The organism is Micromonospora sp. NPDC003944, from assembly GCF_053605225.1.
Genome location: NZ_JBSGIV010000044.1, coordinates 1 through 55721, shown reverse-complemented (window position 1 = coordinate 55721; position 55721 = coordinate 1). Strand labels below are relative to the sequence as shown.

At 72.8% G+C, this 55721-nt stretch carries 54 protein-coding genes; 32 read left to right on the top strand and 22 right to left on the bottom strand.

Annotated elements, in window-relative coordinates; genetic code table 11:
- Positions 1 to 73 precede the first annotated feature (73 nt).
- Positions 74 to 1027 (top strand): helix-turn-helix domain-containing protein, encoded by a 954-nt coding sequence (locus ACWER9_RS21550; RefSeq protein ID WP_452303529.1) that lies wholly within the window; start codon positions 74 to 76, stop codon positions 1025 to 1027.
- An 87-nt stretch (positions 1028 to 1114) separates the two neighbouring features.
- Positions 1115 to 1651: a hypothetical protein gene (locus ACWER9_RS21545; protein WP_452303528.1), complete on the top strand. Its 537-nt coding sequence runs from the start codon at positions 1115 to 1117 to the stop codon at positions 1649 to 1651.
- Here ACWER9_RS21545 and ACWER9_RS21540 read toward each other — a convergent pair.
- The 3 genes from ACWER9_RS21540 to ACWER9_RS21530 form a co-directional block, all read right to left on the bottom strand.
- Positions 1644 to 3710 carry an amylo-alpha-1,6-glucosidase gene (locus tag ACWER9_RS21540; protein WP_452303527.1) on the bottom strand — a complete coding sequence of 689 codons (2067 nt, stop codon included), beginning with the start codon at positions 3708 to 3710 and terminating at the stop codon, positions 1644 to 1646. The genes ACWER9_RS21545 and ACWER9_RS21540 overlap by 8 nt on opposite strands.
- A gap of 3 nt (positions 3711 to 3713) precedes the next feature.
- Positions 3714 to 4076, bottom strand: coding sequence for an SCP2 sterol-binding domain-containing protein (locus ACWER9_RS21535; protein WP_452303526.1), 363 nt, complete (start codon positions 4074 to 4076; stop codon positions 3714 to 3716).
- Positions 4077 to 4298: 222 nt separating this feature from the next.
- A complete protein-coding gene (locus ACWER9_RS21530) occupies positions 4299 to 5309 on the bottom strand; it encodes a carboxypeptidase regulatory-like domain-containing protein (protein WP_452303525.1) in 1011 nt (336 codons plus the stop codon).
- 237 nt (positions 5310 to 5546) lie between these two features.
- Here ACWER9_RS21530 and ACWER9_RS21525 point away from each other — a divergent pair, with 237 nt between their 5' ends.
- From ACWER9_RS21525 to ACWER9_RS21510, 4 genes are all read left to right on the top strand, one after another.
- Complete coding sequence (locus ACWER9_RS21525; protein ID WP_452303524.1) at positions 5547 to 6497, top strand: SRPBCC family protein; 951 nt, start codon at positions 5547 to 5549, stop codon at positions 6495 to 6497.
- Positions 6498 to 6526: 29 nt separating this feature from the next.
- A complete protein-coding gene (locus tag ACWER9_RS21520) occupies positions 6527 to 7699 on the top strand; it encodes a zinc-dependent alcohol dehydrogenase (RefSeq protein ID WP_452303523.1) in 1173 nt (390 codons plus the stop codon).
- Positions 7700 to 7829: 130 nt separating this feature from the next.
- Positions 7830 to 8414, top strand: a complete 585-nt coding sequence (locus ACWER9_RS21515; RefSeq protein ID WP_452303522.1) for a GNAT family N-acetyltransferase — start codon at positions 7830 to 7832, stop codon at positions 8412 to 8414.
- A gap of 115 nt (positions 8415 to 8529) precedes the next feature.
- On the top strand, positions 8530 to 8916 hold the full coding sequence (locus ACWER9_RS21510; RefSeq protein ID WP_452303521.1) for a DUF2267 domain-containing protein: 387 nt from the start codon (positions 8530 to 8532) through the stop codon (positions 8914 to 8916).
- Positions 8917 to 8983: 67 nt separating this feature from the next.
- Here ACWER9_RS21510 and ACWER9_RS21505 read toward each other — a convergent pair whose 3' ends face one another.
- Both ACWER9_RS21505 and ACWER9_RS21500 read right to left on the bottom strand, forming a co-directional pair.
- Positions 8984 to 9916 carry a S66 peptidase family protein gene (locus tag ACWER9_RS21505; RefSeq protein ID WP_452303535.1) on the bottom strand — a complete coding sequence of 311 codons (933 nt, stop codon included), beginning with the start codon at positions 9914 to 9916 and terminating at the stop codon, positions 8984 to 8986.
- A 249-nt stretch (positions 9917 to 10165) separates the two neighbouring features.
- On the bottom strand, positions 10166 to 11644 hold the full coding sequence (locus tag ACWER9_RS21500; protein WP_452303520.1) for a glutamate--cysteine ligase: 1479 nt from the start codon (positions 11642 to 11644) through the stop codon (positions 10166 to 10168).
- A gap of 153 nt (positions 11645 to 11797) precedes the next feature.
- Between ACWER9_RS21500 and ACWER9_RS21495 the strand changes: the two genes are divergently transcribed.
- Positions 11798 to 12136, top strand: a complete 339-nt coding sequence (locus ACWER9_RS21495; protein ID WP_452303519.1) for a DUF3817 domain-containing protein — start codon at positions 11798 to 11800, stop codon at positions 12134 to 12136.
- Between the two features lie 42 nt (positions 12137 to 12178).
- On the opposite strand, the gene ACWER9_RS21490 is transcribed toward ACWER9_RS21495, so the two are convergent.
- Positions 12179 to 12727: a hypothetical protein gene (locus ACWER9_RS21490; protein ID WP_452303534.1), complete on the bottom strand. Its 549-nt coding sequence runs from the start codon at positions 12725 to 12727 to the stop codon at positions 12179 to 12181.
- A 142-nt stretch (positions 12728 to 12869) separates the two neighbouring features.
- Between ACWER9_RS21490 and ACWER9_RS21485 the strand changes: the two genes are divergently transcribed.
- Genes ACWER9_RS21485 through ACWER9_RS21475 form a run of 3 tightly spaced genes read left to right on the top strand, consistent with a single transcriptional unit; the run spans position 12870 to position 16891 of the window.
- Complete coding sequence (locus ACWER9_RS21485) at positions 12870 to 13994, top strand: baeRF2 domain-containing protein (protein ID WP_452303518.1); 1125 nt, start codon at positions 12870 to 12872, stop codon at positions 13992 to 13994.
- Complete coding sequence (locus ACWER9_RS21480; protein ID WP_452303517.1) at positions 13987 to 15741, top strand: thiamine pyrophosphate-binding protein; 1755 nt, start codon at positions 13987 to 13989, stop codon at positions 15739 to 15741. The genes ACWER9_RS21485 and ACWER9_RS21480 overlap by 8 nt, the downstream gene beginning before the upstream one ends.
- 49 nt (positions 15742 to 15790) lie before the next feature.
- Positions 15791 to 16891, top strand: a complete 1101-nt coding sequence (locus tag ACWER9_RS21475; RefSeq protein ID WP_452303516.1) for an iron-containing redox enzyme family protein — start codon at positions 15791 to 15793, stop codon at positions 16889 to 16891.
- A gap of 211 nt (positions 16892 to 17102) precedes the next feature.
- Here ACWER9_RS21475 and ACWER9_RS21470 read toward each other — a convergent pair whose 3' ends face one another.
- The gene (locus tag ACWER9_RS21470) at positions 17103 to 17333 is read right to left on the bottom strand and encodes a CDGSH iron-sulfur domain-containing protein (RefSeq protein ID WP_452303515.1); all 231 of its coding nucleotides are present in this window, start codon (positions 17331 to 17333) and stop codon (positions 17103 to 17105) included.
- Positions 17334 to 17478: 145 nt separating this feature from the next.
- On the opposite strand from ACWER9_RS21470, the gene ACWER9_RS21465 reads away from it, so the two are divergent.
- Together ACWER9_RS21465 and ACWER9_RS21460 are read left to right on the top strand one after the other, a co-directional pair.
- On the top strand, positions 17479 to 18921 hold the full coding sequence (locus tag ACWER9_RS21465) for a hypothetical protein (RefSeq protein WP_452303514.1): 1443 nt from the start codon (positions 17479 to 17481) through the stop codon (positions 18919 to 18921).
- 222 nt (positions 18922 to 19143) lie between these two features.
- The gene (locus ACWER9_RS21460) at positions 19144 to 20286 is read left to right on the top strand and encodes a SigB/SigF/SigG family RNA polymerase sigma factor (protein ID WP_452303513.1); all 1143 of its coding nucleotides are present in this window, start codon (positions 19144 to 19146) and stop codon (positions 20284 to 20286) included.
- A 65-nt stretch (positions 20287 to 20351) separates the two neighbouring features.
- Here ACWER9_RS21460 and ctaD read toward each other — a convergent pair whose 3' ends face one another.
- The 5 genes from ctaD to ACWER9_RS21435 form a co-directional block, all read right to left on the bottom strand.
- Positions 20352 to 22343, bottom strand: a complete 1992-nt coding sequence (gene ctaD, locus ACWER9_RS21455) for an aa3-type cytochrome oxidase subunit I (protein ID WP_452303512.1) — start codon at positions 22341 to 22343, stop codon at positions 20352 to 20354.
- Positions 22344 to 22469: 126 nt separating this feature from the next.
- Entirely contained in the window at positions 22470 to 23198 is a 729-nt protein-coding gene (locus tag ACWER9_RS21450) for an ATP-binding protein (RefSeq protein ID WP_452303511.1), read from the bottom strand.
- Positions 23199 to 23310: 112 nt separating this feature from the next.
- Positions 23311 to 23769: a DUF4383 domain-containing protein gene (locus tag ACWER9_RS21445; RefSeq protein WP_452303510.1), complete on the bottom strand. Its 459-nt coding sequence runs from the start codon at positions 23767 to 23769 to the stop codon at positions 23311 to 23313.
- A gap of 79 nt (positions 23770 to 23848) precedes the next feature.
- Positions 23849 to 25006, bottom strand: a complete 1158-nt coding sequence (locus ACWER9_RS21440) for a glycosyltransferase (RefSeq protein WP_452303509.1) — start codon at positions 25004 to 25006, stop codon at positions 23849 to 23851.
- 133 nt (positions 25007 to 25139) lie between these two features.
- Positions 25140 to 26066, bottom strand: coding sequence for a glucosyl-3-phosphoglycerate synthase (locus ACWER9_RS21435; RefSeq protein ID WP_452303533.1), 927 nt, complete (start codon positions 26064 to 26066; stop codon positions 25140 to 25142).
- A gap of 284 nt (positions 26067 to 26350) precedes the next feature.
- Between ACWER9_RS21435 and ACWER9_RS21430 the strand changes: the two genes are divergently transcribed.
- The 8 genes from ACWER9_RS21430 to ACWER9_RS21395 all read left to right on the top strand — a co-directional run bounded on the left by ACWER9_RS21430 (position 26351) and on the right by ACWER9_RS21395 (position 35535).
- On the top strand, positions 26351 to 27361 hold the full coding sequence (locus ACWER9_RS21430) for a Gfo/Idh/MocA family protein (RefSeq protein ID WP_452303508.1): 1011 nt from the start codon (positions 26351 to 26353) through the stop codon (positions 27359 to 27361).
- Entirely contained in the window at positions 27354 to 28442 is a 1089-nt protein-coding gene (locus ACWER9_RS21425; RefSeq protein ID WP_452303507.1) for a zinc-dependent alcohol dehydrogenase, read from the top strand. Before ACWER9_RS21430 ends, ACWER9_RS21425 begins: the two co-directional genes overlap by 8 nt.
- Before the next feature lie 41 nt (positions 28443 to 28483).
- A complete protein-coding gene (locus ACWER9_RS21420; RefSeq protein WP_452303506.1) occupies positions 28484 to 30292 on the top strand; it encodes an ABC transporter ATP-binding protein in 1809 nt (602 codons plus the stop codon).
- A gap of 76 nt (positions 30293 to 30368) precedes the next feature.
- Positions 30369 to 32660: an accessory Sec system translocase SecA2 gene (gene secA2 / locus ACWER9_RS21415; protein ID WP_452303505.1), complete on the top strand. Its 2292-nt coding sequence runs from the start codon at positions 30369 to 30371 to the stop codon at positions 32658 to 32660.
- Positions 32661 to 32841: 181 nt separating this feature from the next.
- Entirely contained in the window at positions 32842 to 33582 is a 741-nt protein-coding gene (locus tag ACWER9_RS21410) for a GAF and ANTAR domain-containing protein (RefSeq protein WP_452303504.1), read from the top strand.
- 409 nt (positions 33583 to 33991) lie between these two features.
- Complete coding sequence (locus tag ACWER9_RS21405; protein WP_452303503.1) at positions 33992 to 34477, top strand: DUF2231 domain-containing protein; 486 nt, start codon at positions 33992 to 33994, stop codon at positions 34475 to 34477.
- Positions 34478 to 34505: 28 nt separating this feature from the next.
- Positions 34506 to 34700, top strand: coding sequence for a DNA-binding protein (locus ACWER9_RS21400; protein WP_452303502.1), 195 nt, complete (start codon positions 34506 to 34508; stop codon positions 34698 to 34700).
- Between the two features lie 76 nt (positions 34701 to 34776).
- Positions 34777 to 35535, top strand: a complete 759-nt coding sequence (locus ACWER9_RS21395) for a class I SAM-dependent methyltransferase (protein WP_452303501.1) — start codon at positions 34777 to 34779, stop codon at positions 35533 to 35535.
- 152 nt (positions 35536 to 35687) lie between these two features.
- On the opposite strand, the gene ACWER9_RS21390 is transcribed toward ACWER9_RS21395, so the two are convergent.
- Positions 35688 to 36638, bottom strand: coding sequence for a DUF3500 domain-containing protein (locus ACWER9_RS21390; RefSeq protein ID WP_452303500.1), 951 nt, complete (start codon positions 36636 to 36638; stop codon positions 35688 to 35690).
- Positions 36639 to 36670: 32 nt separating this feature from the next.
- Positions 36671 to 37018, bottom strand: coding sequence for an ankyrin repeat domain-containing protein (locus ACWER9_RS21385; protein ID WP_452303532.1), 348 nt, complete (start codon positions 37016 to 37018; stop codon positions 36671 to 36673).
- A 199-nt stretch (positions 37019 to 37217) separates the two neighbouring features.
- Here ACWER9_RS21385 and ACWER9_RS21380 point away from each other — a divergent pair, with 199 nt between their 5' ends.
- The 9 genes from ACWER9_RS21380 to ACWER9_RS21340 all read left to right on the top strand — a co-directional run bounded on the left by ACWER9_RS21380 (position 37218) and on the right by ACWER9_RS21340 (position 42567).
- Positions 37218 to 37673 carry a cysteine dioxygenase gene (locus ACWER9_RS21380; protein WP_452303499.1) on the top strand — a complete coding sequence of 152 codons (456 nt, stop codon included), beginning with the start codon at positions 37218 to 37220 and terminating at the stop codon, positions 37671 to 37673.
- A gap of 41 nt (positions 37674 to 37714) precedes the next feature.
- A complete protein-coding gene (locus ACWER9_RS21375) occupies positions 37715 to 38203 on the top strand; it encodes a rhodanese-like domain-containing protein (protein ID WP_452303498.1) in 489 nt (162 codons plus the stop codon).
- A gap of 50 nt (positions 38204 to 38253) precedes the next feature.
- Entirely contained in the window at positions 38254 to 38802 is a 549-nt protein-coding gene (locus ACWER9_RS21370; protein ID WP_452303497.1) for a winged helix-turn-helix domain-containing protein, read from the top strand.
- A 247-nt stretch (positions 38803 to 39049) separates the two neighbouring features.
- Positions 39050 to 39655, top strand: coding sequence for a winged helix-turn-helix domain-containing protein (locus tag ACWER9_RS21365; RefSeq protein WP_452303496.1), 606 nt, complete (start codon positions 39050 to 39052; stop codon positions 39653 to 39655).
- Between the two features lie 42 nt (positions 39656 to 39697).
- Complete coding sequence (locus tag ACWER9_RS21360; RefSeq protein ID WP_452303495.1) at positions 39698 to 40360, top strand: uridine kinase; 663 nt, start codon at positions 39698 to 39700, stop codon at positions 40358 to 40360.
- A 164-nt stretch (positions 40361 to 40524) separates the two neighbouring features.
- Positions 40525 to 40923: a TraR/DksA family transcriptional regulator gene (locus ACWER9_RS21355; RefSeq protein WP_452303494.1), complete on the top strand. Its 399-nt coding sequence runs from the start codon at positions 40525 to 40527 to the stop codon at positions 40921 to 40923.
- A 48-nt stretch (positions 40924 to 40971) separates the two neighbouring features.
- On the top strand, positions 40972 to 41844 hold the full coding sequence (locus ACWER9_RS21350) for a DUF72 domain-containing protein (protein ID WP_452303493.1): 873 nt from the start codon (positions 40972 to 40974) through the stop codon (positions 41842 to 41844).
- 116 nt (positions 41845 to 41960) lie between these two features.
- Positions 41961 to 42146 carry a hypothetical protein gene (locus ACWER9_RS21345; RefSeq protein ID WP_452303492.1) on the top strand — a complete coding sequence of 62 codons (186 nt, stop codon included), beginning with the start codon at positions 41961 to 41963 and terminating at the stop codon, positions 42144 to 42146.
- The gene (locus tag ACWER9_RS21340; protein WP_452303491.1) at positions 42139 to 42567 is read left to right on the top strand and encodes a DUF2267 domain-containing protein; all 429 of its coding nucleotides are present in this window, start codon (positions 42139 to 42141) and stop codon (positions 42565 to 42567) included. The genes ACWER9_RS21345 and ACWER9_RS21340 overlap by 8 nt, the downstream gene beginning before the upstream one ends.
- Positions 42568 to 42610: 43 nt before the next feature.
- Here ACWER9_RS21340 and ACWER9_RS21335 read toward each other — a convergent pair whose 3' ends face one another.
- The gene (locus ACWER9_RS21335) at positions 42611 to 43375 is read right to left on the bottom strand and encodes a DUF72 domain-containing protein (protein WP_452303490.1); all 765 of its coding nucleotides are present in this window, start codon (positions 43373 to 43375) and stop codon (positions 42611 to 42613) included.
- A gap of 167 nt (positions 43376 to 43542) precedes the next feature.
- Between ACWER9_RS21335 and ACWER9_RS21330 the strand changes: the two genes are divergently transcribed.
- Positions 43543 to 43848: a hypothetical protein gene (locus tag ACWER9_RS21330; protein WP_452303489.1), complete on the top strand. Its 306-nt coding sequence runs from the start codon at positions 43543 to 43545 to the stop codon at positions 43846 to 43848.
- A 9-nt stretch (positions 43849 to 43857) separates the two neighbouring features.
- The gene (locus ACWER9_RS21325; protein ID WP_452303488.1) at positions 43858 to 45135 is read left to right on the top strand and encodes a cupin domain-containing protein; all 1278 of its coding nucleotides are present in this window, start codon (positions 43858 to 43860) and stop codon (positions 45133 to 45135) included.
- Between the two features lies 1 nt (position 45136).
- On the opposite strand, the gene ACWER9_RS21320 is transcribed toward ACWER9_RS21325, so the two are convergent.
- The 7 genes from ACWER9_RS21320 to ACWER9_RS21290 form a co-directional block, all read right to left on the bottom strand.
- On the bottom strand, positions 45137 to 45652 hold the full coding sequence (locus ACWER9_RS21320) for a trypco2 family protein (protein WP_452303487.1): 516 nt from the start codon (positions 45650 to 45652) through the stop codon (positions 45137 to 45139).
- A 40-nt stretch (positions 45653 to 45692) separates the two neighbouring features.
- A complete protein-coding gene (locus ACWER9_RS21315; RefSeq protein ID WP_452303486.1) occupies positions 45693 to 48251 on the bottom strand; it encodes a CHAT domain-containing protein in 2559 nt (852 codons plus the stop codon).
- A gap of 81 nt (positions 48252 to 48332) precedes the next feature.
- Positions 48333 to 48995, bottom strand: coding sequence for a hypothetical protein (locus ACWER9_RS21310; protein WP_452303485.1), 663 nt, complete (start codon positions 48993 to 48995; stop codon positions 48333 to 48335).
- The gene (locus ACWER9_RS21305) at positions 48992 to 51667 is read right to left on the bottom strand and encodes an FtsK/SpoIIIE domain-containing protein (RefSeq protein ID WP_452303484.1); all 2676 of its coding nucleotides are present in this window, start codon (positions 51665 to 51667) and stop codon (positions 48992 to 48994) included. The genes ACWER9_RS21310 and ACWER9_RS21305 overlap by 4 nt, the downstream gene beginning before the upstream one ends.
- Positions 51660 to 52778 (bottom strand): hypothetical protein, encoded by a 1119-nt coding sequence (locus ACWER9_RS21300; protein ID WP_452303483.1) that lies wholly within the window; start codon positions 52776 to 52778, stop codon positions 51660 to 51662. Before ACWER9_RS21300 ends, ACWER9_RS21305 begins: the two co-directional genes overlap by 8 nt.
- Before the next feature lie 6 nt (positions 52779 to 52784).
- Positions 52785 to 53045, bottom strand: a complete 261-nt coding sequence (locus tag ACWER9_RS21295; protein WP_130400840.1) for a hypothetical protein — start codon at positions 53043 to 53045, stop codon at positions 52785 to 52787.
- Between the two features lie 152 nt (positions 53046 to 53197).
- Positions 53198 to 53590: a PIN domain-containing protein gene (locus tag ACWER9_RS21290; protein WP_357351505.1), complete on the bottom strand. Its 393-nt coding sequence runs from the start codon at positions 53588 to 53590 to the stop codon at positions 53198 to 53200.
- A gap of 140 nt (positions 53591 to 53730) precedes the next feature.
- Between ACWER9_RS21290 and ACWER9_RS21285 the strand changes: the two genes are divergently transcribed.
- Positions 53731 to 55721 (top strand): ATP-dependent Clp protease ATP-binding subunit (locus ACWER9_RS21285; protein ID WP_452303482.1); only part of this gene is annotated, 1991 nt, incomplete at its 3' end.

Here is a 55721-nt window from a genome sequence, read left to right as displayed (position 1 = left end):
ACTGGGTCCAGCCTCGCGCAGCGGTCGGTGACCAACCAGTGTCGGGAACGCCAACTCCCGTACAGTTCCGGACATGGCCCTTGTCGCGATCGCCGCCACCGACGGGATGCTGCACCTCGAGCTGGCGCTGGCCTGCGAGGTCTTCGCCCACGACCCCTCCGGCCTCGCCGACCCCTGGTACGACGTGGTGGTCTGCGGTCCCCACCCGGTCCGGGTCGGCCGCTTCCTGCTGGAGCCCGACGACGGGCTGGACCGCCTCGCCCGCGCCGACACCGTGATCATCCCGTCGGTCGAGGACGTCGACGGGGACCTACCCCCCGACCTGCTCGACGCGGTCCGTGCGGCCCACCTAGCGGGCGCCCGGATGGTCTCGCTGTGTACCGGCGCGTTCGTGCTGGCCGCCGCCGGGGTGCTCGACGGGCAGCGCGCCACCACCCACTGGGCCCACACCGAGGCGCTGGCCGCCCGCTATCCCCGGGTACGCGTCGACCCGGATGTGCTCTACGTCGACAACGGCACCGTGCTCGCCTCCGCCGGCAAGGCCGCCGCGATCGACCTGTGCCTGCACCTGATCCGCCGTGACCACGGCTCGACGGTCGCCAACGCCGTTGCCCGCCGCCTGGTCGTGCCACCGCACCGCGCCGGCGGTCAGGCCCAGTACGTCACCACCCCGGTGCCCGCCCGCGACGACCACCCGCTGGCCACCCTGTTCCCCTGGGCGCTGGCCCGCCTCGACCGGCCGCTGACCGTCGAGGACCTGGCCCGGCAGGCGAACATGAGCTCACGCAACCTGGCTCGCCACTTCCGGTCGGCCACCGGCACCACCCCATTGCTGTGGCTGTCGACGCAGCGCGTCCGCCGTGCCCAGGAGCTGCTGGAGAACACCGACGACAGCATCGACGCCGTCGCCGAGGCGGCCGGCATGGGCACCGCCGCGACAATGCGTCGACACTTCCACCGCACCGTCGGCGTGCCCCCGGACGCGTACCGGCGTACCTTCCGGGCCACCAGGTCCGCCGTCGGCTGAGTCCTGACCGGGGTACGCGCGGACTCGTCGCTCCTTGGCGTCGGGCAGAATGCCAAGCTCCTGCTCTGCCGGCGGTCGGGGGGTCCGATGGGCTACAGCTTCGAGCACGTCGATCTACCTGAGCCCGCCGCGACCGCGCGCGCCCACGCCGAAGCGTGCCTGGAGCTGAACGGGTCGTGCGGCAACTGGCCACAGTGCTACGACGAGTACTCGACGCTCGCGGCCGCCTACCAGTTCGCTCTCAACGCCGCCGGCATGGCGTTCTGTCGGGAGCGCATGCGCTCCGCCGGCATGACCTACCAGGCAACCCCGCAGCCCTTTCCGGACTGGCCGTTCGACAGCGTCGAGGACTGGCGCACCGACGAGCGCCGACGCGCGGCCTACCGGGAGGCCGAACGGGCGGCTTCCGCGCAGACCAGCCCCGGCAAGCTCGGGATCCCCGAGTTCAAGCTGACGAGCAACGGCCCCTGGGTGGTGGGCAGGGCCGAGATCGAGCAGGCGTCGGTCCTGTACGAGGCGTCGCCGACGAGCCCGCGCGGCGAGTGGGAGACCGACGAGCTGTGGGTGACCTGGCTCGACTGGCTGCGCGAGACGCGCGCCCACGGCGGCTTCACCGTCAGCTGACCGGGCCGCCGCCGCTGTCCGGGCGTTGCCGGGCGAACGCGTCGCGCTTGCCCCAACGCCCGGGGATGTCCAGCAGCGCGATCCGCCCGAAGGCGGACGGCAGCGCCGGGTCCACCGCCAGGTGGTCGTCGTGCGGGTTGATCCCGAGCATGGTGCGGATCAGCAGCATGCACGCCCCGCTGGACCACGCCTGCGGACTGCCGGCGGTCGGGTACCGGATCGGGAACCGGGTGGTGTCGCGGTCGAACCCGCCGAACGCCTCGGGTAGCCGTCCCTCGAAGTAGGTGGCGGCGGAGAGGATGCCCTCGGCGATGCGGGCCGCCTCACTGCTGAACCCGTAACGGCGCAGGCCCCAGGCGATGAACGAGTTGTCGAACGGCCAGACCGTGCCGTTGTGGTAGCCGAGCGGGTTGTAGCGGCGCTGCCCCTCGGCGAACGTCCGCACCCCCCACCCGGAGAAGAGCGCCGGACCCATCAGGTGCTCGACCACCCGGGGAGCCCGCTCCGGTGGCACGATGCCGCTCCACAGCAGGTGTCCGATGTTCGACGACAGGCTGTCGACCGGAGTGCCGTCGTGGTCGAGCGCGAGGGCGTAGAAGCCGCGGTCCTCCAGCCAGAAGTCCCGGTTGAACCTGTCGTACAGGGCGGCCGCCTCACTCTCCAGTTGCTCGGCGTAGCCGGGGTCACCCCAGACGGTACGGGCCAGCCGGGCCCCCCGGATCTTCGCGTCGTAGGCGTACCCCTGGGTTTCGCAGGTGGCCCTCGGGAAGCCTGGCAGCCGGCCGTCGGCGTAGGAGATGCTGTCCCAGGAGTCCTTCCAGCACTGGTTGTCCAGGCCGGTGGCGCGGTTGCGTCGCTGGTACCAGACGTAGCCGGTGGAGGTCAGGTCCGCGTACCTGTCGATCCAGGCCAGCGCCGCGCGAGCCTCCTGCTCCAACTCCAGCGCCAGCGCGGTGTCGCCGCTCCACCGCTCGTACTCGTCGAGCAGCACCACGAACAGCGGTGAGGCGTCCACCGTGCCGTAGTACGGCGAGTGCGGCTGCTCCTCGAACGCGGCCGACTCCCCGTAGCGCAACTCGTGCAGGATCCGACCCGGGTCCTCCTCCAGCACGTCGTCGGTCCGGGCGCCCTGCAGCGACGCGAGGATCCGCAGTGTCGGTGGGGTCAGCGACGGAGTGACCGGCAGCGTCTGCAGGCAGGTCAACAGGCTGTCGCGCCCGAACAGGGTCATGAACCAGGGCAACCCGGCGGCGGGCACGCTCGCGCCGCTGAGGGAGAGCGGGGCGAAGCGCAGCGCGGCCAGGTCCAGCAGGCTGCGATGGTAGACCTGCTGGAGGCCGACGCTCTCGGTGTCCAGGGTCGGGGCCGCCGCCACCCAGGCCTGCACGCTCCTGGGCAGGGTGGAGTCGTCCGGCCGTTGGGCGCGCAGGGCGGTGCGCAGGTCGACACCGTCCGGTCGCAGCGCCAGCATGGCGGCCTGCAACCGGGTCGACCACTGCTCCCCGGGGCGCAGTCGGACCGCGAACCGAAGGCCGCTCGGGTCGAACTCCGCGGGCTCGCTCGCCGACACCACCACCTCACGGCGGTACGTGCCGCGCCGGTAGCCCAGGCGCAGCTCGTTCGCGCCGACGTGCGTGTAGCGGGAGCCGGTCTTGTCGCCGATGTCGAACTTGATCTCGAAGATGTCGGCGAAGTCGGCGGCCACCTCCAGGCGTACGTCGAGGTTCATGTCCCGCTCGCCGTAGTTGAAGATCGTCAGCGACTCGGTGAGGTCCGGGCCGATGCGCCGACGGCGGATGGCCGACACGTCGGCCTGCACGTAGTCCACCGCCCCGCCCGGCACCACGAAGAACGTGACCTCGAAGTACTGGCTGTCGTCCACCGACAGCGCGGTCATGCACTCGCCGTTCACGGTCAGCATCCAGCGGGACAGGTACCGGGTGTCGGCGGCGAAGAGGCCGACCGGGGTGCTCGGCGACGACTCCACGTCGCCGCTGGCGTCGGAGACCATGAAGGTGTTCCCGTCGATGCACGCCACCGTGCCGGCGATGTCCCTCATCGGTCACGCCCCACTGTCCGAGGCGTCGCGCTGCGGCGGCCCCGGCTCGCGGGGAAACAGCCGCCCGATGCGCAACGCCAGGGAGAGGTCACCGTCGACCAGGATCTCGCCCCGGGTGATCGCCGCCAGGCCGTTCACCTCACCCCGTGCCATCGCCTCCGCCACCTGCGCGGACACCTTGATCACCGTGGTGGCGGGACCACCGCTGCGGGTTACCCGCATCTGGCCATGGTCGATGTCCAGCAGCCACTGCTCCAGGTGGCCGCCGTCGCGGATGTCGAACCGCACGCTTCCACAGACCTTGCTGAACCGCGGGTCCTGGCCAGCGTCCGTCAACCGCTCGAAGAAGGCGCTGGTCGCCGACATCCCACCTCCTCGGGCGCTGGTCAGAGCGCATGCCGGCTACCCGGTGCGGGTCACTCCTAACGTCGGTGGCGCGAACCGACTGCGGGCCCAGGTTCACCGCGACCGACGCAACCAGGCCTCCGGGTTCTCCAGCCCGGTGAACCGCCCCGGCGCCACGAGCGCCCGGGTGAAGGCCACCAACGGGCCGGGAAGAAGGTTCCGGTCGACGGTCAGAATCCGCTGTCAGTCGATGTCGAAGTCGACCACGACCGGCGTCCGCCGGACCCGGACGGGGGTCGCGGCGTCGAAGTCGGCGGCGTCGCGGTGCCACACCGGCGGGGCGTACGCGCAGTCGCAGCGCAGCCGCACCCGCTGACCGGGGAGCAGGCGCAGGGCGTAACCGCTGCCCACGTCCGCCACGCCGGCCAGGTCCCCGGTGGCCGCGTCGAACGCGATCACCTGGGCGTAGGTGAGCAGCTCGTCGACCCGTACCGCTCCGCCCAGCGGTATGCCGGCGGGCAGCGCCTGGTTCAGGGTCGCCGTCTGGCCCGCGCGGACCCGCACCGGCCGTGCCTGCTGCCGACCGCCCGCCCCACCGGACCACACGGTCGCCAGCCCGTCGGCGGCGAACTGCACCGGCCAGTGGTACGGCCCGAGGCCGGTGATCGTGTAGCGGCCGTCCTCGTCGGTGGTCGGGCCGTGGTCGCCGTACTTGGGATCCGGCACGTACGGCACCACCATGACCCGGGCGCGGTTGACAGGTGCGCCGGTCGCCGCGTCGGTCACCACTCCGACGACGGTGCCCGGCGGGTCGAGCCGGACGGTCGGGGCGTCGGTCACCGCGCCGGCCCGGACCTGGACCACCTGTGCCCGCTCACGGTCGCCGGCGCCGCCGTGCCGGCCCACCCACTGCCAGCCGTGCGTCGTCGTGTCGTAGGGGCGCACCAGCAGCCGGTACCTCCCCGGGGCGACGTTCGTGCTCACCAGCACGCCCAACTCGTCGGCGCAGCCCGCGTACCGGCCGAGTTGGTCCTCGCCGAGGGTGACCGCCGCCAACGTCGCCGCGTCCACCGGGACCAGCGCGGCGCAGGCCCGGGGGACCGGCGCGCCGGTCGCCGCGTCGCGCACGACGGTGCGGACGCCGCCGGGCGCGGGCGACCCGGGGGTACGCGCCGCGGCCGGCGCGGCGGCCTCGACGACGAGCAGGGCGACGGCGATGGTCGCGGTCAGGTGGCGCAGGAGTGTGCGGCTCACGGGCATGGTCCCTCCGGTGTCGTGGCGATGGTGAGCAGACGGTAACGGTCAGTAGCTGATCCAAATCGGTCAATGTCGCGATCCTGACTCAGGTGGCTCGACAACCTGCCCGTGCCGCGCGAATAGGGCGTTATGCCCGAACCTGGCGCAGAGGCCACGGGTACCGCATAGCGTCACGGGGGCGGAACCACCGCCGCCCCGCCGCACGGCGGCGACGCCCACCGGAAGGGACCGGACATGAGTCGTGTCGACACTGTGCTCCTGCCGGAGCTGGACGGGCCGGTGCCGGCGACGCTGCCGAGCGCGCTCGGCCTGCTGAGCCTGGCCCTGGGAGTGGGCGCGCTTGTCGCCCCCGGACCCGTCGCGCGACTGACCGGGGTGGACGACTCCCCGGCCGCGCGGTCCGTGCTCCCGGCCATCGGTCTGCGGGAGTTGGGCAGCGCCGCCGGCCTGCTCAGCGGCCGCCGACCGGCCGGCTGGGCCTGGAGCCGCGTGGCCGGCGACGCGATGGACCTCACCCTGCTCGGACGGGCCCTCGCCGACCGTGGCGGTGAACGCCGCCGCCGGGTCGCGCTGACCACCCTCGCCATCGCCGGCATCACCGCCGTCGACGTGCTCTCCGCCGTCCGCGTCGGCCGGGCTCGCCGGGCCCGCGCCCGTGTGATCCGGATGGAGATCGCGGTGACGGTGAACCGGTCGCCGGCCGAGGCCTACCGGTTCTGGCGGGACATGGAGAACCTGCCCCGCTTCATGGCGCACCTGGAGTCCGTCCGCGCCGACGACCTGCGCCGCTCACACTGGATCGCCCGTGGTCCGGCCGGGCACCGGGTCGAGTGGGACGCCGAGATCATCGACGACCAGCCCAACAAGTCGATCACCTGGCGGTCGCTGCCGGGGACCCGGGTGCCCAACGCCGGCCGGGTCCGGTTCGTGCCCGCCCCCGGCGACCGGGGGACCGAGGTGCGGGTGGAACTGCGCTACGCGCCGCCGGCCGGCGCGCTCGGCCGAGCGGTGGCGAAGCTCTTCGGCGAGGAGCCCGAGCAGCAGGTCCGAGACGACCTGCGCCGGTTCAAGCAGGTGCTGGAGACCGGCGAGGTCGTGCGCTCCGAGGGCAGCCCCACCGGCATCTCCGTACGCCAGCAGGCCATGCAGCGCCCCGCCCAGCCGCTGCCGGCGTCCCGCCGCTGACCGCCCGGCTCTCTCGAAAGGGACCGAGAATGAAGGCCACCGCCTGGATGGGCACCGACAGCGTCAAGGTCATCGACGTACCCGACCCGAAGATCATGAACGCCCGGGACGCGATCGTCCGGATCAGCACCACCGCGATCTGCGGCTCCGACCTGCACCTCTACCACGGCTACATCCCCGCCATGCGCAAGGGCGACATCCTCGGCCACGAGTTCATGGGCGAGATCGTCGAGGTGGGCCCCCAGGTCCGCAACCTCAAACCGGGCGACCGGGTGGTGGTGCCCTTCCCGATCGCCTGCGGGCACTGCTCGTCCTGCCAGCGTGGCCTCTACTCGGTCTGCGAGAACTCCAACCCGAACGCCGGCATCGCCGAGAAGATCATGGGGCACTCGCCGGCCGGCATCTTCGGCTACTCCCACCTGCTCGGCGGCTACGCCGGCGGCCAGGCCGAGTACGCCCGGGTGCCGTTCGCCGACGTCGGCCCGGTCAAACTGCCCGACGAGGTCAGCGACGACCAGGCGGTCATGCTTGCCGACGCGTTCCCGACCGGTTACATGGGCGCCGAGATGTGCGACATCAAACCCGGGCAGGTGATCGCGGTCTGGGGCGCCGGGCCGGTCGGGCTGTTCGCCGCGGCCAGCGCCCGGCTGCTCGGCGCCGAGCGGGTGATCGTCATCGACCGCTTCCCGTACCGGCTGCGGCTGGCCCAGGAGCACCTCGACGCCGAGACGATCAACTACGAGGACGTCGACGTGCTGGACACGCTCAACGAGATGACCGCCGGCCGGGGCCCCGACGCGTGCATCGACGCGGTGGGCCTGGAGGGCCACCACGGCAACGCCGCCATGTACGCGTACGACCGGGCCAAGCAGGTCGCGCGGGTCGAGACGGAACGGCCGTTCGCGCTGCGACAGGCGATCCTCGCCTGCCGCTCCGGAGGGGTGGTGTCGGTCGTCGGCGCGTACGGCGGTTTCGTCGACAAGTTCCCGATGGGCGCGTTCATGAACCGGTCGCTGATCATGCGGACCGGTCAGTGCCACGTCCAGCGCTACACCCGACCACTGCTGGAACGCATCCAGCGCGGCGAGATCGACCCGAGCTTCGTCGTCAGCCACCGCATGCCGCTGCGCGACGCCCCGAAGGGCTACAAGATCTTCCAGAAGAAGCAGGACGACTGTACGAAGGTGCTCCTCAAGGTCTAACGCGGGCGCCAGCCCTCGCTCGCGTCGATCATGGAGTTGTGGTGCCAGGCTTGGGCCCTCGCGGGTGCTTTGTCACCCACCACAACTCCTTGATCGACGGGGGTGAGGGGTCGCGGCTACCGTGTCGACCATGGATGGTGTCGGTACGTCGGCGCACGGGACAGCCGATCTCCCTGTTCGACTACGGCCGGTCGGCGAGGCCGACCTGAGCATGTTCCGGCGGTTCTGCACCGAGCCGGGCCTCGTCGGGCCGGACTGGGCCGGTTTCCGCGACGCGGCGCAGCCCGCGCGCCGGTTCGCCGTCGACGGCTACCTCGGCGACGACGACGGGCGGCTCGTCGTCGAGGTCGAACCGGAGCGGGCCGCCGCCGGCGCGGTCAGCTACCGCTCAATGCGCTACGCGGGACGGGCGTCGTACTGGGAGATCGGCATCGTCCTGCTGCCGCAGTGGCGCGGTCGGGGGGTCGGCTGGCGGGCGCAGGCGCTGCTCTGCGACTACCTCTTCCAGCACAGCCCGGCGCAGCGCATCCAGGCCGGCACCCACCCGGAGAACATCGCCGAGCAGCGGGCGCTGGAGAAGGCCGGCTTCCACCTCGAAGGCGTCATCCGGGCCTGCGAGTTCCGGGCCGGTCAGTGGCGCGACGGCCACCTCTACAGCCGGCTGCGTGACGACCCGCCCCCCGCAGCGCCCACCCAGGCCGCCCTGACCGCTTGATGACCGGCCGTCCGGTTCGGCGGCCACCCGGTTTGTGGCCGGGGCCCCAGGGAACTCGCCCCGTTCGTCCGCCGGCAGGCCGCACGGCCCGCCGAGGAGACGGAAGGAGCGGGTCATGGAGTACGACCAGATGATCGCCACGGTACGACAGCGCGCGGGTCTCGGGGAGAACGAGGCCGTGCGGTCCGTGCAGGCCGTCCTGTCGGTGCTCGGGGAACGGCTCGCCGGGCAGGAGGCCGACAACCTGGCGGCCCAGCTTCCGGATCGGCTCAACGGGTCCGTCACCCGCAACCCGCAGGGCCGTCGGTGGGACGTCGGCGAGTTCCTGAAGAACGTCGGCGACCGCGAGCAGGTCGCGAACGCGGACCAGGTGCGCGAACACGCCCAGGCGGTGCTGCGTACCGTCGCCGAGGCGCTCAACGACGACGAGAGGCACGATCTGCTCGCCCAGTTGCCCGGCGGCATCACCGACCTCTTCGGCGTGCCCACCCCGCGCGGCTGAGTGTCGCCCCGCGCCGCGACCGGCCAGAACCGGCCGGTCCCGGCGGCGTGTGGGTCGCAACCGGAGGTCAGCGGGGGCGAACTCCGGCGTCCACGGTCAGGGTCCCGGCAGTGGCGTCGATCGTGGCCCGTGCGCCGAGCGGCACGGTGAGCTGCCCGTTGCCGTGCCCCAGCCGCAGCCCGCCCAGGACCGGCACACCCAGGTCGTACAGGCGATCCTTCAGGACCGACGCCGCGTCCCACTCGCCCGCCCCGCCGACGCTGTTGGTGATCTGACCGATGACCACCCCGGCGACCCGGGACAGCGCGCCCAGCCGCCGAAGCTCGGTCAGCATCCTGTCGATGCTGTACGGCGCCTCGTCCACGTCCTCGAAGAACAGGATCGCGCCGTCGAACCTCGGGACGTCCCTGGCGCCGAACGAGGTGGAGAGCAATGTCAGGCAACCACCGAGCAGGGGGCCCGACGCTCGGCCGGGCACCACCACGGAGGCCGCCGTCTCGGCCGGGTCCCTGGTGATCGTGACGGGTGCGGTGGTCATCACCGCCCTGCGCAGCGACTCCGCCGACTCGACGCCGGTGCGGGCGTCGTTCCAGTTGACCATCGGGCCGTAGAAGGTGACCAGGCCGGCCTCGCGCCAGAGCTTGCCCTGGATGCTGGTGATGTCGCTGAAGCCGACGACCACCCGAGGATCCCGGCGCAAGACGGAGACGTCGATCTCGTCGACGATGCGTTGGGTGCCGTAACCGCCGCGGGCGGCGAAGACCGCACGAACGCCGGGGTCGGTGAGCGCGGCGTTCAGGTCCGCCAGTCGCTGCGCGTCGGTGCCGGCCAGGTAGCCGTACCTGGCGAAGACATGCTCGCCCAGCTCGACCTCCAGGCCCCAGCCGCGCAGGATGTCGATGCCGCGACCCATCAGCGTGGGGTCGGGAGTTCGGCCTGGCGACACCACTCGCACCCGGTCGCCGGGGGCCAGCGCCGGTGCGCGTAGTGCCCGCTTCACGCCACCCGGAGCAGCCGCCTGCGCCACCCTCGGCGCTGCCGTGCCGACGAGGGCCGCGCCGCCGGCAGCCGCCGCGCTCGTCCGCAGCACGTGCCGCCGGGACAGGGCCGCGGGCGCGGGTCGTTGAGTCGCAACGGGGTCGGGTCCAGAGGTGGCCACCGGCAACCCTCCATCATCATCGATGTCCAGTCGCCACAGCCTACGACGGTCGTCGATGCGCGTGGGGGTCCACAAGGGACACGGTTGGGCCTACGGGATCGGCCACTCGTGTACCGGGCGGTTGCTGTGCATCAGGTCCACGTAGTGCCGGACCACCTCGCGCAACGCCGCCGGCCGGTCCAGGTGGTCGGCCGACTCCAGTCGGTGCAGCGTCTCCACCTGCCAGGTCGCGCCGTTGCGGCTGGTCAGGCAGCGCTGTTCGATGACGCCGAGCAGCCGGTCCCGCTCGGCCGGGTCGAGCCCCCACCGGTCCAGGCCGTGGTGCGCCATCGGCAGCAACCGCCGCAACACCAACTCGGTGACCGGCAGGTAGCCGAGACCGGGCCAGAAGACCTGCGCGTCGATGCCGTGCCGGGCGCAACTGGTGAAGTTCTCCTCGGCGGCGCTGAACGACATCTGCGACCACAGTGGTCGGTCCGACTCGGCGAGGGCGCGCACCAACCCGAAGTAGAAGGCGCCGTTGGCGACGGTGTCCAGCACTGTCGGGCCGGCGGGCAGCACCCGGTTTTCCACCCGCAGGTGCGGGCGGCCCCGCGACACGTCGTACACCGGGCGGTTCCACCTGTAGACGGTGCCGTTGTGCAGGCGCAACTCGGCCAGGTTGGGCACCTCGCCGGCCACGAGGGCCTGCGCCGGGTCCTCCGGGTCGCAGACCGGCAGCAGCGCCGGGAAGTAGCGCACGTTCTCCTCGAACAGGTCGAACACACTGGTGATCCAGCGTTCGCCGAACCAGACCCGCGGGCGTACCCCCTGGGCTTTGATCTCTTCCGACCGGGTGTCGGTGGCCTGCTGGAACAGCGGGATGCGGGTCTCGCGCCACAGCTCCCGGCCGAAGAACAGCGGCGAGTTCGCGCCGACCGCGACCTGGATGCCGGCGACCGCCTGGGCGGCGTTCCAGTAGTCGGCGAACTGGGCCGGGCTGACCTGGAGGTGGAACTGGGTGCTGGTGCAGGCCGCCTCCGGGGTGATCGTGTCGGCGGTGACCGCCAACCGCTCCACCCCGCTGATGGCGATCGGCAGATCCTCACCCCGGGCCGCGAAGATCTGCTCGTTGAGCAGCTTGTAGCGGGGGTTGGCCGACAGGGTCTCGGCGGTCAGGTGCTCGGGGCGCAGCGTGGGCAGGATGCCGATCATGACCATGTGCGCGCCGATCGCCCGTGCCTTCACCTCGGCGGCGTTGAGGCTGGCCCGTACGTACTCCTCGAAGTCGGCAGTGCCGGTGCCGGTCAGCCGACGCGGCGGCACGTTGATCTCGACGTTGAACTGGCCCAACTCGGTCTGGAAACTCTCATCGGCGATGGCCGCAAGCACGTCGGCGTTGCGCATCGCCGGATTCGACGCCTCGTCGACCAGGTTCAGCTCGATCTCCACACCGGTCATCGGCCGGTCGACGTCGAAGCGGGCCTCGCGCAGCATCTCGGCGAAGACGTCGAGACACCGGCGGACCTTGTCGCGGTAGCGGGCGCGATCCTCTCGACTGAAGGTTCGTACGCCGACGTCCTCGCCCATGGTCACCACCCCGTCACCGCTGGTCCCCCTAACCTCGCACGTGATCGGCGGGCGGGGGAAGACCCGAGGACCCTTTCCTACCCACCTGCCCGCCCCGTTAGCCCAGCCAGAGCAGACCGATAGCATTGCGGCCGGAGAGGTGGTGGCGTACGGATGCGCGAGAAGGTGACCCGGCTGTTCGTCGTGGCGGCGATCGCCGAGGCCTGCTCCTGGCTGGCCCTGCTGGTCGGCATGGTGGTCAAGTACGGGCCACCCGACAACGAGCTGGGCGTCAAGATCTTCGGGCCGATCCACGGCGGCCTGTTCGTCGCGTACGTCCTGCTGGTCCTGGCCGTGGCCCGGCTGCACCGCTGGAGCCTGCTGGCCACGGCGGTGGCCCTGGCCAGCGCGGTTCCGCCCTTCGCCACCCTGGCCTTCGAGCGCTGGGCCCGCCGCCGGGGCATGCTCGGCGCGGACCAGCAGCCGGCCCGCCAGCCGGCCCCGGTCGGCTGAGCCGCCGAACCGGCTGAGCCGCCTACCGGCTGACAGACCCGCTCAGGTCAGCGCGGAACAGGCCACGACGCCGGCTAGCAGCAGCGTGCCCAGGAACGCCTGCAACAGCAGCGGCGGCCCGAGGTGCGACCAGAGCGTCGCGGTACGTGGCGTCAGCAGCTGCCCGGTGGTGAGGTTGACGATCCGCTCGATCCGGGGCGGCAGCTCCGGGTCGCGCTGCGGGCGCAGGGTGAGCTGCACCTGATCGGCCGGGTGCAGGGCGCTCTGCGGCAGGTGACCGTGCAGCTCCACCTCACAGAGCTGACCGGCGGTGTTGCGCAGCCGTACCGGCGTGACCAGATACTCCGGGCCCTGCTTCAACTCCTTCCAGCGACGCCGGGTGCCGCCGCCGCCGAAGGAGAAGAGCGAGCGCAGCAGCAGGGCGGGTAGCCGGGCGAAGGCCGCCGCCGCGAGCACCGCCACCAGCACCGGCTGGCCGATGCGCACCTCGCGGGTGTAGCCGTCGAGCAGGCGGATCAGCCGCCCGGTGACGATCCGCTCCGTCGGGTGCACGATCCGTCGGGTATCGAGTCCGCTGTCCATCTCCACCACCGAGAGTCCGCTTGTGTTCACAGATCGTATCGACGTCCTCGGTTGAACGACGTGAATGAAACCTGGTCACGGGCTCACGGCCGTGAGGTGACATCACGGGCGACCCGGGTAAGCGGGGGGCCGAGCTGGAAAGGGGTCGAGCATGCAGCTGTCCTTCCTGCGCCCGCTCTACGACCGTCCCGGGCCGTGGTGCTCGGTGTATCTGGACGCCTCCGCGGACACGGAGGACGCCAAACCCGCTCTGGACCTGCGCTGGCGTGCCCTGGAACGCAGCCTGGCCGAACAGGGGGCGGACGAGGCGGACATCGCCGCGTTGGACCGGGTGGTCCGCGGCCACGATCCGATGGTCGGGGACTACGGCCTGGCGGTCTTCGCCAGTCACGGCCGGGTGGTGCTCTCCGAGTACCTGTCCGCGCCGCCACTGCGGGACCTGGCCAACGTCGGGTCGTTGCCACACGTCATGCCGCTTCTCGCCCAGCGCGGCGAGCAGGTGGCCTGGGTACGCGTGGTCGCCGACCGGGTCGGCGCCGACGCGATGGCGGTCAGCGCCGGCGGCGTACCCCGGCGGGCGCACGTCGCCGGCCGCGACGAGTACCCGCTGCGGCGGACGAAGGCCGGCGGCTGGTCCCAGTCGCGCTACCAGCGGGCGGCCATGGAGGCGTGGCACCAGAACGCCGGTGACGTCACCGCGGCCACCGTGCAGTTGGCCGACCGGGTCGGCGCGGACGTGGTGGTGGTAGCCGGTGACGTCCGGGCCACCGGAATGATCGCCGCCCAGATGCCGGAGCGTTGGCAGGACCTGGTGGTCCGGACCGATGCTGGTTCACGCGCCGGGGGCGCCGACCAGACGATGCTCGACGACCTCACCGTGCAGACCATCGCGGAGATCGCCGACCAGCGGATCACCGCAGCGCTGGACAAGTTCGGCGTGCAGGAGGACGTGGGTGGCGGCCTCGACGCCGTCGTCTCGGCCCTGCAACGCAACCAGGTGGACATGATGCTCATCGTGGACGACCCGTCGGCCAACGGTGAGTTGTGGATCGGCGCGGAACCCACCGAGATCGCCGTCGACCCCGGGCAGTTGGCCGCCATGTCGGTGGCCGACCCGCAACGGGTACGCGCCGACGCGGCGCTGGTCCGGGCGCTCGTCGGCACCGACGCGGCGCTGACCGTGCTCGGCCCCGACGAGGCGCCCGACCTGACCGACGGCGTCGGCGCCGTGCTGCGTTACGTCGACCCCAGCACACCAGGGCGCGGCAATGGTTGACCGAACGGTCACGGACGTCGTGGTGGAGCGACTGCTGGCCTGGCGGGTGCCCCGCGCCTTCGGGTACCCGGGCGAGGCGATCGCTCCACTCGTCCACGCCCTGGACCGGACCGGGGGTGAACCGGCGTTCATCCCCGCCCGGCACGAGGAGACCGCCTCGTTCATGGCCACCGGGCACGCCAAGTTCACCGGCGGCATCGGGGTCTGCCTCGCCACCCAGGGGCCCAGCGCCGTCCAACTGCTCAACGGCCTCTACGACGCGAAGCTGGACAGCAAACCGGTGGTGGCCATCGTCGGCGAGGACGTCTCCGGACCGCTCGGCGGCGCCCACCAGGAGATCGGGCTGAGCCGGCTCTTCGGCGACGTGTGCAACCAGTTCGTCCGGTACGGCCGCAGCCCGGACGAGGTGGGGGCGCTACTGGACCAGGCGTTCCGCACGGCGGCGGCGACCCGGAGCCCGACCTGCGTGGTACTGCCCCGGCACTTGCAGGAGGCGCTGGTGCCCGATCTGCAGCCGTACGGCGCAGGGGTGATCACAGCGACCCCCGGCGAGCCGCTGGCCCGGGTCCTGCCGCACGAGGCGGACCTCGACGCCGCCGCGCAGCTGCTCAGCGGCGGCCAGCGCACCGCGATCCTGGTGGGCCAGGGCGGTCGGGACGCGGCCGCCGAGATCATCGAGGTGGCCGACCGGCTCGGCGCCGGAGTGGCCACCTCGCTGCTGGGCAAGCCGGTGCTCGACGAGCGGCTGCCCTTCCACACCGGGGTGCTCGGCGAGGTCGGCACTCCGGCGGCGGCCGAGCTGATGGGTGGCTGCGACACGCTGCTGATGGTCGGCACCAACGACCCGTGGACCGACTACTTCCCGATGCCCGAGCAGGCGCGCACGGTACAGATCGACATCGACGGCCGCCGGATCGGCACCCGCTACCCGGCCGACGTGCCGCTTGTCGGTGACGCCGCCGAGACACTGCGGGCGCTGCTGAGCCGGCTGCGCGGTCGGCCCGAGCAGCAGTGGCGTGCCACCGTGGAGAATTCGGTGGACAGGTGGCGGGAGGTCGCCGCCGAGCGGGCCGCCGCCACCGCGGACCCGGTCAACCCGCAGCTCGTCCTCCAGGAGTTGTCCGCCCGGATGCCCGGCACCGGCGCGGTCGCGGTCGACGTCGGCTCGGTCCTCTACTGGTACGCCCGCCACCTCACCCTGCCGCCGGGGGTCAACGCGCAGCTGTGCGGAACCCTCGGCTCGATGGGCTGCGCGCTGCCGTACGCGGTGGCGGCCAAGCTCGCCGCCCCCGACCAGCCGGTGGTGGCGCTCGTCGGTGACGGGGCGATGCAGCTCAACGGCCTCGCTGAGCTGATCACCGTGTCGCACCTCTGGCAGCGGTGGCGTGACCCCCGGCTGGTGGTGCTGGTGCTCAACAACCGGGACCAGAACGGCATGGGAGGTGGGCGAGAACCGTCGTCCGACCCGACCCACCGCCGCCCCGACGTGCCGTACGCAGGGTGGGCCCGACTGCTGGGCCTGCACGGGGTACGGGTGGACCGGCCGGAGTTGGTCGGCGCGGCCTGGGACGAGGCCCTCGCCGCCGACCGCCCCTGCGTACTGGAGGCGGTCGTCGACCCGGCGGTGTCGCTGGCGCCGCCGGAGCCCGCCTTCGCCGACCTGCGAGGCCTGTACGCCGAGGGCGCTCCGGCCCGGAAGGTCCGCGAGCAGGTGGAGGTCACCGCCAACACCGACGATCTCGTTTAGTCACCCTGGACCAGGGCATCAGTAGCGGCCCGACGACGCTGGAGGCCACATGTCCGAGCCCGCCGACCGCCGCTACGGTCCCGCGACCCTGCCGAGGGCACGCGGACCGCTCTCCGCAGCGGTCGTCGAGGCGCTGCGACACCCGGCGCACGACCTGCCGGCCAGCCTCGGCGTCGACCTCGACCCGGCGGACCCGGTCACCGACGAGGACCTGCAGCTGACGCTGTTCCTCTGCTACGAGCTGCACTACCGGGGCTGGCACGGGGTGGACGAGTCGTGGGAGTGGCAGCCGACACTGTTGGCGCTGCGCGCCCGCTGCGAACAGGTCTTCGAGGCGGCCCTGCGCCGGCTGGTCGGTTCGCCCCCGGTGCCCGTCGCCGGGGTGGCGGCCGGCCTGGCCGACCTGGTCGCGGCCGACGACGGCCCGTCACTGGCCGCCACGCTGCAACGCCGGGCGGACCTCACCCAGTTCCGTGAGTTCGTCGCCCACCGCTCCGTCTACCACCTGCGGGAGGCGGACCCGCACAGCTGGGCGCTGCCCCGCCTCGGTGGCCCCGCCAAGGCCGCGCTCGTGGAGATCCAGACCGACGAGTACGGCAACGGTCGGTTGGACCGGATGCACGCCGAGCTGTTCCGGCGCACCCTCGACCGGCTGGGCCTGGACACCAGCTACGGCGCGTACATCGACGCGGCGCCGGCGGTGACGCTTGCGACCAACAACCTGATGTCGTTGTTCGGGCTGCACCGCAGGCTGCGCGGCGCGGTGCTCGGGCACCTGGCCGCGTTCGAGATGACCTCCTCGCTGCCCAACCGTCGCTACGGCAACGGGCTGCGCCGGCTCGGCTTCGACGAGGTGGCCACCCGCTTCTACGACGAGCACGTCGAGGCGGACGCGGTGCACGAGCAAATCGCCGCGCACGACATGTGCGGTGGCCTGGCCAACGCCGAGCCGGCCCTCGCCCCGGACGTGCTCTTCGGCGCGGCAGCCGGGCTCGCGCTGGACCGGCTGTTCGCGGCGCACCTGCTGGACAGGTGGGCGGCCGGCCGCAGCTCACTGCGCGCACCCGCCCCGCCGGCCCTGCCGCCTACCGTCCCGCTCGTCACGTCGGCCACGGTGGTGGCCCCGCCGGCCCCACCCGCACTCGTCTGACCCTCGGCCCTAGTCGCGCCCAGGCGAGTGCCGGCGGGCTGTCTGTCGGTGCTGGGGGTGGGGAGTGTCGGGCCTCGGCGCCTGGTCGGCACTCCCGCGTCGATCATGGAGTTGTGGTGGGTGACAAAAGCCCAGCCCGGCGGCAAAACGGGCACCATAACTCCATGATCGACGCGAGAGGCTGGCCCTGGTTCGCGATCTTCGGGTGGGCTCAGCCTTCGCGGGCGGTGCCCGCGCGGAAGTCGATCGCCTTGTGGGTGCCGTCGCAGAAGGGCTTGAGCGCCGACTTGCCACACCGGCACAGGGCCACCGTGCCCCGCCGCGCGTCGATGCGCTCGCCGCCCGGCGTGACCAACGCGAAGTCGCCACGGACCAGGAGCGGTCCGTCCTCGTACGGGGTGATCGTGGCGGCGGCGGGCTCGCTGGCGTCGTCGGTGCGCATGAACCCGGAAGTGCCCGCCCTGGCCCCGGCGAAACCCGCGCGGCCGAACGCCGGTGATGACCGGGGCACCCCGCTGACCAGCGGAATGTGCCGCCGGGTGGGTGATGCCCCGTTTGAACCTGATCGGGACGGGAAGCCCGGCCGCGTGGTGAGCGAACGAGGCAAGGTGGGGCCGGTGCACAAGGTGCACAAGGGGCTCACGGCCGATGGCGCCGGTCTCGCCGGCGACCGGGTCGTGGCCGCGGGCAGCGCGGCCCGGGTGCTGGTCGCCGCCACCGCCCGGGCCCTGCGGGGGGTGGACTGCGCCGACCTCGGGCACACCGGACCGACGTCGCGGTTCCCCGGCGCCCCCGAGCCGGTACGCCGCGCCGCCGTCACCCGTGCCGCCGGCCGGGTCGCCCTCACCGTGGCCCAGGCCGGCGAGGTCGACGCCGCACGGGTGGCCCGTTGGTTCGTCGACCAGTATCCCCGCCGGCGCTACCCCGGGGTGCTCATCGGCTCTCCGCACGGCGCGGCGGCGCACCTCGCGGTGGCCCTCGGCGTGCCGTGGCTGCCGGCGGGCTTCGAGATGACCCTGCACTGGTCCGACGGCGGGGTGGACCGTCCGGCGGACGCCGTGGAGCACGGGGCGGCACTCGCCGCACGGTTGCTCGCCGGCAACGCCGACCTGCACCTGCGCCAGGTGCACTGCCCGGCCAGCCGTGGCGCGTTGACCGGGGCGACCGTGTCGCTGACCGCCGCGTGGCGGGCCCTACCGGCCGCGTACGGGCAGTTCCTGGCCGACCTGCTGCTGCCGGGTGCGCCGGTGCTGCTGGTCCTCGACGCGCGCACCTGGCCGGTGCTGGAGCGCGGGCCGGGGCACAGCTTCCAGGTCGGCTGCCCGGGCAGCGGGCTGGACCCGGTGGACTTCCACCCGGACAGCCACGCGTTGCGGCAGGTGCTGCGCTCCGTCGGCGGCGACGCCACCCGGTGGGAGCCGCCGGAGGTGTCCGTCCCGTCGGCGTACGCCGAGAACGGCGTCGACCCGGGCTTCGAGCTGGCCGCGCAGGACTGGTCCGCGAAGCGTCGGCACCCGCTGCACCGGGTGTTGGTGCCCGGGCCGGCGGCGCTCAGCGCGGGCGTGGCCGACCTGTACCGGCGGTGGCTGCGGCGCGCCGGCAAGACCGGTGACCGGTTGGTGGTGGAGTGTGGCCGGCTGCTCGACCCGTGGCAGGTGGTGCGGGCGGGGCTGGTGCCGTACTGGTGCGAGAACGCCACCCGCCGCGTCGTCGACGAGGCCGAGTGGTGGCTGGCCGGCAGCGAGGCGTTCAGCTCGGTGGACGTGTTGCCCGAGCCGCCCGGGGTGCGCTCGCCCGCGCTGGCCGGGCTGCCGCAGTGGCTGGCCGTGGCCGGGTTCGGCCGGCGGCGTCGGGCGCTGGACCGCACCACCGCCCGGGGCTACCCGGTCACCTCGGTGCCCACCCGCCGGGCCACCGAGGTCCTGCGCGCCCAGCCGTACGACCTGCCCGCGCCGCCCCCACTCGGGGTCGCCGAGGCCCTCTCCGTGCTGCGCGACAGCGGCGGCCACCAGGGGTTGTTGGTCTCCTGAGACGGAGGACGCCGAAACATCCTCGCGAACCCTGGGTCCCGTGATTGAGTACCTACGGAGCGGGAACATCGCTGGCTGCTACGGCCTGACTGCGCTGCGTAGAAGTGGTGTCGCCCGCTGGCATCCCAGTCACTGACCCACTTTCCGGCCCGGTGCGTGGCTCGACCACGCGCACGACCGGTTTCCCGATCCGGGCGGGGGACCTTCCTGAGGGAGGCGCGGATGTTCGGACAGACGAGCACGACCACGACCACACCACCACCCACGGATCGAGGTCTGGAGGACCTCGACGCAGCGGCGATGGCGTACGCGGCGCGGATCGCCGGGCTGCCGCCGGAGCGGCGGGGGGAGGCTCGGGACGACCTGGTCCGCTTCGCGCTGCCGTTCGCCGGGCGGCTGGCCCGCCGGTACCGGGGGCGGGGGGAGCCACTGGAGGACCTGGAGCAGGTGGCCCGACTGGGGCTTGTCAACGCGGTCGACCGCTATGACCCGGAACGTGGCTCCTTCACCGCGTACGCCGCGATCACCATCGTGGGCGAGATCAAACGGCACTTCCGGGACCGGACCTGGGGCGTACACGTGCCGCGCCGGCTGCGGGACCTGATCCTCGAGGTGGGGCAGGCCACCGCGGCGCTCACCAGCGAGCTGTCCCGGGCGCCGACGGTGGCCGAGCTGTCGGCCCGGCTGGAGACTCCGGAGGAGGAGATCCTCGCCGCGCTGGAGTCGGCGGCCGGCTACAGCCCGGCCTCGCTCAACGCTCCGGTGGGAGGGGAGAGCTCGGCCGAGTTCGGGGATCTGGTCGGCGAGTCGGACAACGCGTTGGAGTCCGTCGACGACCGGGTGACGGTGAGCGGACTGCTGCACCGACTGCCGTGGCGTGAGCGTCGGATCCTCGCGATGCGCTTCTACGGCAACCAGACCCAGGCGGAGATCGCCGCCCGGTTCGGCATCTCGCAGATGCACGTGTCCCGGCTGCTGTCGCGGGCGCTCACCTGGCTGCGTCAGGCGATGCTCGCCGACGCGCCGCCGCCCTGGCAGAACGGGGCCGCCGAACCCGACCCGGGCAAGACCCGGATCTCGGTCAAGCAGAACGGCGACACGGTGGTGGTCGAGGTCGGCGGCGAGATCGACCGCGACGGCGCGGACCAGTTGCGCCGGGCCATGCTGGAGGCGGTCACCGGCCAGCCCAGCGAGGTGGTCGTCGACCTCGTCGGCGCGGGTGGCTTCGACGCCGGGGGGATCGCCGCGCTGATGGCCGGGCGGGACGCGGCGGAGCGGACCGGAGTGCCGCTGCGGCTGACCCGGGTCCAGCCCGCGGTACGCCGCTCGCTCACCGCCGCCGGCCTGGCGCCCACGCGGGACTGACCGCGCCCGAACGGGCGAAGGGCCGACACCCCGCCGGGTGTCGGCCCTTCCACGCGTACCCCTGGTCAGCGCTCTTCGGGGTTGCCGTCGCCGTGCGGATGCCGCCAGCGCTCGTGCGGCTTCGGGGTGTCCTCGGCGTCCTGCGGTGGGTCGCTCTGCTCGAAGCTGGGCCGGCGGACGCCCTCGGGCTCCGGCACGTCCACGGGCCGGGCGCCGGAGCGCGGCGCCGGCTGGTAGTCGGTCGCGTCGCGGGCGCCGTGCGCGCCCTCGGCGGCCGGCGACTCCGGCGCGTGGTGCTCCAACCGCAGTTCCTCGGTGAACTGCTGCGGCGGCTTGGTGGTGCGTTGCGGCAGGTCACGGCCCAGGTCGGCGACGAGCGGACCGTACTTCAGGTCGAAGGCGGGGCGCTCGGAGCGGATCCGGGGCATCCGGTCGAAGTTGCGCAGCGGCGGTGGGCAACTGGTGGCCCACTCCAGGGAGTTGCCGAAGCCCCACGGGTCGTCCACCGTCACCACCGCGCCGTAGCGCCAGGACTTCCAGGCGTTGTAGATGAAGAAGAGGGTGGACAGTCCGAGGATGAACGCGAAGATGCTGGAGATCGTGTTCAGGGTGGTGAAGCCGTCGGTGGGCAGGTAGTCGGCGTACCGGCGCGGCATGCCCTCGTTGCCCAGCCAGTGGTGCACCAGGAAGGTGCCGTGGAAGCCGATGAACATGGTCCAGAAGTGCGCCTTGCCGAGCCGCTCGTCGAGCAGCCGCCCGGTCATCTTGGGCCACCAGAAGTAGTACCCGCCGAAGAGGGCGAAGACCACGGTGCCGAAGACCACGTAGTGGAAGTGCGCCACCACGAAGTAGCTGTCGTGGGTGTGCCAGTCCACCGGCGGGCTGGCCAGCAGGACGCCGGTGAGACCGCCGAGCAGGAAGGTCACCAGGAAGCCGATGGCGAAGAGCATCGGCGTCTCGAAGGTGAGCTGGCCCTTCCACATGGTGCCGATCCAGTTGAAGAACTTCACGCCGGTGGGCACCGCGATCAGGTAGCTCAGGATGCTGAAGAACGGCAGCAGCACCTGGCCGGTGGCGAACATGTGGTGCGCCCAGACCGTCATGGACAGCACGGTGATGGCGATGGTGGCCAGCACGATCCCGGTGTAGCCGAAGAGTGGCTTGCGGGAGAAGACCGGAATGATCTCGGTGATGATGCCGAAGAACGGCAACGCGATGATGTAGACCTCGGGGTGACCGAAGAACCAGAACAGGTGCTGCCAGAGCATCGGGCCGCCGGTGGCCGGGTCGTACACGTGCGCGTTGAGCAACCGGTCGGCGGAGAGCGCCAGCAGCGCGGCGGCCAGCAGCGGGAAGACGAGGATCACCAGCACACTGGTGAAGAGCATGTTCCAGGTGAAGATCGGCATCCGGAACAGGGTCATCCCCGGTGCGCGCAGGGTCAGGATCGTGGTGATCAGGTTGACCGCGCCCAGGATGGTGCCCAGCCCGGAGACCACCAGGCCGAGCACCCACATGTTCGCGCCCACACCGGGGCTGTGGTCCACGTCGCTGAGCGGGCTGTACGCGGTCCAGCCGAAGTCCGCCGAACCCCCGGGGGTGACGAACCCGCCGATCACCATGAGCCCGCCGAACAGGTACAGCCAGTAGGCGAGCGCGTTGAGGCGGGGGAACGACACGTCCGGTGCGCCGATCTGGATCGGCACGATGAAGTTGGCGAACCCGAACGCCGCGGGCGTGGCGAACAGCAGCAGCATCACCGCGCCGTGCGAGGTGAAGAGCTGGTTGTACTGCTCGGAGGAGAGGAACTGCATCCCCGGCCGGGCCAACTCGGCGCGCATCACCATCGCCTGTAGCCCCGCCACCAGGAAGAACCCGAAGGAGGTCAGCAGATACAGCAGGCCGATCTGCTTGTGGTCGGTCGTGGCGAGGAACTTGATCAGGGAGTTGCCGGGGACCGGTGCCCGTACCGCTCCCGGGAAGCCCCCGAAGCGGGCCGGTGCCAGGATCGCCGGACCCCGATCGCGACCGGGTTCCGTGGTTACCCGCTTGGGCATGGCTGCTCACCCCGTCGTGACGGCAGAAAGGACGGGCGTGCCTACCCGACCCTCGCACCATGTAACCAGGCCAGAGCGGTGATTTCGGTCAGAACGCTGGTACCCGGGCGCAAGCGCCCCGAACGCTCAGGTAGCCGGCAGCATCGCCCAGACGGCCTTACCCTGACCCGCCGGCACGCTGCCCCAGCGCTGGGCCAGCTCCCTCACCAGCATCAACCCACGCCCGCCCTCGGCGTGCAGGTCCGCACCGCCCGGCCGGGCCTGCGCGCTGCTGCCGTCCACCACCGCCAGGTGCAGGTACGGGCGGCGCAGCGTCACCGTCACCTGCATCGGGGTGCCGGCGTGGCGCACCACGTTGCCGACCAGCTCACTGAGCACCAACGCGGCCGGGCCGGACGCGTCGGGCAGGTTCCACCGCGCGCACGCGTCGGTGACCAGCTCCCGGGCCCGTCGGCAGGCCTCGGCCACCGGCTCGAACCGGGCCCGCATCCGCAACGCGGACGCCGCGCCGGCCAACCGGGTCGCCTCCGCGCAGTCGGCCGACACCGGCAGCACCCGGCACGTGGTCGACTCGGCCAGCCACCGGGCGGCGACCGGCGACGGGGAACAGAGCAGCACCGGCACGGCCGGCCACTCCTCGGCCCGACGGGCGGTCGCGGCGAAGACGGACAGCGCCAGCCGGTCCTCCACGTTCACACCGGCCATATCGACCACGAGCGCCTCCGGCTGGTCGACGAGCGCGTCGCCGAGCGCCTGGTGCACCGAGCGCATCGTGCCGAGGTGCAGGGGGCCGGTGAGCCGGACGACCGCCACCGGTGCCGTGGTGCGCACCTCGCAGGTGATCCCGCTCGACATCGGCGCCCTCGATTCGCTGCTGGGTCGGGATCTGCCAACTACCCGGGACCGTTCCCCACCAAACCGGACCGAGGGAGGGGGCGGGGCAGCTCACAGACCGTACAAGCGCAGGTCACCGACGGGGTCGGCCGGCAAGCAGCCCCAACGCGACCATGCCGACGCCGAGGCCCAGGTGTAGCCAGCCGTCCGCGTCGTTGACCGGCAGCACGTTCGCGCCGGTGTCGTGGTCCACCGCCAGCCCGTACAGCCAGAGCACCAGGTAGACCGCGCCGCCGCCGATCAGGAACGCCCTTGCTCCGGTCACCGTCCGGGACAGCAGCAGCCCCGCCACCCCGAACGCCAGGTGCACCAGGTTGTGCAGCACCGACACCTGGAAGACACCGAAGAGGTACGCGCCCGAATCATGCCCGGCGAAGCGCAGCGAACCGAACCCGCTGGTGATTCCCGGCACGAAGCCGAGCACGCCGACGAGCAGGAACAGCACCCCCACCGTCGCCGCCGCGCGACGGACCGGCGGTTTGCCGTCGGCCGGGTTCGGTCGGGCCCGCGAGTGCGCCATCGGTCCGACCATCCTCGGCTCCTCGTCGCGCGGCGGGCATGAGCGCTGCGAGCTACCCGCTGTCGTGGTCGACAAACGGGCCGGCCGCCGATCAGGCCGGCAGCAACCTCGGCGCGCTCGCCGACTGCCGGACCCGGTCGTACAGCTCGACGTAGCGCTGGGCCATCACCGCGGGCGTGAAGCGCTGCGCGGCCACCCGCCGGCACTCGTCGGGGTCGAGCAACTCGGCGGCGAGGACGAGGTCGGCCAACTCCTCCTCGTCGGTCGTGAGCAACCCGGTACGGCCGTGCTCGACCAGCTCCGGCAGGCAACCCCGGGCGGTGGCCACCACCGGCGTACCCAGGGCGAGTGACTCGACGACGGCCGTGCCGCCCGGCTCCTCCCAGCGCAGCGGGAACAGCGACGCACGGGCGCTGGCGAGCAGGTCGTCGCGCTCCTGGCCGGCCACCGTGCCGACCCAGCGCACGAGGTCACCGTCGACGTGCGGGGCCACCTCGTCGAGGAAGAACCGCACGTCCGGGTTCTGCCGGGCCTCGTCACCGGCCGCGGCCAGGTCGGCCGGCCGATGGTACGGGCCGACGGGCCCGGCCAGCACCAGCGGAAGACCGACCCGGTGGGCGAGTCGGGCGCCCACGTCCTGCCCCTTGCCCGGGTTGATCCGGCCCAGGATGAGCAGGTGCTCGCCCTTCTCCGGTCGGGGACGCCGGTCGGCGTCGACGGCGAGCGGCGTGGACAGGTGCACGTGCCCCACCGAGTGCTCCCGCAACGCCAGCGGGGCGCGGGCCAACTGCGACGCGGACACACCGTTGACCCGGACCCGGTCGCCGCCGTCCAGACTGCCGTAGAGCGCCGGGTGCTTGGCCAGGTCCCAGTGCAGGGTGTGCAGAGTCGGCGGCCCGGCCGGCCCCATCGCGGCCAGGGTGGCCAACCCGACCGCCTCGACATGATCGTGCACCAGATCGATGTCGTCGCGGGCGTGCAGCTCACGGACCACCTTGGCCAGGTGCGCCTGGGCGATCCCGCAGACCTGGTTGTACGGCCGCTGCAACGCCGCGAACTGCCCGTCGGCGAAGACCGACACCTGCTCGTCCACCGGCAGGGTGCTGCTGCCCACCGAGGCGAGCACCACCCGTACGCCGAGTCGCCGCAGCTCCGGCACCAGCGTGGCGACAACGTTCTCGATGCCGCCGTAGCCGGGCGGTGGCACGGACAGCCACGGGCCGGCGTTCATCAGCACGGTCAGGCTCATCGGGCTCCCTTTCTCGCGCTCACGATGCCGACGGTTCGCGACTGCGGGGCTCGCAGGACCGGCTCACTCCTCGCGCTCACGATGCCGACGGTTCGCGACTGCGGGGCTCGCAGGACCGGCTCACTCCTCGCGCTCATGCAGCAGCCACCCGGCGGCGGGGGAGCCGGTGACGCAGTTCGGCAAGCGGCGGGCGCTCCTCGATCGACACGTCGCTGACCACGATCTCGCGGTCCAGGTTCGGCAGGGTGTCCGAACCGCCGCGACGGAACTGCGTCAGCAACGACTCCGGCGCGAGCCCGGGAGTGGCCCAGCCGCGCCGTTGCAGGCGGGACCAGGCGGTCAACATGATCTGCGCGGACATCCGACCGAGGGCCGCCGTGTCCTGGTGCCGGTGTTTGCGCTCACCGAGGTCGACCTGCGCCAACGCGTCCAGGCCGACAAGGTCGAGCAGGTCGATCATCATGGCCGTCTCCACCCCGTACCCGGAGACGAACGGCACCTGGGCCAGCACGTCGCGGCGGCCCGCGTACTCGCCGGCGAGCGGCTGCACGAAGCCGGCCAGCTCCGGCCAGAAGAGGTTGAGCAGCGGCCGGGCCATCAACTCGGTCACCCGGCCCCCGCCGTCCTGCTCCACGCTCGCGGTGCCCACCAGGGGCCGGTGGTAGAAGCCCTTCACGAAGTCCACCGACGGGTCGGTCAGCAGCGGACCGAGCAGCCCGCTCACGAAGTGCGGGCGGAACTCCCGCAGGTCGGCGTCGATGAACGCCACCACGTCCCCCTCGGCGGCGGCCAGGCCGGCCCAGAGCGCGTCCCCCTTACCGGTGAGCCGGGGCAACCCCCGGGTCATCACGTCCTGGCTGACCACCTCCGCGCCGGCGGCCCGGGCCACCTGCGCCGTCCGGTCCGTCGAGCGCGAATCCACCACGATCAGCTCGTCCACCAGGGCGACCCGGTCCATCAGGTGCTCCCGGATGGTCGACACGATCGCGCCGACGGTGGCCTCCTCGTTGCGCGCGGGCAGCACCACGCTGACCCGGGTCGCTCCCTTGGCCCGCATCAGGCGACGCGTCGGCCAGTCCGCCGCCGTCGTCGTCCGGTACGTGGCCCACGCTTCGACCACCGGTGACACACTCGATGTCGTATCCCGCACGGGCACCCCTCCATTCGTGCGTGGAAAAACCGAAATTGGTTGTTCCCATTCCTCATCACGCGCTAACCGCATTCTCGGCAACAGCTTGATCACAGAGGTGACGACAATGCGTTCCCGGGGGATGAACGTTTGATTGCGCACACCTCAGGGGACTGCTCCCACGCGAGATGAAAAGTCTTCGAAGGGGTGTGGGGATGCAAAAGTGCCGGGTGGGTCTGGTCGGCGCCGGCGGTGTGGCGCAACGCCACGCGCGGGTGCTCGCCGGGTTCGACGACGTGGAGCTGGTGGCGGTCACCGACGTGGCACCGGAGACGGCGTCCGCGCTCGCCGCGCAGCACGGTGGGCGGGCCTGCGCCGACGTCGCCGAGCTGCTCGCCGCCGGTCTGGACGCCGTGTACGTGTGCGTACCACCGTTCGCGCACGGCCCCGCCGAGGAGGCGGTGATCGAGGCAGGGTTACCGATGTTCGTGGAGAAGCCCGTCGCGGTCGACCTGAGCACCGCCGAGCGTATCGGCGACCTCGTCGCCAAGCGTGGGCTGCGCACCGCCGTCGGGCACCACTGGCGCTACCTGAGCGTCCTCGACCAGGCCCGTGACCTGCTCGCCGACCGTCCGGTGCGGATGGTCAGCGGCGCCTGGCTGGACAAGGTGCCCCCGGTGGCGTGGTGGTCGCGGCGGGACCGCTCCGGCGGCCCGGTGGTCGAGCAGGCCGCCCACGTGCTCGACCTGATCCGGGTACTGGCCGGCGAGGTCAGCGAGGTCACCGCGTACGGCAACGGCACACCGCCGCCGGTCGACGGCGCCGACATCGACTCGGTGACCACCGCCGCGCTGCGCTTCGCCGACGGCGCGGTCGGCACGCTCGGCGCCGCCTGCGTCCTCGGCTGGAAGCACCGCGCCGGCCTGGAGGTCCTCGCCGACGGGCTGGCCCTCGCGATCACCGAGGACGGGCTGTCGATCCGCGACGGCGACGGCGAACGCCACGTACCCGCAGACCCGGAGGCCGCCCGGGTGGCGGTGGACCGCGCCTTCGTCGACGCCGTACGCGGCATCGGCGACGACATCCGCGTCCCGTACACCGAGGCCCTCGCCACCCAGCGCCTGGCCCTCGCGGTGGCCGACTCGGCCCGCACCGGCACGACCGTGCGGCTCGCCACCGCGACCGCGCCGACGGTGCTCGCCAGCGGGGTGACCGTCGATGCGTGACAAGGTCGTGGTGGTCACCGGCCCCGGCCGGGTCGAGCTGGTCGAACAGGACGCCGCACCGCTGCGCCCCGGCACGTTCCGGGTCGAGACGCTGTTCAGCGGCGTCTCCGCCGGCACCGAGCTGAGCTACGTCAAGGGCACCAACCCCTACCTCAACGTCACCTGGAACGCCGACCTGGGCCTGTTCCAGCCGGGCCCGGCGAGCACCCCGTACCCGGTGACCCGACTCGGCTACATGCAGGTCGGCCGGGTGGTGCAGAGCGAGACTCCGGCCGTCGCGGTGGGCACGGTCGGCGCGATGACGTACGGGCACCGCACCGGCTGGCTGGCCGACCCGGTCGCCGAGCGGTTCGTGGCGCTGCCCGACGACCTGGATCCGCTGCTCGGCGTCTACGTGGCGCACATGGGCCCGATCTGCGCCAATGGTCTGCTGCACGCCGCCGCCGACCTGCACGGTACCGACGTCCGCGCGCTCGGCGACGGGGTCCGCGGCCGGCGGGTCGCCGTCGTCGGCGCGGGCGTCGTGGCGCTGCTGACGGCGTTGTTCGCCCGGCGTAGCGGCGCGGCGTCGGTCGTGGTGCTCGACCCCACCCCGCAGCGCCGCCAGGTCGCCGAGGCGCTCGGCCTGGAAACACTCGACCCGGGCGCGGACGACCCGGCGGCCGTGCTGAAGACCCGCTGGGCGCACACCGCCGGCGACCGGGGCGCCGACGTGGTGTTCCAGTGCCGGGGGCAGGCGTGGGCGTTGCACCTCGCCCTGCGGCTGTTGCGCCCCCAGGGCACAGTCATCGACCTCGCCTTCTACCAGGGCGGCGCGGACGCGGTCCGCCTCGGTGAGGAGTTCCACCACAACGGGCTGTCGCTGCGCTGCGCCCAGATCGGCCGGGTACCGCGCGGTCTCGCGCCCACCTGGGACCGCGAACGGCTCTCCGCCGAGACCGTCGACCTGCTCCGTGCGTACGGCGACGCGATCCGCAAGCACCTCGTCTCGGCGGTGGTGCCGTTCGACGAGGCCCCCGCCCTGCTCACCGACCTGGCCGACCGTCGCCGCCAGGAGCTTCAGGTGGTACTCGCCGCCTGACCCGCCGTCCCCGCGTGCCAGGGCCGACTACCGTTCCCGGCATGAGCACCCTGCGGGACCGGCCGACCCCCGGCGACACCTCGACCGGCCGACCGGACGGCGACAGTCCCGGGGGCCGCCCGGTCGGCCTGGCCGCGCTGCTGCCGTACCTGCGGGAGCACCGCGGCACCCTGGTCGTGGTGGGCGCGCTGTCGCTTGCCGGCGCGGCGGCGTCGCTGGCGCAGCCGCTGCTCACCCGGTCGGTGCTCGACCGGATCGGCGCGCAGCAGTCGGTGGCCGGGCTGGTGGCGGTGCTGGTGGTCCTCGTGCTGATCGCCGCGGCGATCAGCGGGCTGCGCGACTACCTGCTGCAACGCACCGCCGAGGGGTTGGTGTTGGGCACCCGCCGCCGGCTCGCCGGTCACCTGCTGCGGCTACCCATCGCCGAGTACGACAGTCGACGCACCGGCGACCTGCTCTCCCGGGTCGGCTCGGACACCACGCTGCTGCGGGCGGTCGTCACCTCCGGGCTCTTCGAGACGGTCACCGGGGCGGTGACGGTGGTCGGCGCCGGCACGGCCATGGTGCTGCTCGACCCGCTGCTCTTCGGCGTCACCCTGCTCGGCGTGGCGCTCGGGCTCGGCTTCGCGCTCACCTTCGTCCGCCGGGTGCGGGCGCTGGCCCGCGCCGCCCAGGAGCGGATCGGCGAGATGACCTCGGCCGTGGAGCGGTCCATCTCGGCGGCCCGGACCATCCGGGCCAGCCGTGCCGAGGCGCGGGAGACGCAGACCGTCACCGGCAGCGCTCGGGAGGCGTACGCGGCGGGGCTGCGGGTGGCCCGGGTGCAGGCGGTGGTCGGCCCGATCGGCTCGGTCACCGTGCAGGGCGCGTTCCTGCTGGTGCTCGGCATCGGCGGGGCGCGGGTCGCGGCTGGGGCGATCTCCGTCGGCGACCTGGTCGCGTTCGTCATGTACCTGTTCCTCCTGGCGCTGCCGCTGGGCCAGGTGCTGCGGGCGTACACCCAGTTGCAGTCCGGTCTGGGGGCCCTCCAGCGGATCGAGGAGATCCTCGCCGTACCCGCGGAGGGCGCGGACGACCGGCCGGCGTCCACCGCCACGACGGCGACCCCGCGTCGCCCGACCCCGATGATCGAGTTCGACCGGGTGGGCTTCGGCTACCCGGGCGGCGAGCCGGTGCTGCACGAGGTCAGCTTCGCGGTCCCGGCCGGCACCCGGACCGCCCTGGTCGGTCCCTCCGGCGCCGGGAAGTCCACTCTGCTGGCCCTGGTCGAGCGTTTCTACGAGGTGGGCGCCGGCGCGGTCCGACTCGACGGCACCGACGTACGGGACCTGCCCCGCGACGCGCTGCGAGCCCGGCTCGGCTACGTCGAGCAGGAGGCCCCCGTGCTCGCCGGCACGCTGCGGGAGAACCTGCTGATCACCACCCCGGACGCCACCGACGACCGGCTGCGCGAGGTCCTCGACGAGGTCAACCTCGGCCACCTGCCGCAGCGCACCGCGCAGGGCCTCGACGTGCAGGTGGGGGAGGGCGGCGTCCTGCTCTCCGGCGGTGAACGCCAGCGACTGGCCATCGCCCGCGCGCTGCTCGCCGGCCCGCCGGTGCTGCTGCTCGACGAACCGACGAGTAACCTGGACTCCCGCAACGAGGTGGCGCTGCGTCGCGCCATCGACGCGGTGGCCGTCCGCCGGACGCTGTTGATCGTGGCGCACCGGCTCGCCACCGTGGTCGACGCCGACCAGATCGTCGTCCTCGACGGTGGCCGGGTGGTGGCCGTGGGCACCCACGCCGAACTGACCGCCACCGACCCGCTCTACCGCGAACTCGCCAGTCACCAACTGCTGGTCGGCTGACCGATGCTCGATCGCGGCGAACTTGCCGGGCGACCGGGCCGCGCACGCCGGCCAGAATCGCGTACCGTTGCCGCTCATGGGTGTGTCGCAACGGTTCAAGAGCAAGTTCCGGCGGTTCCTCCAGCGCCCCGGCTCGACCGTGGATCTTGCTCCGCTGGAGAAGCTGCTCCCGGCCATCGAGGCGCGCGAGGCTGACCTCGCCGCACTCGACGACGCCGAGCTGACCGAGGCCGCAGGCGCCGCCGCCGGTTACGAGGAGATCTGCGCCGTCGGCCGCGAGGCCGCCCGCCGCGGCCTCGACCAGCGGCCGTACGACGTGCAGCTGCTCGGCGCGATGTCGCTGCTCTCCGGCAAGGTCGCCGAGATGGCCACCGGTGAGGGCAAGACACTTACCGCCACGATCGCCGCGTACGGGCACGTCCGTCTCGGCAACGGCCCGGTGCACGTGCTCACCATCAACGACTACCTGGCCCGCCGTGACGCCCAGTGGATGGAGCCGGTCTACACCCTGCTCGGCCTCACCGTCGGCTGGGTCAACGAGGCCTCCAGCCCGCAGGAGCGGCGCGACGCGTACGCCTGCGACGTCACCTACGTCTCGGTCAGCGAGGCGGGCTTCGACTACCTGCGCGACCAGCTGGTCACCGACGTGGAAGACCGGGTGCAACCCGCGCTGAGCACCGCCATCGTCGACGAGGCCGACTCGATCATGATCGACGAGGCCCGGGTGCCGATGGTCCTGGCCGGCGCGGTGCCGGGCGAGCAGGACCCGGTGCACGCCGCCGCCGGGCTGGTCCGTGGCCTGCGCAAGGGCAAGCACTACACGGTCGCGGAGGACGGGCGCAGCGTGGCGTTCACCTCCGCCGGCCTGGCAGCCATCGAGTCCAAGCTCGGCATCGACCTGTACGACGAGGAGCACGTCGAGCAGCTCTCCGCGGTCAACGTGGCGCTGCACGCGCACGCCCTGCTGCACCGTGACGTGGACTACATCGTCCGGGACGGCACCGTCGAGCTTGTCGACGAGATGCGCGGCCGGGTGGCCCAGCGCCGCCGCTGGCCGGACGGTCTCCAGGCCGCCGTCGAGGCCAAGGAGGGGCTGGACGCCACCGCCGAGGGCGAGGTGCTCGGCACCATCGCCATGCAGGCGTACATCGCGCTCTACCCGAAGGTGTGCGGGATGACCGCCACCGCGGTGCTCGTCGGCGACCAGCTGCGGGAGTTCTTCAGCCTCGAGGTCGCGGTGATCCCGCCGAACACCCCGTGCATCCGCGAGGACGAGCCGGACCGCATCTACGCCACCCGAGCGGAGAAGGACGAGGCGCTCGTCGACGAGATCCAGCGCGCGCACGCCAAGGGGCGGCCGGTGCTGGTCGGCACCCTGGACGTCAAGGAGTCCGAGGGGCTGGCCGCCGGGCTGAACGCCGCCGGGGTGCCCTGCGTCGTGCTGAACGCCAAGAACGACGACGAGGAGGCGGCGATCATCGCCGAGGCCGGCGCGTACGGCGCGGTCACCGTCTCCACCCAGATGGCCGGCCGGGGTGTCGACATCCGGCTGGGCGGCAGCGACCAGAGCGACCAGGAGCGGGTCGCCGAGCTGGGCGGGCTCTACGTGATCGGCAGCGGCCGGCACGACAGCCGCCGGGTGGACGACCAACTGCGCGGTCGGGCCGGCCGGCAGGGCGACCCGGGCGGCTCGGTCTTCTTCGTCAGCCTGGAGGACGACCTCGTCGTCCGGCACGCCGCCGACTCGGTGCCGGCCTCGCCCCGGATGAACGCCGACGGCCTGGTCACCGACGATCAGGTCGACTACGCGGTGGAGCACGCCCAGCGGGTCGCCGAGGGCGTCAACCACGAGATCCACCGCAACACCTGGCGCTACAGCGTGGTCATCGAGCAGCAGCGCAAGGCCCTCGCCGCACGGCGGGAGCGGCTGCTGACAAGTGACGTGGCAGCGGTGATGCTGCTCGAGAAGGAGCCCGAGAAGGCCGGCGAGATGGACGAGGACCTGCTCGCCCGCGCCGCCCGGTCGATCGCGCTCTACCACCTGGACCGGCTCTGGGCCGAGCACCTGGCCGAGCTGTCCGAGGTCCGCGAGGGCGTGCACCTGCGTGCGCTGGGCCGGCTCGACCCGCTCGACGAGTTCCACCGGGCCGCGGTGCCGGCGTTCAACGACCTGATTCCGGAGATCGAGGCCCGCACCATCGCCACCTTCAACGAGACCGAATTCGATGAGGATTGGCAGCCCGACGACGGTACTCTGGTCCGGCCCACCGCCACCTGGACGTACCTGGTGCACGACAACCCGTTCGGTTCCGAGCTCGACCGTCTGATCGCGTCGATCGGGCGGCGACTGAGCGGCGCCGCCCGCTGACGTACCGCCCGTCGGGGTCCCGGCCGCGCCTTCGCGGGCGACCGGGGCCCCGATTTACGCCGTTTCGACCCAGGTTTCGCAGGGTAGTAGGGCTGGTCGGTCAAGTCGGGAGAGAGCAGACGATGACACAGGTGACAATCCTTGCCGAGCAGGTGCGCGACGGCACGGGGGCTGCGAACAGGTGAACCTCGACACGCAGGAACCAGCGGTGCAGACCCTCGGCGTCCTGGAAACAGCCGCGCTGTTGCGGGAGCTGACCGCCGGGCTGATCGCCTTGACCGACTTCGATCAGGCGCTACTGGCCCTGGTCCGGGTCACCCGGGACGCCGTCGTCGGGGTGCGGTGGTGCGGGTTCACCGCCCTGCGCGCCGGTGAGCCGGCCGGGGTGGCCGCCTCCGACGAGGGACTGGCCGGGCTGGACGACCTGCGACACGGGCCGGACTCGCCGGCGATGAGCGCGATCCGCCGCCGCGAGATGATCCTCGCCGCCGACCTGGCCGGTGAGCCCCGCTGGCCGGCCTGGACGCCGCGCGCCCGCGACCTCGGCGTACGCGGTGTGATCTCCGCGCCGGTCGACATCGACGATCAGGTGATCGGCGCGATCAACCTGTACGCCGCCGCGCCGGACCTGTTGACCCCGCAACACCAGTTGACCGCGATGCTGCTCGCCGAACACGCCGGCCTGCTGCTCGCCGCCGTCCGCGACCGGAGCCGGCAGCTCGCCGTCGCCGGCGAACGGGACGCCTCGCTCCTGCACGACGGGGTGGTGGGCCAGGCCGTCGGCGTGATCATGACCCAGCGAGGTTGCGCACCGGCCGAGGCCCTCGACGTGCTGCGGACCGCCGCCGCGTCGTTGGACATCCCGCTCCGCGAGGTGGCCGAGCGACTGGTCCGGACCGTCTCCCGCCAGCGCGACAACTGACCACCCCGCCTCCGCGTCCGCGCGGTGCGCCGTGTCCGCGCGGCCTCCGTTTCGCGCGGCCTCCGTTTCGCGCGGCCTCCGTGTTCGCGCGGCCTCCGTGTTCGCGCGGCCTCCGTGTTCGCGCGGTCTCCGTGTTCGCGCGGTGCGCCTGCGGTGATCGACTCGCGTTTCGTGAAAGCGGGGTATCCGGGCCAGTGGGACGGCCCGGTTTCCTGAAAGCCGAGTGGATCAGTCCGGATGGCGGGGTGTCCCGGCCGCCTGGATGGCGCGGTTACCTGAAACGCGAGTGGATCAGGGCGGGTGGTGTCCGTTCGTCCGGCCAGCGGCGAGTCGGGCGGCACTGTTTCGCCTTGAGCGGCCTCGGGTAGCACTCTGGTCAGGTGAGCTGCGCCGACCCGGGGGAGGACCGATGCAGAGCCGGCTGAGGGTGCAGGGGCACCCGATCCAACCGATGCTTGTGACGTTCCCACTCGGGCTCTTCGTCAGCGCCACCGTCTTCGACCTCACCGACGTCATCGGCGGGCCTGCGTTCCTCGGCGAGGTCGGCTACTGGACCGGCGTCGCCGCCCTGGTCGCCGCCGCACTGACCGCCGTGGCCGGGATGGTCGACCTGTGGGACGTGCCGGTTGACCGCACCCGGCGTACCGCTGTCGCCTTCAACCTGGTGAACGCGGTGATGGCCGCGATGTTCCTGCTCACCTGCCTGGTCCGGTCGCACTCTCCGCAACGCGGGGCGTCGGTCGCGATGCTGGTGACCGAGCTGGTCGCGCTGGCCGTCGGCGGGGTCGGCGTGCACCTGGGCGCCCGGCTGATGCGTCAGTTCGACAATGCTCGCGCCGAGACCGGCGGGCTGGACGCGCTCGCCGGCTCCACCGGCGAGATCGCCCGCCCCTGACCGGCCCTGCTCGGCCTACCATCCTCGGATGACCTCCTCTCTGGACACGCTTCCGAAGATCGGTGCGCCCGCCACCCGAGCCCTGAACGGCGCCGGTTACACCGCGCTGCGTCAGCTCGCCGGCGTCCCCCGGGCGGACCTGGCCAAGCTGCACGGCATGGGCCCGAGGGCGCTCGGAATCCTCCAGGCCGCCCTCGAGGAGCACGACCTCGGCCTCGGCTGAGATCGTCGCGGGCACCCTGACGGGGCGGCGGCAAATCGGTTGCCGGTCGGGTGGTCCGGCCGCGAGGCTGACCGCCATGACCGCTGACCGTGACGCCGAGGACCTGATCGCGGAGGCCGCCGCCGCACCCGTCGATGGTTGGGGCTTCGGCTGGCTCGCCGGCCGGGCCAGCGAGGAGCGTCCACCCTGGGGGTACGCCCGGCTCGTCGCCGACCGGATGGCACACGCCCACGCGGCACTGGACGTGGACACCGGAGGCGGGGAGGTGCTCGCCGAGGTGCCGCGTCCACCGAAGCTGCTGACCGCCACCGAGGCGTGGCCGCCGAACATCGAGGTCGCCCGACGGACCCTCCGTCGGGTAGGCGCATCGGTGGTGGCGGTCGCACCGGACGGGCCGCTGCCGTTCCGCGACGCCTCGTTCGACCTGGTGGTCAGTCGGCACCCGGTGCGTACCGACTGGGTGCAGACGGCGCGGGTGCTACGGCCCGGCGGGACGTTCCTCTCGCAGCAGATCGGGGCGGGCACCATGCGGGAGCTGAGCGAGGCGATTCTCGGACCGTTGCCGCCGCCCACCCAGCGGCACCCCGAGCACGCAGCAGCCGCCGCCGAAGCCGCCGGCCTGCGGGTGGTCGACCTGCGTCGGGCCACCCTGCGGGCGACCTTCGCCGACATCGGCGCGGTGGTCTGGTTCCTGCGCAAGGTGGTCTGGACGGTGCCCGGCTTCACGGTCGAGAGCTACCGTGCACCACTGCACGCCCTCCACCGCCGCATTGCCAAAGAGGGCCCCTTCGTGACCCACGCCCAACGCTTCCTCATCGAAACCACCCGCCCCTGACCCCGGGGGGCATGCGCCGATCTTGCACTTTCCGTCGCCGCAAAAGCGACCTAATAGGTCATACCAACCACCGAAACTGCAAGATCGACGAGAGGGGGAGCGGGAGCGGGAGCGGGAGCGGGGCGGGGGCGCGGGGGCGGGGGCTAGAGGGGTTAGTGGGGGTGGGTTTGGTGGTGGGTTGCTAGGACGTCGGCGCCGAAGTCGCTTGCGGGGCGGCGTAGCACGGTGTGCGCGTGGTTGCCGTCGGCGCTGGTGTTGTCGTACTCGATCAGCAGGTCGTCGCTCTGCACCCGGTAGTAGTGCCGTCGCCCGGGGTGGGTCGGGCCGGCCCAGGCGAAGTGCAGCTCGCCGCCGTCGATGCGTCTCGCCTCGCGGATGGCCAGCTCGGGCGGCAGCCGGTCGAGGTAGAGGGCGACCACCTGGTCGAGCAGCGCGCGGCCGGTCGGGCCCAGTTGCGCCGCCGGTACGCCGAGTGGCTCCAGCGGGGCGTCGACCTGCCCACGGGTGGCGCTGATGATGTCTGCCGGCGCCTCGTCGGCGATGATCGCGGCGGCCCGTTCGGCCGGGCCCAGCGTGTCGAGTAGGGCGCGGGCCAGGTCCTCCTCGACGCCGAGTGGGCGCGAGACAGGTCGACCGGCGTAGCGGACCGCGGCCGGGTTGGCGCCGAAGAAGATCGGCGCGGGGGAGACCTGGCCGTCCACCACCGTCATACTCACCGACAGGTGGTGCCCTTCGATCCGCCACGCCCAGCGGTCGTCGCGCCCGGGGTCGCCGAACACGGCCACCCAGTAGTCGGCGCTGTGCCGCCCGCGCTGCCAGCCCTCGGCCCGGTCCAACACCTCCTCCAGCGAGATGATCGCCATCGCCTGGGCGTACGCCGGGGGGCTGAGCGCGGTGGCCAGCAGCCGGTGCGCGGCCTTGCGGGCGGTGACGTCGAGCTCGGCGAGGCAGACGCCCGGTCGGGGTCGGGGGCGGTACTCCAGCCAGCGTCGGGCGGCCTCGTCGTCGAAGGAGTGCACGGCATTCGCGCGGGCGGCGGGGTCGAGCGCGGTCAGCAGCGCGGTGCCGGCGGCCCGCATCTGTTCCGGCAGAGGATCTTCCACCGACCCTGTATACCGGCCGGCCCGCGTCGGTGTTAGCCGACGCGCAGCAGCTGCGTCATCTCCGGCAGGTCGAAGAACTGGGCGGTCTCGACGGCCGACGGGTTGCCGTGTGCCGGGTCCGCGCCGGCGGCCAGGAGCGCGCGGACCGCTTCGGTGCTGCTGCGGAAGACCGCAGCGGCCAACGCGGTCTGGCCCCGGTCGTTGGCCCGGGCGTGGTCGGCGCCGCGGTCGAGCAGGGCGGCCACCGTGTCCGGGCGGGCGTGGTACGCGGCCAGGATGAGCAGCGTGTCGCCCTTGTCGTTGGTGAGGTTGACCGGCAGGCCGGCGTCGAGCTGGGCCGCCAGCTCCTCGGTGGAGCCGGCGCGGGCCAGGTCGAACATCCGGTGCGCGAACGCCAGCGTCTCGGCGTCGAGGTCCTCGGTCACCGGTCCAGGCTAGCCGTGGCGGGCCGGCGGTGCCGCGCTCGTCGACCCGGAACGGCTGACCCGCGTCCCAACAGACGGAATTACCTACTAAACCTATAGGCTTTGCCGTCTAGAGTACGAGAGCACCCCGCCGAACGACCCGCGAGGAACCGCCATGACGCACCACCGTCCGGAGCCCGACCTGCTCACCGTTGCCGCCGGGTGGGCCGACCCGGCCGGCTGGCCGGTCGCGCTGCGCTTCGATCCCGCCGAGCGCTGGTACGCCCGCCTCGCCGTCACCGACGAGCACGAGGTGTGGGCGTTGAGCTGGCTGCCCGGGCAGGGCACCGACCTGCACGACCACGGCGGCTCCTCCGGCGCGTTCCGGGTCGTCAGCGGCGCGCTCACCGAGGAGACGGTCAGCGCCGGCCGGCTGCGCCCCCGACTGCTGCCCGCCGGTGTGGGCCGCCGCTTCGGCCCCCGGCACGTGCACCAGGTGACCAACCGGGGTACGGACCCGGCGGTCAGCGTGCACGTCTACCGGCCGGCGCTGCTGCGGATGACCCGCTACCACCTCGTGGACGGCCGGCTGCGGGTCGCCGAGGTCGCTGAGGCCGGCCGGTCCTGGTAGTCGCGCGTACCGAGATCCCCTGTCACCGGAAGGAACCCGAGATGCAGATAACCGCCGAGCACTGTCCCACCCCCGTGCCGCCACCGGGCTCCCGGGGCATCGACGAGATCCTGGCCGCCGCGCGGGCCCGGCTGCGCCGGTTGGAGCCGGAGCGGGCGCACCTGGCGTACCGGACCGGGGCGCTGCTCGTCGACATCCGCCCGGCCGCGCAGCGGGCCGCGCACGGCGTGGTGCCGGGCTCGCTCATCGTCGAGCGCAACGTGCTGGAGTGGCGCTTCGACCCACGCTGCCCGGCCCGGCTGCCGCAGGCCGTCGACTACGACGTGCCGGTGATGATCCTCTGCCAGGAGGGCTACACCTCGTCGTTGGCCGCCGCCGCGTTGCAGGACGTCGGCCTGCACCGGGCCACCGATGTGGTCGGTGGCTTCGCGGCCTGGCGCATCGCCGGCCTGCCCGCCCTCGGCCCGACCCCACTACACCATCCCTCACCCCTCGCGTCCCCGGTCAACGCCGGCTGGGCGCGCCGCTGACCGTCACGCCACACCCGGCGTGGCGGGCGTACCGCCACTCAGGAGGCACCATGTCCGTCGTCGCCATCCCCACGCGCCGCCACCCGGGGGTGCGCCCGGCGCGTCCGCGTACCGGCCCGACCCTGACCATCACCCTCGACCTCGCCCCGGGGCCGCTGAGCCCCCGGCTGGCCCGGCTGGTGCAGCTGCTCGGCGAACTGGCCGAGTCGGGGGAGGGTCAGTTGCGCGCCGTGGAGGAGACCCCGTCGGGGCCGCGCCCGGCCCCGCTCCCCGCCACCGCCGAGCCGTCCGCCCCGGCGGATCACGTCCGCATCCTGGCGGGCTCGCGGATGGTGCGCCAGGGCGACCGGGTCATCGCGCTGACCCGCATCGAGTACGAGCTGCTGCTGTTCCTGGCCGAGCGGCCCCGTCGGGTCTTCACGCGACTGCAACTGCTCTCCAGCGTCTGGGGCTACGAGCACGCGGTGGCCCGGACGGTGGACGTGCACGTTCGCCGGCTGCGCGCCAAGCTGGCCGACTCGGAGGTGGTCACCACCGTCTACGGGGTCGGTTACCGGCTTGCCGACGAGGCCTCGATCAGCGTGGATCACAGCAGCTGAGCGCTGGTCCGGCGGCGATGTGACCGGCCTGGTGACCGGTCGGGGACCCCCGTACCGGGGCATCTCGACGACTCTGCTGTAATCATCAGGCCTCGTACGCAGAGCGAGCATCTGGCTCCGATGTGTTCGTCAATTGTCACATTCATGCAACGCAGCCGCCTCTTGACCCTCGCCCAGGCGCCGGGAAGCATCGATGAAGCGGCGTCCCGGGCCGTGGGGAGATACCCGGACCAGCCCAAGGAGGACCATGTCGGTCAGCCCCGCCTCGTCGCGCGCCGGATGGCATACGTCCCAACCCGCGGTGCCCGGTCGACCTCCCGGCGGCCAGCGACGCCCGGCGAACACCGCCGCGCCCGTGCTCACCGTGACGCTGTCCATCCCGCTGGCCTGTGAGGAGTCGCTGACCCCGGCGGCGCGTCGGCTGTTGGAGGCCGCTCGCGAGATGCTGGAGCGGGGCGAAGGTGTGATCATCGGGTCGGTCCCGACCGAACGCCGGCCCGACCCGGCGCCCGCCAGTCGGTCACCGGCGCGCCCGATCAGCTCGACCATCCCGGCCCTGCACATCCTCGCCTCGTCGCGGTCGGTGCTGCGCGACGAGGAGCCGTTGCCGCTGACCAGGCTGGAGTTCGACCTGCTGCTGCACCTGGTCGCGCACCCGCGCCGGGTGTTCACCCGGCTGCAACTGCTCAACGCCGTCTGGGGCTACGAACACGCCGGCGTGCGCACCGTCGACGTGCACGTGCGCCGGTTGCGCGGCAAGGTCGGCGTGGACGTCCCGCTCGTCACCACCGTCTACGGGGTGGGCTACCGGCTTGCCGACGACGCCCGGGTCACCATCGACCGCACCGGCTGACCGCCGGCGCCGGCCCGCCCGGCCCGGGGCAGGATGGGTCAGGTGCGCATCCGTCCCATCTCGCCCGACCTGCTCGTCACCGAGCTGACCGGCCGGCTGGCCGACGCGGCGACCCAGGCCGCGACGTCCACCACCGGGCCCGCCCGGCTGCGGGTGGCGCTGGACGGCGCCCCGGCTGCCGGTGCCGACGAACTGGCCGCCGCGCTCGTCGACCCGCTGCGCGCCCAGGGTCGCCCGGTGCTGCACGTCCGCAGCACCGACTTCCTCCGCCCCGCGTCGCTGCGCTACGAGCTGGGCCGCACCAACCCGGACTCCTTCTACGAGGCCTGGGTCGACGATGCCGGGCTACGCCGGGAGGTACTCGACCCGGCCGGTCCGGGCGGCACCGGCCGGCTCCTCCCGTCGCTCTGGGACGCCGACGCCGACCGGGCCAGCCGCGCCCGCTACGTCGACCTCGCACCCGGCGGCGTCGTCCTGGTCAGCGGCTCACTGCTGCTCGGCGGCGGCCTGCCCTTCGACGTCACCGTCCACCTGGAGCTGTCCCCGGCGGCGCTGCGCCGCCGGACCGCCCCCGCCCACCAGTGGGCGTTGCCGGCCTTCGACAGGTACGCCGAGGAGGTCGTCCCGGCGAGCTTCGCCGACGTGGTGGTACGCGTCGACGACCCCCGTCGACCAGCGCTCGTGGAGCCCGGCGAAAACGGCTGAGAACACCCGAGAAATTGTCGGTTTGCATCGCTGATCCGGCGGGTACTCGCCCGGCTCACAGAGCGCGGGTGATCGCCCGCGTACCGAACGCGACCGTGACCGGGGCTCCGCGCCGCCGGCACCCGGTTCACCGTGAGCCACAGGCTTAGGAAAGGCAGGCAGCGATGCTCGTCCACGACACGGTCGGTACGACCCGGTCCCAGACGGAGATCGACCAGATCCGTCAGTCGCTCCAGGCGCGCTACGACGAGCTGACCACGGAGTACGACCAGGCGCTGCTGCAGAGCCAGGTGCTGCGGCTGGTCGAGGTCGGCGACACGGCCGGCGACGACCAGGCCGACAGCGGCACCAAGACGGCCGAGCGGGACACCGCCCAGTCGCTGCTGCGCACCATCCTCGACCGCCGCGCCCAGTACGAGCACGCCCTCGGCCGGCTCGAGGAGGGCACCTACGGCTGGTGCGAGGGCTGCTCGGCGGCGATCCCGGTGGAGCGGTTGGAGATCTTCCCGTCCGCCACCACCTGCGTGACGTGCAAGCAGACCCGCGAGCGGCGGGCGGCCTGAGCCACCCCAGCGGTTGCCGGTCGGTCCCGGGCGCGATGGACTTCACCCATGGGTGACATCCTGGTGGGCACCGCGTCCTGGACCGACCGCACACTGCTGGACTCGGGGTGGTACCCGCAGACCGCGGACACCCCGGAGAAGCGGCTGGTCTACTACGCCCGGCAGTTTCCGCTCGTCGAGGTGGACGCCACCTACTACTCGCCGCCCGCCGAGGCGACCGCGCGGCTGTGGGCCGAGCGCACCCCGGCCGGCTTCACCTTCAACGTCAAGGCGTTCAGCCTGCTGACCGGGCACCCCACCCGGGTCAGCGCGCTCTACAAGGACCTGCGCCCGGAGACCGACAAGAAGAACGTCTACCCCGACGACCTGCCCGCACAGGCGTACGAGGAGGTGTGGACGCGCTTCCTGTCCGCCCTGGACCCGCTTGTCGAGGCCGGCAAGCTGGGCGCGCTGCTGTTCCAGTTCCCGCCCTGGTTCACCATCAAGCGGGCCAACAAGCAGTACCTGCTGGAGGTGGCGAAGCGCTGCGCGCCACTACGCCCGGTCTACGAGTTCCGGCACGCCTCCTGGTTCGACGGCGACAACGCCGACGAGACCCTCGCCTTCCTGCGCGAGCACACACTGCCGTACGTCTGCGTGGACATGCCCCAGGGCCACCGCTCGTCGCTGCCCCCGGTGCTGGCCGCCACCGCGGACCTCGCGGTCATGCGTTTCCACGGGCACAGCGACAAGTGGACGAGCAAGGACATCCACGAGAAGTTCGGCTACCACTACTCCAAGCGGGAGTTGGCCGACTGGGCGCCGAAGCTGCGCGAACTGGCCGACCAGGCCGGCCAGACCCACGTGCTCATGAACAACTGCTACCGGGACTACGCCCAGACCAACGCCACGACCCTCGCCGGGCTGCTCGGCACGGACTGACCGGCTCACCCGATCGGGGTGGTGCCCCCTCACCCCATCCGTGGGGAGGGTGGACGCGGTGGGTACGGCCGCCTGCGTGGACGGCCGACGCCGGAGACGACACGGAGGTGACGGGGATGACGGTTCGAGTGGTGACGGATCGACGGCGCGGTGCCGTCCTGCACGTGGTCGGCACGGCCGACAACGCCCGGCGCGCCCCGCAGCGCAGCCCGGTGCGGGCCCGCCGTGGCCCGGTGGGGCCGCCGCGCCGCGCGGACGACCGGCGGTGGGACAGCACGGAACGGGGGTCGACCGATGGCTGACGCGATGATCTCGGCGTTCGAGTCCTCGCTGGACAAGACGAACCTCATCCTCAAGGACATCGAGGACGCGTACGGGTGGCCGAAGGAACGGCGCAACCAGTCGTACGCGGCCCTGCGCACGGTGCTGCACCTGCTGCGCGACCGACTGCCGGTGGACGAGAGCGTGGAGTTCGCCCAACAGTTGCCGGTGCTGGTACGGGGGATCTACTTCGACGGCTGGGTCCCGTCCGACGTGCCGATCAAGCTCAACCGCGACGACTTCCTCTACGAGGTACGGCAGGGCTTCCCGTACGACGCGGAGGGTGGCGCGGAGCGGGTGACGCAGGTCGTGCTGGACACGCTGCGCCGCCATGTCACCCAGGGCGAGTGGCAGGACGTGAAGCAGACCATGCCCAAGGATCTCGCCACGATGATGCCGTGACCGCCCGACATCGTGGGCCCGCCCGACGCCGCGTCGGGCGGGCTCAGTCGTCGCCAGCCTCGGCGACGGTGGGCACCCGCGACACCCGGTGCCCGGCGCGGCGGGCCAGCGCGGCGAACGCGACGGCGTCCACGACAGCGGCGCCGCCCGGATCGTTGTTGAAGTAGACGTACGTCGGCTCGTCCGCGCCGAACGCGTCGGCGAGTCGGCCCACCCAGGATCGCAGCGCGGCGCGACCGTAACGGGGCCACGGCCGGGCCCGCCCCTCGTGCAGCCGGAGGTAGGCGAAGTCGGTGGTGCGCCAGCGGGGCGCGACCGGGCGGCCCAGCCGGTCCGCCCAGACCAGTGCGGCGCGACGTCGTTCCAGCACCGACCGGGTGGCGTCGGTCCACCAGGAGGGGTGCCGGGGCTCGACGGCTACCCGCACCTCCGCCGGGAACAGCCGCAGCGTCGCGTCCAGCGCCTCGACGTACGCTCGCAGGTTCGGTGGGAGTTGCAGCAGCACCGGGCCGAGCCGGTCACCGAGCGCGGTGGCGCGGCCGAGGAACCGGGCCACCGGCTCTGCCGGCTCGCGTAGCCGCTTGATGTGGGTGAGGTAGCGGCTCATCTTCACCGCCACGCAGAAGTCCGCCGGGGTCCGGGCCCGCCAGGCGGCGAAGGTGTCCCGCTCGGGCAGCCGGTAGAAGGCGTTGTTGACCTCGACCGTGGCGAACCCGGCAGCGAAGTGCTCCAGCCAGAGCCGCTGCGGCAGACGCTGCGGGTAGAAGCGGCCGCGCCAGTCCCGGTACTGCCAACCGGATGTGCCCACCAGGATCACCGTCTCATCCTGGCACTCTCCGCCGCCGCTCGCGAACTGCCCGTGTCGCCCTGGTTCGGCGTCTACGGTGAGGGTTAGAGAAGATCGCGCGTGGGGTACCACCCGCAGCACGACGGACCCCGGCGTACGGCGGGGGCGGCACACCCGAGGGAGTACCGATGGCACTCAACGATGACGACATGCAGACCACCGGCGGCGGCGGCGTGGAGGGCCCGGCTGACGGTGGCGCGGCCCCCGGTCAGCACGACGGTGGCGCCGATGGCGGCGCGGAGGGTCCCGCCGACGGCGGTGCGACTCCGGGTCAGCACGACGGTGGCGCCGATGGTGGCGCGGAGGGTCCCGCCGACGGTGGTGCGACTCCGGGTCAGCACGACGGTGGCGCCGATGGTGGCGCGGAGGGTCCCGCCGACGGTGGTGCGACTCCGGGTCAGCAGGACGGTGGCGCCGACGGCAGCGCCCGGTAGCGGCACGCCATGACCTACCTCGACCCGCCGGGCGGCCACCACGGCCGCCCGGCGGTTCCGTCTCCCGAGGCCACCGCCGCGTTGGCCCGTTGCGTCTCGGTCGAACCGGCGAAGTTCGCCGCCGCGCACTGGGGGCACACGCCGCTGCTGTCCCGCGCCGCCGACCTGCCCGACCCGGCCGGCTTCACCGACCTGCTCAGCCCCGCCGACGCCGACGAACTGCTGAGTCGGCGCGGTCTGCGTACCCCGTTCCTGCGGGTCGCCAAGGACGGCCAGTTGGTCGCGGCGGCGCGCTGGACCGGCGGCGGCGGCGCGGGCGCCGAGATCGGCGACCAGGTGCTCGACGAGCGGGTCCTGGAGCAGTACGCGTCCGGGGCCACGCTGGTGCTGCAGGGTCTGCACCGGATCTGGCCGCCGCTCGTCGACTTCGCCCGCGACCTGGGCCTCGCGCTCAACCAGCCACTGCAGATCAACGCGTACCTGACCCCGGCCGGAAGCCAGGGCTTCGCCACCCACTACGACACCCATGACGTGTTCGTGCTCCAGGTCGACGGTCGCAAACACTGGCGGATCCACCCGCCGGTGCTGCCCGACCCGCTGGAGAAGCAGCCGTGGGGTGGCCGGGCCGACGAGGTCGGCGCCACCGCTCAGGGCCCGGCCGCGCTGGACGTGGTGCTCGCCCCCGGTGACGCGCTCTACCTGCCGCGGGGGTGGCTGCACAGCGCGCAGGCGCAGGACGCCAGCTCCCTGCACCTGACCGTGGGCATCCGCGCGCTCACCCGGTACGCGCTCGTCGAGGAGTTGTTGGCGCTGTCCGCCGAGGACCAGCGGCTGCGGGCCAGCCTGCCGTTCGGCACCGACGTCGCCGACCCGGACGCCATCGAGCCGGAGCTGACCGAGACGGTGGAGGCGTTGCGGGACTGGCTGCTGCGCGCCGACCCGGCGGCGGTCGCCGCACGCCTGCGTCAGCGTGCCTGGCCGGCCGCCCGCCCGGCGCCGATCCGACCGCTCGCCCAGGCCGACGCGCTCGCCACCCTGGCTGCCGACTCCCGGGTCACGGTGCGACCCGGCCTGCGCTGGCAGGTGGTGCCGCACGATGCGGACACGGTGGCGGTACGGCTCTTCGACCGCACCATCACCCTGCCGTCGAGCTGCGAGCCGGCCGCCCGAGCCCTGCTCACCGGCACCGTCACCCGGGTCGGTGACCTGCCCGGCCTGCCGGACGACGCCGACCGGGTCACCCTGGCCCGCCGACTGCTGCGCGAGGCCGTCCTCGTGCCGGCCTGAGCTACCCGGCTGTGGCCCGGAGCAGCTCGATCCTGAGCGTGTTGGTGACCTCGTCGGTCAGCTCACCCTCCGCGCCGACCGAGATCGTGCCCTGGTCGGTGACACCGAAGACGAGTTCCACGGCGGCGGCCCTCAACACCAGCGGGTCGTCACCCCCGGTGCCGGCGGTGACCACAGCGCGGATCGTGGTGATCGCGTCCACCAGGGTCGCCTCGACCGCGCTGTGGCGCAGCTCGTGCTGATCCTGCAGGTCCTCGGCGACGAGCGCGATGTCGATCGTGTGGGACCGCTGGCGGGCCTGGCTGCCGCCCACCTTGACCTTCCAGCCGATCACCGGGACCCGGAAGTCCAGGCCACCGCCGAGCTTCGTGGTGACGACCGCGCTCAACGTCAGTTGAACCGCGCCGACCCGCAGGTCCCGGCCCTCGTCGGTCGTGGAGATGCCGGCCTGCTTCACCGCGTTCTTCACCGCCGACACCAGTTCCTCGACCGGCACGCTGTAGTCGATTACGTCCATGCGGCACGTCCCCTTTCGAGCGAGTTGACTTGCCGACCGATCAGACGGCGGCGGTGGCGAACGGGTCGCCGTACACGGTGTAGGCCAGCCAGGTCGGGTCGAGCGGGTCGTTCTGCTGCTCGATCCGTGCGGCGAGGGCCGCCGCGCCGAGCGTGGCGCCGTCGGCGAGGTACCTATAGAACGCGGTCGCGAAGCGGGCCGAGCTGTCCGAGCGCACCGCCCAGAGCGTGCCGACGAACGCGCCCGCTCCGGACGACATGAACTGCTGCGCCCAGCCGAGCATCTTCGTGTACGTCGGTGCCACGCCCGCGCTCCGGCACGCGTTGATGAATACGAGGGGGCTGGTCTCCGCCAGCAGTTTCCGGATGCTGGCTTCGGCGAGCAGGGCCGGCTTGAACCGGCCGCCGTCCATGTCGATGAACGAGCCGTCCGACGAGAACGTGTTGTGGCAGGCGAAGTGGGTCGCTCCGAGCGCCCCCGAGTTGATCAGGGTGAGGAGTTCGTCGGCCCTGGTGATGGGCTCGCTGTCGACCGCTCGGAGGATCGCGCGGATGGTGGCGATCTCCTCGTGCGCGCCGGTGGGAGCCCTCGGGGGCACCACGAAGCGTGGGTTGCGCAGGCCGACCTTCGCGTTGCGGCGCTGACCGTAGGTGCGGCGTACCACGGGGACCTGCTCGACGAGGAAGCCGGCGTCGCGCTGGGCGCTGAGCGGATAGAGCAGCTCCCACGGGACCACGTCGTGGTCGGTGGCGATCGTGAAGGCGCTCATGTCGCCACCGACCTGCCAGAACTGGTCCCGCACGTCGGCGGGCACCAGCTCCGACCACAGTTGGATGCCCGCCGACCGGATGACCGCGCGGGTCATCGTCGCGTTGTACCGGGAACCACCCCCGGCGAGCTGCTGCAACTCCTTGATCGCGTTCTCCACCGCGGCGGCCGGCGGGTTCGTGATCGACTCGACGACCGGGGCGAACAGCGCCGCGTCGGAGCGCAGTTGGAACGTGTAGCGGCTGCCGTCGAACCGCACCTCCATGGTGACCTCGCCCGGCCGGGCTTGCGGGGCATTCAGCGGTGCCGCGTGTGACTGGCCGTCGCGGAACGGCCCACCGTCCGCGACGGATACCTCGACGGAGACCTCGCTGAGGTACGTGCCGCCGGCCCAGGCCGTCACGTCGATGCGATGCAGACCCGGGGTACGCGCCCCGAAACCGAACCGGATCGGATCCGGGTCCTCGTCCGGCTTGACGAGCACGGTCTGCTGTAGCGAGCCGTCGGCGTGTAGGCCGGCGGGCGCGTGGACGGTCACCGTCACCGGTGTGCCGTCGTCAGCGACGAGGAGGTTCTGCAGCCGGGCGGTCACGGCGTCCGCATGAACCGGCCGTCCCTCGGTGACGAGCCGGACCTCGACGCTCAGTTCCTGCCCGGCAGGCACCTGCGCGGGCGCCCGCGCGACCAGCAGCCGCTCCGGGGGCCGCCGACCGGCCCCCACGGGGGACGAGCCATCCCACCGAGCATTCGACTGCATCGCGCCGACGCCCAGCGGAAACCGGTAAAACTCCAGCCGAGACTCGGCACGCTCCTGCAGTTGGCGTCTCGTGCGTTGCGACGCACGCTCCCGTACGTAGCTCTTCGCGTGATCGTCGAGGGTCAGTCGCGTTCCTCTCGTGGAGAGGGTGATGCCCTCGGGGACGAGAACCTCCCGAGCGAGTCGCCCGTCCAGGGCCGCCGCCGCCTCGGAAACTTCTTCGGGACCGAACTGCCTGGCGACCGGCCTGCAGATCTGCAGCAGGAACTTGAGGATCAAACCCGCAGCGTCCGTGATCGCGTGTCGGACGATCTGCGCCGGGTCGGTCACCCGGAAACGGACCGAGATCGACGCCTCGAAGTGGTAGACGCCGCCCTTCGCGGGCAACCGGAGGTGGAAGGCGACCAGGTGGTCGCTGGTGTCCACCTCGTAGCGGGTCACGAACCTGGCGACGATGGAGAAGTCCCACCACGGTGCCTGCCGGCTGCTGTCGGCGACCACCCACTCACCCTGGCGGGTCGAGTAGACGATCGCCGTCGCTGGTCGTTGTTTGGGCGGGGGCATGAACAACCGGACCGGTTCCGCGCTGAGGATCAGTCGGATCGCGGGCACGGGCCCGGCATTCACGCTCTTCGCGGCGAAACTTCTCGCCAGGTCGTCGATCAGGTGACGGATGTCCTCGCGGAGGGTACTTGCGTGGATCCGCCGGTACTGCTGTCGAGCGAGCGGCCTGAGCGGTTCGGGCAGCTCCGTCTCGAGTGGCAGTTCGGCGCCCCCCACCAGCACCGGTATGACCGGGATCTGCAGTTCGAATGCGGTTTCGATCTCCTGCCGGGTGACGTCCGGAAGGTTTCTCGGCAGCGCCCCGGGCGCGCCGAGCAGGTGCGGTCCGATCACGACGATGAGTGCCGCGGAGGCAGCCAGGCGCCGCCGACGATCGGCAGCGCTCTGCGCGGCGCCCACGGTGCCGCTGAGGACGTTCTCGCCACCGAATCGGGTGCTCAGCGCATCGTCGAGCAGACGCGCGGCGTCGCCACCACCATCGGTGGGGTAGCTGAGGGAGAAGCTGACCATTTCTCGTACCGTATCGAAGATCTGGCCCCTGACCCGCCGCCCCTCCGGTCGACTATGCGACAACCTCGACGGCTGTTTCGGTCAGCGGCCGAGGACCAGCAGCAGCGCGGTGGTCAGCAGACCGGCGCCGAGGACCACGGTGATCGGCCGGGGGCCGAGGACCGCGTGTCGGCGGTCGGCCAACACCCGCGCCGGCGCCAGGCCGACAAGCGGCCCGAGCAGGGTCACCACCAACGCCAGCACCGGCAGCCCGACCGCCAGGTCACCGCCGTACCCCGCGCCCAACGCCCGCGCCCCGGCCCCCAGCCCGTACGCCAGGACGCCGCCGGCCACCCCGCAGAGCGCCAGGAGCGGGTTGACCGAGCTCGGTAGCTCGCCGGGCTGCCCGGCCCGGTCGAGGAGGTCCCGGACCTTGGCGAGCAGTGGCACCGGGTCGGTGGCCCCGACGCCGTTCGCCGGGGCGGGCGGGCCGCCGAGGCGGCGGGCACCGAGGCGCGAGCGGACCTGCTGCCACAGGTGGGCGACCTCGGCGTCGACCCGTTCCTGCTGCTCACGGGCGGCGACAAGCTCCTCCTCGGCGATCTGGAGCTGGTCGGCCGCCTCGGCGACGGCCCGCTCGGCGGCAGCGCGCTGCCGCTCGTGCCAGGTGTGCGCCTCGGCGCGCTGCTCGCGCACCCGCGCGGTGAGGTCGGCCAGCCGCCGCAGTTGTGCCGCGTACGTCTCGCTCGTCACCGGTTCGTTCATCGTGTCGGTCCATACGGGATGATCACCTGTCCGGTGCGGTGGACCGCCCGGTCGAAGAAGAGCCCTCGCCAGGGGCGGGGATACCAGTCCGGGCCGCCGGTGCCCGGGTAGAGCGAGGAACCCAGCTCGCCGCCGTGCGCGTCCAGGGCCACCCAGGCGCCGATCTGGTCGGTACGGGAGGCGGGGCCACCGAGGTCGGCGCGCATCCGGGCCACGCCTCGCCACCAGGCCAGCACGTGCGTGCGTCGTTCCGGGCCGTCGTGCATGATCCGGCGCAGCTGCTCCAGGCCGGTGCGCCGCCCCAACCGGGCGGCCAACGCACCCGCCGCCGCGTCGACGGCGAACAGCAGCAGGTAGTGCGGGACTGCCGGGCCGCTCAGCCCGTCGGCCGTCTCGGCCATCAGCTCACCGACGGTCTCCTCGTCGTACCAGGCGGCGTCGTCGGCCAGGTCCTCGTAGAGGGCGCGGGCGATCGGGTCGGCGTCCGGGTCGAGGCAGGCGATGGAGAACCGGGCGGTGCCCGGTGGGTGCTGGCGGGCCAGCGACCGGGCCGCCGCGTCCAGCACCGCGCACGCCTCGTCGACGCGGGTGCCGAGCACCGCGAGGTTGCGGCCCGGGGCGCGCGGCAGCCGCAGCGCCGCCGAGCGGGACTGCACGTCGATGATCTCGCCGAGCAGCGCCACCGGGTTGCGCGGCGCGGTCCCGTCCGGGGGTACGGCGAGCGAACGGAAGTCCGGGGCGTCCGCCAGCCGGGGGATGGCGTCGCCGTCGAAGAGCCGGGCGGGTGCGGCGTCGGGGGCGCGCATCCGCCACAGCCGGTGCTGCAACCCGCTCCAGGTCTCCCAGTCACTCGCCGACGGGATGCGGGCGACCTCGTTGCCCTCCACCATGCCCGACTCGGCGTTGACCACCGCGTGCCAGCGCGGCAGCGACTGCGCCGCGTCGTTGCGCTCGGCGAGGATGCGCAGCGCCTTGGGCAACGCGATGCGCAGGGTGAACTGGGCGACAAGCGCGGGCCGACCCCAGAGCGCCTCGATGCCCCGCACGTCCTGCGAGGCGAGGACGAGGTGGATGCCCTGCGACCGGCCGCGGCGGGCCAGGTCCTCCAACAGGTCGGCCGCCTCACGGGCGACCACGTCCCGGCCGGCAAGCAACATCTGGAACTCGTCCACCACCGCGACGATCCGTGGCCAGTGCCCGGTCGGGTCGACCGCCCGCAGCTCGGCCAGCTTGGTCACCTCGTGCTTCTTGGCCGCGTCGGCGCGTCGACGCAACTCCTCGGCGAGGAAGCGCAGCAGCGCCAACCCGAACTCCCGGTCGGTGTTGACGTTGATGCCGACCAGGCGCATGTGCGGCAGCCAGCTCGGGTCGCGTCGGCCCTGCGCGAACCGCGCGAAGGAGACCCCCTCCTTGAAGTCCAGCAGGTAGAACTCCAGCTCGGCGGGGGAGTAGCGGGCCGCCAGGGCGCCGATCCACGCGAAGATCAGGTTGGTCTTGCCGGTGCCGGACGGCCCGCCGATCAACGCGTGCGGCGGGTAGTCACCGAGCGTCAACCGCACCGGCCGGCCCTGCGGACCCTCACCGATCGGGGCGGTCAACCCGTCGGCGGAGCCCTCCCGCCACATCAGCTCGGGCGGGGGCAGCAGGTCGGTGAAGGGGGTCGGCGGCGGGCCCGCGTTCACCCGGGCGGCGACGTCCCGGCAGGTCTCGGTGACCAGCACGGCCGGCGGCGGCGGGTCCAGCCGGATCGGCAGGCCGGACGCTCCACCGATGCGCGCGCCACCCACCCCGGCCACCACCCGGGTCACCGTCGGGTCCTCCGGCAACGGCACCCCGTGCACCACCAGGTGTACGCCGCAGGCCGCGCCGGCACGCACCACCCGGTCCAGTTGGCCGCGCTCGTGCCGGTTCAGTTCCTCACCACCGAGCAGCACCGCCACCCGCCACGGCTCGGGTCGTCGGCCGGTCGCCGCCGCCAGTTCGCGCAGCGACGCGTACTCGCCGGCGAGGACCGTCTCGTTGATCCGGCGGATCTGCTCGACCAGGTCGTCCAGCAGCGGGCCCAGCCCGCCCGGACCGACGAAGGTGAGCAGCCCGGCCGTGCCCAGCGGGGCGAACCCGGCGAGCCCACCGCCGAGCTGGTCCGGGTCGTACCCGACCAGTCGTACCGCCCCGGGGTCGGCGCGGCCGACGGCCCGCAGCAGCAACGCGGAGACCACCGCGTCGCAGCCGGCGCGGTCGTCCCCGGAGAGGTGGACGTGCCCGGCGTCGAGCAGCGGCACCAGCGCGGGCACCGGGTCGACGCCGTCGATCCGGACCGTGCCGACCCGCAGCGCACCGGGCGGCTCGGCCCGGTGGGCGGGCGTCGGCGCCCACCGTGCCCAGTCGGCCCCCGCGCAGCCGGGCGCCTCGTTGCGGGCGGCGTCGGCGGCGCGCCGGGCCAGCTCCGCGATCCGGGCGGAGTAGCGGGCGTCGATCTCGGCGACGCGGCGGTCCCGTTGGGCACCCACCCGCGCCGGTACGGCGGCCGCGGCCCGCTGGACCCGGGCCAGTCGTTCCCGCGCGGCGGTCAGGTCGGCCTGGGCGGCGGACAGCCGCGTACGGGTGGCGCCCAACGCCTCGGCGAGGGTGTCCCGGACCCGGCTGGCCAGCTGACCGCGCCGGTCAGCCATCGGAGCCCCGACGTGTCGGCGCGTCCCGCCAGGGGCTGCCCGAGCGTGGCGGCAGCCCACCGGGGCGCGGCGGCATCCCGTCCGAGCGTGGTGGCAGACCACCGGAGCGCTGCGCGGCGGCGGTACCCGGCCGCTGCACCGCGCCGCCGGCGCGGGGAACCGTGTCCGGGCGCCCGGTCCCGCCCGGTTGTTGCCCGGTCCGCGCCGGCTGCCCGGCGCCGCCCGGTTGGCCCGAGCCTGCCGGGTCCCGCCCGTCCGCCGGTTCCCGCGCGCCGGCGGCCGGGAGGTCCCGGCCGAGGCGGGCGAGCAGCAACGCGGTCGCCACCCCGGCGGTCACCGCGGAGTCGGCGGCGTGCGGTGGCTCACCGGAGGCGCGCGGCGGCGGCATCCGGCACACCCGGGTCAGCAGCGTCTCCAGCACCGGTGGCGGCAGCCCGGGCAGCAGGTCGCGGACCCGCCCGTCCAACTCGCCGCGCAGCCGCCCGAGGTCGGCGGCGCGGGGCGGGTGCCCCAGCAGCTCACCGGCCAGCTCACGCAGCAGCGGTGGTGCCAGCGCCGCCATGCCCAACCCCACGTCGGCCGGGGCCCGGCGCAGCTCCTTGCGCAGCCGGTCGCGGTCGCCGGAGCGGACCCCACCCACCACCCGGCGCAGTAACTCCTGGGAGTCGGTGAGCCGCTCGTCGGGCTCGTCGTCGCTGCTCTCGCGCCCGCCGGTCAGCTCGGCCACCCGCACCGACCACCAGCGGCGCATCCGCACCTGCTCGGCCGGCTCGGGCGCGACGGCGGTGGGCTCGGACGCCGGTGGCGTGTCGTGCCGGGGAGCGCGTTGCTCAGGGCGGGGCGCCGGGGCGCCGTCCGCGCCGAGCCCGATCGCCGTCAGGTAGGCCGACAGTTGTTCCTGCGCCACCCGCAGCGCGTAGCCGGCGCTCTCGGCGTGCTCGGTGGCGGCGGACAACTCGGGCACCCCCATCGGGTTGGCCGACTCCTGCCGTACCCAGCGCAGCCGCTCCGCGGCCAGGCCGAACTTCTCCAGCGCCTGCCCGAGCAGGGCCACCGGGAACTCCTCGGTGGCGGCACGGACCTGCCCGCCGACATCCTCGATGATGGACATGGCCGCCTACAGGGTGGCGACGTAGAGCTGCGCCTGCTCCACCGCGACAAGTGTCGCGGCGAGACACTCCTCCAGCTCCTGGCTGGCCTGGGTCAGCGACGCCTGGGCCGCCTCCACCGTCTCGTGCCCGCTGCCCTCCAGCGCCCCCGCGAGGGTCTGCTGTGCCTCGGACAACTTCTCGCCGGCTGCCTGCACGGCTGTCTGCCCGTCCCCGATCTGTTGGAGGGCGACATCGATGGCAGCCTTCAACTCGGCGACGCTCGCCACGGCGGAACCTCCTGGGGGCGGGGAGATCTCCATTAGAGCCTATCGGCGGTTCCGAAAGAACATCCGCCCTGTCGGTGTTCCTGCCCGCCTGTCCGGAAGGCCCTCGGAAGTGCCGGGAGTCCGATCTGTGGGAGTCCCAGTGCGAGAACTTCTCAGTTGCTGGTCGGGTCCTCGCGGAGCCAGCGCGGGCCGTACACCTCGGCACCAAGCGCCGTCACCCGCCCGCGCAACTCCCGGTCGGCGGTGACCACCAGCCGCCGCCGCCGCGGCGCGCCCTCCACCAGCTCGACCACCGTGTCGTCGCCGGAGCCGGCGGCGGAGACCACCCGCACGCCCTCGGTGCCTGGCACGTCCCGCGCGGCCCCCTCGACCACCAGGACCACCTCCACCGGGGCGGGCAGCCGGGCCGGCAGCCCGACGGTCGCCACCGGGGCGAGCGAGTCGCGCAACCGGGCCGCGGCCCCGGCCCGGTCCCGCCACCACCCGTTCGGGCGGGAGCCCACCACGTTGGCGCCATCCACGATCAGCAACGGGGTCTCATCCATCCCGCAAGCCTGCCACCACGGGCCGGCCCGGGCCGGACGCCACTCCCGGGATGCCCGTGCTCCGCCACCTGCGGCGTTTGTCGGGGCGCGCGCCGGGTAGCCCCTGCCGACCGTGCCGAGCCCTACCGCGGAGGACAGACATGATGGGACCCGGTGACATCGGCTCCGACCCGTGGGACGAATTCCTGGCCAGGTACTTCGGCCGGGGCGAGGGAGGGCGCCGACCGCCGCACCGGGTCGACATCACCCGACTGATGACGGCCGACGCCCGGGAGATGCTCGCCGACGCGGCCCGGCGGGCGGCCCAACGGCAGAGCAGCGACCTGGACACCGACCACCTGCTCTGGGCGGCGCTGCAACGGGAGCCGCTGCGCGACCTGGTCCGCCGTGCCGGGGCCGACCCGGACACCCTGCTCAACGCCCTCGGCGGCAAGGGCGACGGCGCGCCGCGCGGGGAGGTGCCGCCCAACCTGTCGTTGACCCCCGCCGCCAAGCGGGCGCTGCTCGACGCCCACCAACTGTCCCGGGCGATGGGCGCCAACTACATCGGTCCCGAGCACATCCTGATGGCGCTGCCGCTCAACCCGGAGTCGCCGGCCGGGCGGATGCTCGCCGCCGGGCGGATCCAACCCGAGTCGTTGCAGGCCGCCAACGCCGAGCGGGGGCCGATGAACGGGCCGAAGCCGGACCGTGGGACCCCCACCCTCGACCAGTACGGGCAGGACCTCACCGACCTGGCCCGCAACGACCAGATCGACCCGGTCATCGGACGGGCCGACGAGATCGAGCAGGCCGTGGAGATCCTCTCTCGACGTACCAAGAACAACCCGGTGCTGATCGGCGAGGCAGGTGTCGGCAAGACCGCAATCGTCGAGGGGTTGGCCGAACGGATCTGCGACGGCGACGTACCGCAGACCCTGCTCGGCAAGAGGGTCGTCCAGCTCGACCTGGCCGGCCTGGTCGCCGGCACCCGCTACCGGGGCGACTTCGAGGAACGGCTGAAGAAGGTCATCGACGAGATCCGGGCCCACCGCGACGAGCTGATCATCTTCATGGACGAGATCCACACCCTGGTCGGTGCCGGCGGCGCTGGCAGCGAGGGCGGAATGGACGCCTCCAACATGCTCAAACCCGCCCTCGCCCGGGGCGAGCTGCGGGTGATCGGCGCGACGACGCTCGACGAGTACCGCAAGAGCATCGAGAAGGACGCCGCCCTGGCCCGGCGGTTCCAGCCGGTGCTGGTGCCCGAGCCCGGCGTCGACGACACCATCGCCATCCTGCGCGGGCTGCGCGACAGGTACGAGGCCCACCACCAGGTGCGCTTCACCGACGAGGCGCTCGTTGCCGCCGCCGAGCTGTCCGACCGGTACGTCACCGACCGGTTCCTGCCGGACAAGGCGATCGACCTCATCGACCAGGCCGGCGCCCGGGTGCGGTTGCGCACCCGTACCCCCGCGTCCGACGTGCGGGAGCTGGAGCAGGAACTCGACGAGGTCCGCCGGGACAAGGAACAGGCAGTCACCGACGAGCAGTACGAGCGGGCCTCCGCGCTGCGCGACCGGATCGCCGAGCTGGAGGGCGACATCCGCCGCGCGAACGGCGAGGACGGCTCGTCGGGCTCCCAGGTGCCCGAGGTGGGTCCGCAGGAGATCGCCGAGGTGGTCTCCCGGGCCACCGGCATCCCGGTCAGCCAGCTCACCGAGGAGGAGCGCGACCGGCTGCTGCGCCTGGAGGGTCACCTGCACCAGAAGGTGGTCGGCCAGGACGACGCGGTCACCGCGGTCGCCGAGGCGGTCCGTCGCTCCCGGGCCGGGCTGGCCGACCCGGAGCGGCCGATGGGCAGCTTCCTGTTCCTCGGCCCGACCGGTGTCGGCAAGACCGAGTTGGCGCGGGCACTGGCCGAGGCGTTGTTCGGCGAGGCGGACCGGATGGTCCGGGTGGACATGAGCGAGTTCCAGGAGCGGCACACGGTCAGCCGGCTGGTCGGCGCGCCGCCCGGATACGTCGGCTACGAGGAGGCCGGTCAGCTCACCGAGGCGGTCCGCCGCCGCCCCTACGCGGTGGTGCTGCTCGACGAGATCGAGAAGGCCCACCCGGACGTGTTCAACATCCTGCTCCAGGCCCCGGCGCC

What these genes read in the sequence shown, in the direction of transcription:
- ACWER9_RS21550 (WP_452303529.1), top strand. Translation starts at nt 74, where the DNA reads ATGGCCCTTGTCGCGATCGCCGCCACCGACGGGATGCTGCACCTCGAG.
- ACWER9_RS21545 (WP_452303528.1), top strand. Translation starts at nt 1,115, where the DNA reads ATGGGCTACAGCTTCGAGCACGTCGATCTACCTGAGCCCGCCGCGACC.
- ACWER9_RS21540 (WP_452303527.1), bottom strand. Translation starts at nt 3,710, where the DNA reads ATGAGGGACATCGCCGGCACGGTGGCGTGCATCGACGGGAACACCTTC.
- ACWER9_RS21535 (WP_452303526.1), bottom strand. Translation starts at nt 4,076, where the DNA reads ATGTCGGCGACCAGCGCCTTCTTCGAGCGGTTGACGGACGCTGGCCAG.
- ACWER9_RS21525 (WP_452303524.1), top strand. Translation starts at nt 5,547, where the DNA reads ATGAGTCGTGTCGACACTGTGCTCCTGCCGGAGCTGGACGGGCCGGTG.
- ACWER9_RS21520 (WP_452303523.1), top strand. Translation starts at nt 6,527, where the DNA reads ATGAAGGCCACCGCCTGGATGGGCACCGACAGCGTCAAGGTCATCGAC.
- ACWER9_RS21515 (WP_452303522.1), top strand. Translation starts at nt 7,830, where the DNA reads ATGGATGGTGTCGGTACGTCGGCGCACGGGACAGCCGATCTCCCTGTT.
- ACWER9_RS21510 (WP_452303521.1), top strand. Translation starts at nt 8,530, where the DNA reads ATGGAGTACGACCAGATGATCGCCACGGTACGACAGCGCGCGGGTCTC.
- ACWER9_RS21500 (WP_452303520.1), bottom strand. Translation starts at nt 11,644, where the DNA reads ATGGGCGAGGACGTCGGCGTACGAACCTTCAGTCGAGAGGATCGCGCC.
- ACWER9_RS21495 (WP_452303519.1), top strand. Translation starts at nt 11,798, where the DNA reads ATGCGCGAGAAGGTGACCCGGCTGTTCGTCGTGGCGGCGATCGCCGAG.
- ACWER9_RS21485 (WP_452303518.1), top strand. Translation starts at nt 12,870, where the DNA reads ATGCAGCTGTCCTTCCTGCGCCCGCTCTACGACCGTCCCGGGCCGTGG.
- ACWER9_RS21480 (WP_452303517.1), top strand. Translation starts at nt 13,987, where the DNA reads ATGGTTGACCGAACGGTCACGGACGTCGTGGTGGAGCGACTGCTGGCC.
- ACWER9_RS21475 (WP_452303516.1), top strand. Translation starts at nt 15,791, where the DNA reads ATGTCCGAGCCCGCCGACCGCCGCTACGGTCCCGCGACCCTGCCGAGG.
- ACWER9_RS21470 (WP_452303515.1), bottom strand. Translation starts at nt 17,333, where the DNA reads ATGCGCACCGACGACGCCAGCGAGCCCGCCGCCGCCACGATCACCCCG.
- ACWER9_RS21460 (WP_452303513.1), top strand. Translation starts at nt 19,144, where the DNA reads ATGTTCGGACAGACGAGCACGACCACGACCACACCACCACCCACGGAT.
- ctaD (WP_452303512.1), bottom strand. Translation starts at nt 22,343, where the DNA reads ATGCCCAAGCGGGTAACCACGGAACCCGGTCGCGATCGGGGTCCGGCG.
- ACWER9_RS21450 (WP_452303511.1), bottom strand. Translation starts at nt 23,198, where the DNA reads ATGTCGAGCGGGATCACCTGCGAGGTGCGCACCACGGCACCGGTGGCG.
- ACWER9_RS21445 (WP_452303510.1), bottom strand. Translation starts at nt 23,769, where the DNA reads ATGGTCGGACCGATGGCGCACTCGCGGGCCCGACCGAACCCGGCCGAC.
- ACWER9_RS21440 (WP_452303509.1), bottom strand. Translation starts at nt 25,006, where the DNA reads ATGAGCCTGACCGTGCTGATGAACGCCGGCCCGTGGCTGTCCGTGCCA.
- ACWER9_RS21430 (WP_452303508.1), top strand. Translation starts at nt 26,351, where the DNA reads ATGCAAAAGTGCCGGGTGGGTCTGGTCGGCGCCGGCGGTGTGGCGCAA.
- ACWER9_RS21425 (WP_452303507.1), top strand. Translation starts at nt 27,354, where the DNA reads ATGCGTGACAAGGTCGTGGTGGTCACCGGCCCCGGCCGGGTCGAGCTG.
- ACWER9_RS21420 (WP_452303506.1), top strand. Translation starts at nt 28,484, where the DNA reads ATGAGCACCCTGCGGGACCGGCCGACCCCCGGCGACACCTCGACCGGC.
- secA2 (WP_452303505.1), top strand. Translation starts at nt 30,369, where the DNA reads ATGGGTGTGTCGCAACGGTTCAAGAGCAAGTTCCGGCGGTTCCTCCAG.
- ACWER9_RS21405 (WP_452303503.1), top strand. Translation starts at nt 33,992, where the DNA reads ATGCAGAGCCGGCTGAGGGTGCAGGGGCACCCGATCCAACCGATGCTT.
- ACWER9_RS21400 (WP_452303502.1), top strand. Translation starts at nt 34,506, where the DNA reads ATGACCTCCTCTCTGGACACGCTTCCGAAGATCGGTGCGCCCGCCACC.
- ACWER9_RS21395 (WP_452303501.1), top strand. Translation starts at nt 34,777, where the DNA reads ATGACCGCTGACCGTGACGCCGAGGACCTGATCGCGGAGGCCGCCGCC.
- ACWER9_RS21385 (WP_452303532.1), bottom strand. Translation starts at nt 37,018, where the DNA reads ATGTTCGACCTGGCCCGCGCCGGCTCCACCGAGGAGCTGGCGGCCCAG.
- ACWER9_RS21380 (WP_452303499.1), top strand. Translation starts at nt 37,218, where the DNA reads ATGACGCACCACCGTCCGGAGCCCGACCTGCTCACCGTTGCCGCCGGG.
- ACWER9_RS21375 (WP_452303498.1), top strand. Translation starts at nt 37,715, where the DNA reads ATGCAGATAACCGCCGAGCACTGTCCCACCCCCGTGCCGCCACCGGGC.
- ACWER9_RS21370 (WP_452303497.1), top strand. Translation starts at nt 38,254, where the DNA reads ATGTCCGTCGTCGCCATCCCCACGCGCCGCCACCCGGGGGTGCGCCCG.
- ACWER9_RS21365 (WP_452303496.1), top strand. Translation starts at nt 39,050, where the DNA reads ATGTCGGTCAGCCCCGCCTCGTCGCGCGCCGGATGGCATACGTCCCAA.
- ACWER9_RS21355 (WP_452303494.1), top strand. Translation starts at nt 40,525, where the DNA reads ATGCTCGTCCACGACACGGTCGGTACGACCCGGTCCCAGACGGAGATC.
- ACWER9_RS21350 (WP_452303493.1), top strand. Translation starts at nt 40,972, where the DNA reads ATGGGTGACATCCTGGTGGGCACCGCGTCCTGGACCGACCGCACACTG.
- ACWER9_RS21345 (WP_452303492.1), top strand. Translation starts at nt 41,961, where the DNA reads ATGACGGTTCGAGTGGTGACGGATCGACGGCGCGGTGCCGTCCTGCAC.
- ACWER9_RS21340 (WP_452303491.1), top strand. Translation starts at nt 42,139, where the DNA reads ATGGCTGACGCGATGATCTCGGCGTTCGAGTCCTCGCTGGACAAGACG.
- ACWER9_RS21330 (WP_452303489.1), top strand. Translation starts at nt 43,543, where the DNA reads ATGGCACTCAACGATGACGACATGCAGACCACCGGCGGCGGCGGCGTG.
- ACWER9_RS21325 (WP_452303488.1), top strand. Translation starts at nt 43,858, where the DNA reads ATGACCTACCTCGACCCGCCGGGCGGCCACCACGGCCGCCCGGCGGTT.
- ACWER9_RS21320 (WP_452303487.1), bottom strand. Translation starts at nt 45,652, where the DNA reads ATGGACGTAATCGACTACAGCGTGCCGGTCGAGGAACTGGTGTCGGCG.
- ACWER9_RS21315 (WP_452303486.1), bottom strand. Translation starts at nt 48,251, where the DNA reads ATGGTCAGCTTCTCCCTCAGCTACCCCACCGATGGTGGTGGCGACGCC.
- ACWER9_RS21310 (WP_452303485.1), bottom strand. Translation starts at nt 48,995, where the DNA reads ATGAACGAACCGGTGACGAGCGAGACGTACGCGGCACAACTGCGGCGG.
- ACWER9_RS21305 (WP_452303484.1), bottom strand. Translation starts at nt 51,667, where the DNA reads ATGGCTGACCGGCGCGGTCAGCTGGCCAGCCGGGTCCGGGACACCCTC.
- ACWER9_RS21300 (WP_452303483.1), bottom strand. Translation starts at nt 52,778, where the DNA reads ATGTCCATCATCGAGGATGTCGGCGGGCAGGTCCGTGCCGCCACCGAG.
- ACWER9_RS21290 (WP_357351505.1), bottom strand. Translation starts at nt 53,590, where the DNA reads ATGGATGAGACCCCGTTGCTGATCGTGGATGGCGCCAACGTGGTGGGC.